Genomic DNA, 41,703 nt, shown 5'->3' on the forward strand with positions numbered 1-41,703 from the left:
CCCCCCCCCCCCCCCCCCCCCCACCCCCCCCCCCCCCCCCCCCCCCCCCCCCCCCACCCCACCCCCCCCCCCCCGCCCCCCCCCCCCCCCCCCCCCCCGCCCCCCCACGACGGAAGCCTACAGCGGGATGTTGCCGTGCTTCTTGGCCGGGGTGGCCGCACGCTTATCGTGCAGGGCACGCAACGAAGAAATAATGCGCACGCGAGTCTCACTCGGGGCAATAACCTCGTCAATGTACCCCAGCTCAGCAGCCTGGTACGGGTTCAGCAGCTCTTCCTCATACTTGGTGATCAGCTCAGTGCGGCGAGCTTCAACATCGCCGCCCTCAGCCGCCAGAGCAGCCAGCTCACGACGGTACAGAATGTTCACCGCACCCTGAGCACCCATCACACCAATCTGAGCGGTGGGCCAGGCCAGGTTAATATCGGCACCCAGCTTCTTCGAACCCATCACAATGTACGCACCGCCGTAGGCCTTGCGGGTAATGACGGTAACCAGCGGAACGGTCGCCTCCGCGTAAGCGTAGAGCAGCTTAGCGCCGCGGCGAATAATGCCGTTGAACTCCTGATCAGTGCCGGGCAGGAAGCCGGGAACATCCACAAAAGTCAGAATCGGAATGTTGAACGCATCGCAATGACGCACAAAACGGGCAGCCTTCTCGGATGCAGAAATATCCAGGCAGCCGGCGAACTGCATCGGCTGGTTCGCCACAATACCGACCGTGCGGCCCTCAACACGGGCGTAACCAATCATTACGTTCGGAGCGTACAGCGCCTGCATCTCCAGGAAGTGGCCGTCATCGACCACGGACTCAATGACCGCACGCATATCGTAAGGCTGGTTCGCCGAATCCGGGATGAGAGTATCCAAATCCAGGTCGTCCACGCTCACCTGCGCCTCCTGGTCATGCTCCAGGGGCAGGGACTCCGCAAGGTTATTCGAGGGCAGGAACTCGAGGAGCTCACGCACAAAATCGAAAGCGTCTTCCTCATCCTCAGCCAGGTAAGTGCTGGTACCGGTCACGGCGTTATGTTGACGCGCGCCACCGAGGGTTTCCATATCCACGTCCTCACCAGTCACGGTCTTAATGACGTCCGGGCCGGTAATGAACATGTGCGAAGTCTTATCCACCATGATGATGTAGTCAGTCAGAGCGGGGGAGTACGCGGCACCGCCAGCGCAGGGGCCCATGATGACAGAAATCTGCGGAACCACACCGGATGCGCGCACGTTCATACGGAAAATATCGGCAAACATCGCCAGAGAAGCCACGCCCTCCTGAATACGGGCACCACCACCATCATTAATGCCGATAACCGGGCAGCCGTTCTTCAGGGCGAACTTCTGCACCTTCACGATCTTCTCGCCGTTCACCTGCGAGAGAGAACCGCCGTAGACGGTGAAATCCTGCGAATACACAGCAACCAGGCGACTATCCACGGTGCCGTAACCGGAGACCAGGCCGTCACCCAGAGGCTTCTTCGCCTCCATGCCGAATGCGGTGGTGCGGTGGCGGGCGAGGGCATCAAACTCTACGAAAGAACCCTCGTCCAGAAGCATATCGATGCGCTCGCGGGCGGTGTGCTTGCCGCGTGCGTGCTGCTTTTCGATAGCTGCCTCACCGCTGGGCGCGAAGCTGCGCTCTCGACGTGCATAAAAATCAGCGAGCTTACCGGCGGTGGTGCTCAAATCAAATTCCTGCTGGAGGTTCTCGGACATTATTCCTCGTTCCTGCTCCACCCGATTGTCGGGAGCCAGTGGTTGCGGTGATAGTGTGCTCAGGTGCTCTGAAGGGCACTCTTGAACAATGTACATATCTTTCAACTATAGTGCGCAATAGCCCACATATGCCAGGTGGGAAGCCAGAATATCAACACTAGATACACTTTTATGCACACACTGCCCGCAATGATGCGCGAAGAGTACTGAAGAGGCATCTATGGCGCGAAGATACGATGCGGAAACCCCCTCTCGCGCCGGCAATCCATACCAGCGAAAAGGGGGTTCAAGCTACTATAGCTTTGCAAAATTTAGATGGTGCCCAGGACCGGGTTCCATTCGGTGATGGTGTGAGACAGAACCGCACCACCAATGTTCATGGGGTCGCCAGCAACCAGCTTCTCAGCTGCATCAACGGAGTCGACCTTTGCAATCAGCAGAGCGCCGGAGGGAGTCTCACCGTCCAGCAGGGGACCGGAAACAATCAGGTTGCCCGCCTCAATCTGCGAACCAAGGTACTCGCGGTGAGCCGGACGGTACTTCGTCTGCTCCTCGGGAGCAGCGTAAACATAAGTAATTGCGTAATAAGCCATAGCGGTCTTCTTTCGAGCAGGGCGGAGGAACCTCCGCAGCCGGTCGGTGCTTGATGCACCCTCACTGTCTAATGTACCGTCTCGGGTGCTGGGCGGGCATCACCGACGGCAAGAAATTGGTATGGTGAGAAACTAGTGCGACTCGGTAGAAACCGGCAGATTTCGGTGACGGGTCGGCATACTGCAGAGTAGTTTCGGACAGAGCAGAAAGGCGCAGGCTATGGAGAAGAACATGCACATCGAGAGCGATCATTCGGTTTTGGATGCACCGCGCATCCGCACCATCGCAATGGAAACCGGGTACTCCAGCGTAAACCTTTACGATGAAGTCGACTCCACCACCACCCGCGCCCGCGAACTACTCATGGACGGCAGCGACCCCGAACGCGAACAGCTCGGTGAGCTCTCCGTCTACGCCAGCCTCTACCAAAGCGCCGGACGCGGCCGCCTCGCCCGAGCCTGGACCGCCCCTCCCGGAGCCTGCCTCGCCGCAAGCATTGTGGTCCGCGCGCACGCCTCCGCAGACCCGCTCGCCCGAGAACTCCCCGAAGATAGCTACCACTGGCTTACCCTCATCGCCGGGCTCAGCGTGGTCGATATTTGGCGCAGCTACGGCGTGGACGTCGCCCTCAAATGGCCCAATGACGTCATCACGCAGGGGGCCAAAGGCTGCGGAATTCTCGCCCAGCTCGTTCCCGAAAGCGGCTCCACCGAGGGGCAGCGCAGTATTATTGTGGGCATCGGACAGAACACGAACATGTCCGCCGAACAGCTGCCCGTACCCACCGCCACCAGCCTGAGCCTATGTACCGGGCAGGTCATCGACTCCTCCGAGGTGCTCACCCAACTACTAAGCATCTTCGCCCGCCGCTACCGCGCCTTCGTGCGCGCCGGCGGCGACCCGGAACGCCCCGACCCGCTCAACCCGGAGAGTCTCAGTCTGCTCGATCAGGCACGCGCCGCCACAGCAACCCTCGGCGCCAGCGTGCGCATGAGCCTGCCCGACGGAAGCACCGTAGAAGGCACCGCCGAAGACCTCGACGCTCAGGGGCGCATCCTCATTCGCCGCGAGGACGGAACCCTGGAGCCCTACGCGGTGGGCGATATTGAGCACCTTCGCCCCGCCAACGGTAGCTACGGAGATTTTCAGCAGGCACACTAGAACCAACCCCTAAAATTTCAGCCCGGCACGGCAACATCTCTCAACCCACACCACCTCAACCAGCACAGCTAAGGAACACCATGCGCTTGCGCGGAAAACTCAACCCCGGTGAGCATGTCATCATCGCCACCCGACAGCACTACGGTGCCCTGCTGCCCGCGCTCGCCTACTTGCTGGTTGCCATCGCTGCCTCAACTTTTGCCTCCACGGCACGGTCTTCACCGATTCTGTGGATTCTCGGCATGATCTGCGCGGTTGGTGCCGTCCTCGGAGCGGTGCGTACCGCATGGCGTTGGGCGACCACCTCCTACCTGCTCACTACGCACCGGCTCGTGGTTCGCCGCGGCGTGATGACCCGAACCGGAGACGAATCCCTCTACCTGGATTCCATGGGGGAGCGCTGGGTAAAACAACGCGGACCGGGTGCCTGGCTGGGATACGGCTCCGTGTATGTGGTCTGCCGCGGAGCGCACCACCGCCTGACCTATGTGCCTGAACCTAAGCGTTTCGAAAAAGAAATTAAATCCGCTCAACGCGACTACTACGCCCTGCGTTCCTGCTACATCTAGCCCTCTACGAGATGCGTCCGCCCACTACAGGAGGGCGGACCGGATGGCTCAGAGCCCCACCCGGCACCTAAATCAGCCGAAAAAATGCGGATTAGAGTATTCTTAAATGTGAATTACTCCACTAAAATATCTTTGGGTGTGGGCGCTTTGATGCCCAAAACACCGCAGTGGAGGGTATATTAACAAGGTGCTACGCAGTGAAGCAGCGCACAATCGACGCACGGCACACGCTAGCGCATCCGCACGACAGAATAGACGATCCGGCAGATATGAAAGGAGCGGCAGCGGCAATGAGCACGGCAGACCCCCAGAAACCTGCACACTCTCCGCAGGGCACCGGCGCCACCATGGGCCCCGAAACCCAAATGCTGAACCTCAAAATTCTGCAGAACCTCGCCCAGAACAATATCTACCGAGACGAGGAATCCAAAGCAGGAATTCGAGCCCTCGAAAAGTCGCTCCTGGGACAGGGCCGCCGCTACACCCCCGTAGAAGCCGCAGAATGCGCCGGGCTTCCTCGCGAAACTGCCCAGCGCATCTGGCACAACATGGGCTTCCCGGCAATAGCCGACCACTCGCCCTACTTCACTGAAACAGACGTGCAGATGCTTGTCGACCTGCAGAAGTTGGACGCAGAAGGCGATATCCGCATGGAATATGTGGCATCCCTCGTGCGCGCCGAAGGTCAACTGACCGACCGCACCGTCGCCTGGCAGATTGAGGCGCTCGTACACAACATCATGGTCACTGAAAATCTCAGCGACAATGATGCCCGCCGCAAGCTCCTCAAAGACTTCCCGCGCTACCTTGAGGTTCTTGAGCGTCTGGCGCTATACGCGTACCGCCGCCAGATGTACGCCGGAATCCTGCGCTTGGGATTGCGGGAAAACAATGTGACCACCTCCGGACTTTCTCACCTGCCCTTGGTGCGCGGCGTAGGGTTCGTTGACCTGGTTTCCTACACCTCCCTGGTGCGTAACCTGGATGCCGCGGCTCTTTCTCAGCTCATCAACCACTTTGAGCAGAGCTGCCTGGATATCATCGCACCCCTGGGCGGTCGCATTATCAAGACCCTCGGGGACGAAGTTTTCTTCCTCACCGAAACTCCGGACGCTATTGCAGAAATTAGCCTGCAGCTCTCCGAAAAGATCGGTGCCGACCCGCAGCTACCGGATGCCCGCGTCGCCTTCATCTGGGGCGAGGTTCTGGCTAACCGCGGCGACGTGTACGGCTCCAGCGTGAACCTGGCTGCGCGCCTGGTCTCACTCGCTGAACCGGGTACCGTACTGACCGATAATGAGACAGCAAACACGCTCCGACAGGTGGGAAATCGCTATACTCTCACCTCTCAAGGGACGCGAAACGTTAGAAGCTTTGGTAACGTAGACCCCGTGGCGGTGACTCGTCGCGCGAACTACACAATGGAGATAGACCTCTCATGACTGAACTGAAACTACGTACCGGTGGTGCAACGCACCGCGGCGCACATCGAGAAAATAACGAAGATTCGATGGTCGTCGCCGGTTCCCTTTGCGTGGTCGCGGACGGCATGGGAGGCCACGAAGCCGGTGAAGTAGCATCGCGCCTGTGCGTGCGTCAGCTCGCCTACTCGCCCTTCTTCACCATGCCCGGCGGACGCGGCGAGGAGGAACAGCAGGCCTATACTGAACGCCTCGCCGCCATTGACGACTCCGACCCCGCCAAGCGTCGTCGCCGCGCCAACACCGCCCTCAACAACGAAATTGTGGGCACCCTGAACCGCCTGCACGATATTCTCGGCGAAACCAACGAAGAAATTAAGCAGGCACTCTCACGCGCCGGTGGCACGACCGTCACTGGCGCCTGGCTGACCAGCATCGGTGACCGTAACCTGTGGGTTATTTTCAACGTGGGTGACTCCCGAACCTACCGTCTGCTACGTGAAGATGACGGTATTCACCACTCCGCCATGGAGAAGCTGCCCGGCTCCGAGGGTTCCGCTTCGCTGGAGCAGGTCACGAGCGACCACTCCGAGGTGCAGTACCTGGTTGACGAGGGTCAGATTACCGCCCTGGAGGCGCTGACCCACCCGCGCCGCAACGTGATTACCCGGGCCCTCGGTACCGGCAACTACTGGGAACCGGACTTCTGGGTTCTGCCCGCCCGCGCCGGTGACCGCCTGATGCTCTGCTCCGATGGTCTTTCCGGTGAGCTTTCGCACGAATACATGGCGCGCGTACTCACCTCGATTCGCCACCCGCAGGACGCCGCTGACGTGCTCCAGCACGAGGCGCTGCGCTCCGGCGGCCGCGACAACATTACCGTGATTGTTGCCGACGCTGTCGAAGCCTAAACTTCATATCTTATGATTCACCCCCGCCCTCTTCGGGTACTCGTGCGAGTGCCTGTAGGAGGCGGGGGTGAACTGTATTCGCGTACAGAAACTAAAGAAGTGCAACCTGGGAAGTAGCTACGGTGTTCTTGCGCCAGTGTTTGCGCTGGCGGAACCCGAGCAACATGACGGGCGATAGGGGAGAGACGGAGCAAAAACGCTAGACTGGACGGGTGACTGAGAACAACAACACCCAGCAGACTGCCCCCGCCGAGACTCGAGCAGAGAGCCCCGCAGAAAACTTCGTGGAAAACACCGCAGAAAATACCGTGAAGATTACCGAGGCCCTGCGTGCTGAGTACGCGGAACTGACCGATAAGATTCGTGCCGCCCGCCGCGCCTACTATAACGAGGACGCGCCCTTCCTCTCTGACGCTGAGTACGATGCGCTGTACCGCCGACTCGAAATCATCGAGGCTGAGCACCCGCACCTCATTGCTAATGACTCACCCACCCAGGAAGTCGGCGGCGAAGCCATCGAAGCTTTCGCGCCCGTCACCCACCTGCAGCGCATGTACTCCCTCGAGGACGTCTTCTCCTTCGAGGAGCTGCGAGCCTGGCTGACCAAGACCGAGGAGAGCGCCCGGAACCTCACCGGTAGCGCACCGCAGTGGCTGACCGAGCTGAAGATTGACGGCCTGGCGGTGAACCTGCTCTACCGCAACGGCACCCTCGTACGCGCGGCAACCCGCGGCGACGGTACCACCGGCGAAGACGTCACCCATAACGTGCGCACCATCGCGAGCATCCCGCAGCGGCTGACCGGTGAGAACCACCCCGAAGAGATTGAAATCCGCGGCGAAGTGTTCATCTCCTCCGCCGATTTTGAGAAGCTCAACGAGTCCATGATTGCTGCCGGTAAGAACCCCTTCGCGAACCCGCGTAACGCCGCGGCAGGCTCGCTGCGCCAGAAGGACGCGGCGATTACCGCCTCGCGCCCGCTGAGCATGTACGTGCACGGCATCGGTTCGCGCACCGGCCTGGATATTGCCACCCAGTACGAGACCTACGATTTGCTCGCCTCCTGGGGCCTGCCCGTGAGCCCCTACAGCGAAATCGCCGCCAACACCGAGGCGGTGTTCGACTTCATCAACAAGTACGGCGAGCAGCGCCACTCCCTGGTGCACGAAATCGACGGCATCGTCATTAAGATCAACGACTTCGCGACCCAGGCTCAGCTGGGCTACACCTCCCGTGTGCCGCGCTGGGCGGTGGCGTACAAGTACCCGCCCGAAGAGGTGCACACCAAGCTGCTGGACATCCGCGTGGACGTGGGACGCACCGGCCGCGTGACCCCCTACGGCGTCATGGAGCCCGTGTTCGTATCCGGCTCGACCGTGGAACGCGCCACCCTGCACAACCAGGACGTGGTCAAGGCTAAGGGCGTGCTCATCGGCGACACCGTGGTGCTGCGCAAGGCAGGCGACGTGATTCCCGAGATCGTCGCCCCCGTGGTTGCCCTACGTGACGGCACCGAACGAGAGTTCGTCATGCCCAGCGAGTGCCCCTCCTGCGGTTCGCCCCTTGCCCCCGGCAAGGAAGGCGACGTGGACCTGCGCTGCACGAACCCGCGCTCCTGCCCGGCGCAGTTGACCGAGCGCGTGTACTATGCGGCAAGCCGCGGCGCCTTCGACATTGAGGCGCTCGGATTCGAAGCGGCAAAGGCACTCACCAGCCCCGCAACCCCGCACATCCCTCCGCTAACGACCGAGGCGCACCTGTTCAGCCTCAATATTGAGGACCTGCGCGAGGTCACCATCGAACGTGAGAAGAAGGTCAAGGGTGTGGGCACCGGAAAGATGGAGCGTGTGCCCTACTTCTACACCAAGCCGACCAAGGCACGCCCCGAGCCGAAGCCCACGAAGAATACGCTGAACCTCTTCGCCGAACTGGAGAAGGCAAAACAGCAGCCGCTGTGGCGCGTGCTGGTTGCCCTCTCGATTCGCCACGTGGGCCCGACCGCTGCCCGCGCGCTCGCCGCGGAGTTCGGTTCGATGCAGGCGATCCGTGAGGCTGACCGTGAACGCCTTGCCGCTGTGGAAGGTGTGGGCACCACGATTGCCGACTCTATTATTGAGTGGTTCGCTGAGGACTGGCACGCCGAGGTGGTGGATTCCTGGGCTGCCGCCGGTGTGCGCATGGAAGATACTCGTGACGAGTCCGTGGCACGCACCCTGGAGGGCTTGACCGTGGTCGTGACCGGTACGCTGAATGGTTACACCCGTGACGGCGCGAAGGAAGCCATTATTTCTCGCGGTGGTAAGGCATCCGGTTCAGTGTCTAAGAGGACCCACTTTGTGGTTGCTGGCGCGAACGCCGGCTCGAAGCTGGATAAGGCTCAGCAGCTGGGTCTGAAGGTGCTGGATGAAGAGGGCTTCACCGCCCTGCTCGAGGGTGGTCCGGAGGCTGTTGAGGCTACCGCCGAGTAGACCCGGTGGCGGGGTTACCTGAATCTGACCCCTGCAATATATAGGGCATTCAGGCTCTGGGGTGCGTGCTCCAGAGCCTGAATGCCATTTTCTGGCATTTGTAATTACCACAGCTTTTAAGGCGGAAGCGCCTTAAAGCACTCCCAAAGCGAAGAAATATTTAAAAAATATTTACACGCTGTTCAAAACCCTTAAAGGTGGTGTCTATCGGCCCCGAATCAGAAAGTTCAGTGGGGGAGCGCATCCGGGTTAAATCCCTAGAAAACCCCGAAATTCCGGGGTGAAACCCATAAGGGGCGTGGGGCTCGAGGTCTTAATTAATGTTTCCTTCACTTTTAACCTGAAAGAACCCTGGGAGAACCCGGGACGTTCGCTGTGAACTTGGAATCGGGTTGGAATCATAAAAAACCTCGGCTATCTTTGAGACCAGATAGATTCTCGCAAGGGAATCGCCTGTGTGGTTTCAAGCTTGGAATGCTTGAAACGATGCCCGGTTCTACCGCACGTCCCCATCGAGGAAGTGCCACCCGGATCCCGCACATAAGTGCAGAATCGCTCACGGTGACATGAAATCGGTGGAGAGCCGCTCACATGGTAGAGCCAGAACATGAGTAACCTACTTCGTTATCAAAGGGTGAGCGGCAGCGCGCTAGAGTTCCGGGGACGGAACGAGCGGGGACGGCCCCAAGGAGCATTATGAAGAACACTTCCATTCGTCGTACCGCAGCAGCTCTCGCCATCGGTGGCGCTGTAGCGACTACCGTGTCGATGCCCGCTGCAAACGCAGTAGACGGTGCTACCTGGGACGCACTGGCACAGTGCGAGTCCGGTGGCAACTGGTCCATCAACACCGGTAACGGCTTCTACGGCGGTCTGCAGTTCGCCCAGCAGTCCTGGAGCGGTGTCGGCATGTCCGGCTCCCCCGCAACCGCTACCCGTGCACAGCAGATTGAGGCAGGCGAGCGTCTGCTCGCTATCCAGGGCTGGGGCGCATGGCCCGCATGCTCCGCTAAGCTTGGCCTCTACGGTAAGACCGGCGCAGCTCCCACCTACACTGAGCCCACCACCACCGTGGCTGCACAGTCGCAGACCCAGCAGACCTACACCGCACCCGCGGCACAGGCTGCACCCGCAGCAGTTGAGGCTCCCGCAGCAGCACCCGCTGCACCGGTAGCACCCGTTGCACCCGCAGTTGAGGCACCTGTAGCAGCACCGGTAGCTGAGGCACCCGTCGCAGCTCCCAAGGCTGCAGCCGGCACCTACACCGTGGTTCCCGGTGACTCCCTCTCGCTGATCGCTGCAAAGCTCGGCGTTGCAGGCGGCTACCAGGCAATCGCAGCTGCGAACACCGACATCATCTACAACGTTGACCTGATCTTCCCCGGCCAGGTTCTGACCATCCCCGCCTAAGGATTAACCCTCAAGCGTAACGTGGACACGTTGTAGCCCAACGCCCCGCACCTCAGACGAGGAGCGGGGCGTTGAGCATTTAACCCCAGAACAGGGGAGAAGAACACCGCCTGAACACGCAACCCAGCAGGTAAACCCTCCAACCCCCAATGAGACGGAAAACGCAACCTCCACTACACTAGAGAAGAGACAAGAAAACAAACTACGGGAGAACCATGTCTGCCATCACCTTTGAACAGGTAAAGCACCTGGCATCGCTGGCACTCATTGAGATGACCGATGAAGAACTCACCGCGATGGCGTCTGAGCTGGACGTCATCGTCGCATCCGTTGAGACCATGTCGCAGAAAGCAACTGCCGACATCCCCGCGACCAGCCACCCCATCCCCCTCGAGAACGTCTTCCGCGAAGACGTACCCGTCACCACCCTCACCCAGGAAGAGGCGCTCTCCGGCGCCCCCGACGCACAGGACGGCAAGTTCCGCGTGCCGGCAATCCTCGACGAAGACTAAGAGGAGAACAACCAAGTGAACGAACTGATCCAGCTCACCGCCGCAGAAGCAGCAGAAAAGCTCGCATCCGGCGAAATCACCTCCGTCGAGCTCACCCAGGCACACCTGGACCGCATCGCAGCCACCGACGGCGCACCCCTAAGCGACAACCGAGCAGACGGCAAGAACGGCCTCAACGCCTTCCTACACATCAACGCCGAAGAAGCACTCGCCACCGCAGCAGCAGTGGACGCAGACCGCGCAGCAGGTAAGGAACTGCCCCCGCTCGCAGGCGTCCCCATCGCCGTCAAGGACCTCATCGTCACCAAGGGTCAGCCCACCACCGCAGCATCGCGCATGCTCGAAGGCTGGATGAGCCCCTACGACGGCACCGTCACCCGCAAGGTCCGCGAAGCACGCATGCCCATCCTCGGCAAGACCAACCTCGACGAATTCGCAATGGGCTCCTCCAACGAGCACTCCGCATTCGGCGTAGTCCGCAACCCCTGGGCACTCGACCGTGCCCCCGGCGGCTCCGGCGGCGGCTCCGCAGCAGCCGTCACCGCCTTCCAGGCACCCCTGGCACTCGGCACCGACACCGGCGGCTCCATCCGCCAGCCCGCAGCACTGACCGGTAGCGTCGGAGTCAAGCCCACCTACGGCTCCGTCTCCCGTTACGGCGTCATCGCCATGGCATCCTCCCTTGACCAGGTAGGCCCCGTCGCCCGCACCGTCCTGGACACTGCACTGCTCCATGAAGCAATCGCAGGCCACGACCCGCTCGACGCAACCTCCCTGCCCGATGAGCCCGGCAACTTCGTTGAAGAAGCCAAGGCAGGCGCAGAAGCCGCACGCAAGGGCGACCTGTCCGGCCTGCGCATCGGCGTCATCAAGGAACTCGGCGGCGGCGACGGCGAAGGCTTCGAAGCAGGCGTCCTCGCACGCTTCCGCGAATCCGTTGAAGAGCTACGTGCCGCAGGCGCAGAGATCATCGAGGTCTCCCTGCCCTCCGTCACCGAAGCCATCAGCGCCTACTACATGATCATGTCCTCCGAGGTGTCCTCCAACCTGGCACGCTACGACGGCGTCCGCTACGGTCTGCGCGTCGTACCCGAAGATGGCCCCGTCACCATCGAACGCGTCATGTCCGCAACCCGCTCCGCAGGTTTCGGCCACGAGGTCAAGCGCCGCATCATCCTCGGCACCTACGCACTGTCTGCAGGTAACTTCGACGCCTACTACGGCGCCGCACTGCGCGTACGCACCCTCATCCAGCGCGACTACGCGGCAGCATTCGAAAAGTGCGACGTGCTTATCTCCCCAACCGCGCCCTCCACCGCGTTCAAGCTCGGCGAGAAGACCGAAGGCGACCCCATGGCAATGTACCTGGGCGACGTCGCAACCGTGCCCGTTAACCTGGCAGGCGTCCCGGCGCTCTCCCTGCCCGGCGGCCTCTCCGAAGAGAACAACCTGCCCGTCGGTATCCAGTTCACTGCACCCGCACGCGAAGACGCACGCCTCTACCGCGTCGGCGCAGCACTGGAAGAACTGCTCACCGCAAAATGGGGCGCACCGCTCTACAAGAGCCTGCCCGACACCGAAACTCTGATCCGCGACTTTGACTTTGGGGGAACCAAGTAATGAGTGAAGAAGTCCTCAGCTTCGAAGAAGCCATCGAAAAGTACGACCCGGTCCTCGGCTTCGAGGTGCACGTCGAACTGAACACCAAGACCAAGATGTTCGACTCCGCGCCCAACGAGTTCGGCGACGAACCCAACACCAACGTCACCCCCGTATCGCTCGGCCTGCCCGGCGCGCTGCCCATGGTGAACAAGACCGCTGTTGAGTCCGCCATCAAGCTCGGCCTGGCACTGGGCTGCGACATTGCAGACAAGTCCTACTTCGCCCGCAAGAACTACTTCTACCCGGACTCCCCGAAGAACTTCCAGACCTCCCAGGCTGGTGGCCCCATCGCTGAAAACGGCTCCCTGGACGTTGAGCTCGAAGACGGCACCATCTTCACCGTCGAAATTGAGCGCGCCCACATGGAAGAAGACGCAGGCAAGCTCACCCACGTCGGCGGTGCAGACGGCCGAATCCAGGGTGCGACCTCCTCCCTGGTCGACTATAACCGTGCCGGCGTGCCCCTGATCGAGATTGTCACCCGACCCATCGTCGGTGCCGGTGAGCGCGCACCCGAACTGGCACGCGCCTACGTTGCCGCAATCCGCGACATCGTACGCTCCCTCGGCATTTCTGACGCCCGCATGGAACGCGGTAACGTCCGATGCGACGCCAACGTCTCCCTCATGCCCAAGGGCGCAGAGAAGTTCGGCACCCGCTCCGAAACCAAGAACGTGAACTCCCTCCGTTCAGTCGAGCGCGCCGTCCGCTACGAGATTCGCCGCCACGCAGCGATCCTCGAACGCGGCGAAAAGGTAACCCAGGAGACCCGCCACTGGCACGAAGACACCCGCGAAACCTCCTCGGGCCGCCCCAAGTCCGACGCCGACGACTACCGTTACTTCCCCGAACCGGACCTCGTACCGGTCGTCACCAACAGCGAATGGATTGAGCGTCTGCGCGCTGAACTGCCCGAACCCCCGGCAGAGCGCCGCCGCCGCCTCAAGGGTGAGTGGGGCTACTCCGACGAAGAGTTCCGCGACGTCGTCAACGCTGGCGCACTCGACGTCATCGAAGAGACCGTCGCCGCAGGTGCAACCGCAGCAGCCGCCCGCAAGTGGTGGATGGGCGAAATCGCCCGCCGCGCAAAGCAGGCTGAAGTTGAGCTCACCGCCCTCGGCGTGGAGCCCGCAACCGTGGTCGCCCTCGAAGCGCTCATCTCCGAAGGCAAGATTAACGACAAGATCGCCCGCCAGGTGCTCGAGTTTGTCCTCGCCGGTGAAGGCACCCCCGCCGAAATCGTTGAGGCACGCGGTCTCGCCGTGGTCTCCGACGACGGCGCGCTCACCGCAGCCGTTCAGGAAGCCCTGGCAGCAATGCCCGACGTTGCCGACAAGATCCGTGCCGGTAAGGTTCAGGCTGCTGGCGCTATCGTCGGTCAGGTCATGAAGGCTACCCGCGGTCAGGCTGACGCCGCCCGCGTGCGTGAGCTGATTCTGGCTGAGTGCGGTGTGGAAGGCTAAGCTTTTCCGCTGACCCGGCTCTAACGAAAGAGGCGCTGTCTCCCGAGGTGGGAGGCGGCGCCTCTTTTGTGCTCTCTTGTTCTACGCGGTTGCTTCCGCTTGGAAAGGTGGTTATCGTCCTCGTTCCTACAGGGGCACCTGCCCACGCTTCGGGCACCCTGATGTCACTTCGGACGATACTGCCTTTCCGCGCTGGGACGCTGTGCGGGCGCGGCCGCGTTTTCCGGATGCGCCCTCAGGGTGTCAGCCCGGACGCTCTCCGATGCGGAGCGAGGAGAGGGCGGAGCGTCCGGGTGACGGGTGCCCCTGCGTAGGCGCGGAGGAAATATGTGGCGCCGCGCCCCTGCTTGGTGAGGGGAGGAACGAGGACGAACGCCGTCCCTCCAGCAACACAATGTACTTAAACGAGAAATGCTCCTTCCATATCTTCAAGATATAGAAGGAGCATTCTCTGTTGCTGGGTGTTACTCAGTAACACCGAGGTTGCTCATCAGGAACGCGTAATCCCACGCGATCTCACGCCAACGTGTATACCGGCCGGAGCCACCACCGTGACCGCCCGACATGTCAATCTTCAGCAGCGGTACCGGCGACGACGGGTCAATCTGCTCACGCAGTGCCGCAACCCATTTCGCGGGCTCCACGTAGAGCACGCGGGTGTCGTGCAGGCTTGTCACCGCAGCAATCGCCGGGTAGCGGACCGGGCGGATGTTCTCGTAGGGGGTGTACGACTTCATGTAGGCGTACACTTCCGGGTCCTCAATCGGGTTGCCCCACTCTTCCCACTCCATCGCCGACAGCGGCAGCTCCGGGTCGAGGATGGTGGTCAGCGCATCCACGAACGGTACGGCTGCCAGGCAGGCGGCGTACTTTTCGGGAGCGAGGTTCAGCACGGCGCCCATGAGCAGGCCGCCGGCGCTACCGCCGTAGCAGCCGATACGCGCCTCATCAGCCCAAGGCTTAGCCGCAATGTAGCTGGTGACGTCCACGAAGTCGGTGAAGGTGTTCTTCTTCGCGAGCTTCTTGCCGTTCTGGTACCAGGAGCGGCCCATCTCGCCGCCGCCGCGAATATGTGCGATGACGTAGATGACGCCGCGGTCCAGGATCGACAGCATCGGGATGGAGAACATCGGGTCCATGGACGACTCGTACGAGCCGTAACCGTACTGGATGACCGGGTGCGGCTTGCTCATGTCCAGGTTGGCGCGGTGAATCACCGAGATCGGGATGAGCGTGCCGTCCGCCGCGGGTGCCCAGTCGCGGTATGCGCGGTAGTCCTCGCGGTTGTAGCCGCCGAGTACCGGGGTTTCACGGCGCAGCAGCAGGGTCTGCGACATGGGGAAGTAGTCGTAGACGCGGCGCGGCGTCAGGTACGAGGTGTAGGCGATGCGCAGCACGGGGGAGTAGTTCTCCGCACGTAGTACGGAGGCGGTGTACAGTTCCTCATCGAAGCCGGCAGGTTCCATGAAGGTCACGCCGGCGGGGCGGCGGCGGCGCCACTGCATGGGCAGCTGTTCACGCGGCGTGAGGAAGATACGGGTGGTGGTGTCCGCGCGGGCGGTGACGACCAGGTGCGTTGCAGTGAAGGTGAAGCCCTCCAGGCGCACGTGTTCGCTGTGGCGGATGACCGGCACCCAACGTTGCGCGTACTCTTCGAGGCTTTCACCTTCGCGCGGCATGTCTGCGAGGACCAGCTCGGAGTTCAACGCATTGTAGTCGTGCTGAATTAGCAGGTGCTGCTCGCCGGCAATGTTGAGCGGCTCGGCGTAGTATTCGATGCCTGCGCTCTTGGGGATGAGCAGGGTCGGCTCGCTCTTGGGTTCGCGGATGGGGATGAGGCGCACCTCCGTGTACTCGGAGTTGGAGCTGGTAATGACCACGGAGGAACGGTCGGAGCTCATGGCGGCGCCGAGCCACATGGTGTTGTCCGGTTCCTCGTAAATCAGGTGATCTTCGGTGCCCTGTCCGACGTCGTGCACGTAGACACGCCAGGGGCGCCACGACTCGTCGGGGACGAGGTAGATGAGCTGTTCGGCGTGGTTGATGAAGAAGGATCCCGCTGCAATGTTGGGGATGCTGTCTTCGAGGAAGGAGCCGGTTTCCATGTTGAGGAAGCGCTGCTCGTAGCGTTCGTCGCCCTTTTCGTCCACGGAGATGCTCAGTAGCTTGCCGTTACGTGCGGGCTGGAAGCTGCCGAGGGAGAAGAACTCCATGTCCTTGGCGTATTCGTTGCAGTCGAGGATGACGACTTCACCCTCGAGTACTTCGCCGGGGGTGACGGTCGGCGGGGTGTAGCGCACCACCTCGTCGCCTTCGTGCAGGGCGGGGTAGCGGTAGAAGACGGGGTACTGGCCGCCGGGCACCATGCGACTGTAGTACCACCAGTCACCGATACGGTTCGGGACGGTCAGGTCCGACAGGAGGGTGCGGTCCTTGATTTCGTTGAAGATGGATTCGCGGAGGGGCTGCTGGTCTGCGGTGACAGCTTCGGTGTATTCGACTTCTGCTTTGAGGTAGTTGAGGACCTCTTCGCTTTCCTTGTCGCGGAGCCATTCGTAGGGGTCGATGAAGACGTCGCCGTGGTGCTCGCGGCGGTGCTCGACCTTCTTCGGTGCGGGCGGGGTGAGGTTCTGTTCAGCCATGCTGCCACCTCTTTCATTGAGTTGTGGGTTTGTGAATGGTGTGTGCCGTCTGCGCCCGCGTTCCTGTGCCGCCGGTCGGCGGTGAGGGTGCGCGGGGGACTGGGGGCACGCCTAGTTCTAGTGTATCGAAGAGTGAGGCAGGCTACTATATTGCGGCCTGGGCAGGATTGTCCGGCTCACCTTGTGGGAGCCCCGCCAGAGCCTTCTGCACCGGATGGTGAGTATTTAAAAGGTTTGTTCTTTTTCAGGGTTCACCGTTTACAACAGCGAGGCGCGGGCGCCGGCACGGATGCGGCGAGCGGCAAGGAAAGTCAGCCCCAACCCGATGGCGGCGTAGAGTACTGCCAGGGCTGTGTCTGCCGCCAGGAGAGCGAAGAAAACCGGGGTAGTGCTGCTCGCAATACTGCCAGAGGTATCTAAAGCCTGCACCAGCCGGGACCCGGGAACCCAGGAACACACCCAGACAAGCCACGCCGGATAGGTACTCACCGGCACAATCACGCCCGCGCTGACCGGCAGAACAATAGATAGAACATTCGAGCCCGTGTACGGATCCGACAGGTACAGGCCCAAACCGGCAGCAAAAATACCCAGGCAGACCCCGCCAAGAATCGCAACCGGCATCAGTAAGATGGCGCCGACTAAAAGCCCGGAATTTGCTCCCGCAGCGGAGGATGTGAGGGACAGTAACCACACGATGCCCACATTGCTCAGACCCGTTACGGATGCCAGCAACGCGGGTACCGCCGCCGAACCGAGCCAGTATCCAGCATCCACCGGGCGCGCCGTGCACACGTACTCGAAGACGCCAATCCACCGGTCTGTGGCAACGCGCGCGACAATACCGGCTGCCACGGAGCTGAGGGTCGCAATCAGGGCGGTCGCGCAGCCGATGCGTACCGTATCGTTTGCGGCAAGATCAGCACCCAGAAGCACCGTGAAAAGCACGTTAAGACCGGGTACGAGAACCAGGGTCGTGATGGCCGTTCCGAGGGTTGCGAAGGTAATAGAAGATGACCAGCCAATAGAAGCGGTCGACAGAGCCCGACGCGCCACGCTAGGCAGAGCGGCAGAAGAGAGAATACACACGCTACATCGCCCCCAGGGTGCCGCGACGGCGGGCGGAGGTGAGAGCCTTCCGCGCAAAGAGGAACGAGCACAACGCCCAGATGAAGCTCACGACCAGGGTCTGAATTACGGGCAGGAGCGCATCCGCCGGGGTAGTGATGGCGGTACGCCCAAGTAGCAGGTGAACCGGCGCCTGTAGGGGAATGAGCACACCCGCGGCATCCAGCCAGGCGGGCGCTTCAACGGTCGTGAAGAGAACCCCGGAAAGAATAAAAGCCGGCACGAGCAACAGCTCCTCGTAGGCGATAGCGTTCGGCGTGGCCACGAAGAATACCGCAATCATGAACGTTACCGACAGGCACGCAAGCCACAGCAGGGGAACGCCCAGAACGTAGCGCGGCCAGAGTGCTGAAAAGTCTGTGACCTGCGGGTTGAGCGTCACAAGAGCCCAGATGAGCCACGACAGGGGCAAAGCCGCCAAACCCACAACGGATGCGCTTGAAACGATAGCCGCCAGCACCCGCACCGGAGAAATCGACCCCGAACACAGGTACACGAGGGTCCCACGGAAACGCTCAAAATTGATGATGCCCGCAGACACGATGCAGACCGACCACATGCCCACAATGCCCGCGCGGGTCCACGCGAGAGTCGGGTCAACGGAGTGACCCGCGGAGCTCTGCGCCGCCGCATGCACGGCGAGCGCCTGAAGGATGACTGAGCCGAGTACCGTGCTAATGAGCAGCTGAATGAAGTAGGGGACTGTCAGGAACTGGCGCAGGCTAAAGCCCATGAGCCGTAGCTGCCGGGCGCACTCCTGCCACAGGTCGTACCGTCGACCCTGCCGCTGGAACTCTTCTGAGCGTTGCGTCTGAGCGTTCATCGCTTGAGCCCCTCCGCCATCGCCAGGTATGCCTCTTCCAAGGTTGCCGGGCGCGTGTACGGTTCGGTTCGCGCCCCAATGCGTGCGGCGGCAAGTCCCTCCGTGAGGATGCGGTGCGCCTCGCCCGCCTCGAACGTGGCGCGCTCGCCGTGCCAGTAGAGGGTCAGTTCCCAGCCGGAACCGCGTGGGGCAAAAAGTACCGCCGCCTTATCGCCGAGGAACCCGCGGAGCGTATCAATGCCCTCGGTGGTGGTGGGCTCGGCCTGAACCACGGTCGTGGCGGCAATGCCGGCGTGCGCGGCAACGTCCTCGAGACTGCCGCTCACAGCAACGGAGCCAGCGCCCAAGACGGTGATGGTGTGCGCCAGGTCCTCGATTTCGCCCAGCAGGTGGCTTGTGAGCAGAATGGCGGCGCCGTCTTCCGCGAGAGAACGGATAAGGGTTCGTACGGTTAGGGCGATATCGGGGTCGAGCCCGTTGGTCGGCTCATCCAGCAGGAGCAGGGCGGGAAAGCCGAGCAGGGCACGGGCAATATGTAGGCGCTGCTTCATGCCGCGGGAAAACTCCTGGACAGGCCGCGTTGCCGCATCGGTGAGTTCCACACGGGCTAGGGCATGCTCAACTTCGTGCCCTCGGTCCCGCCCGGAAACCCCCGCAACATCGGCAAAGAACAGCAGATTATCGCGGGCACTGGCGCGCGGGTAGAAGCCGTTCTCCCCGCCCAGCGCGAGGCCCACGTGACGGCGCGCCCGCTGCGGGTGGGCGATAGCGTCAATACCGTTCACGGTGAGGCTACCGCCGGTGGGGGTGAGCAGGGTCGAGCACATCTGCACGGTCGTCGTTTTGCCCGCACCGTTGGGGCCGAGGAGAGCATGAATCTCACCGGAACTGACGCGAAGTGACACCCGGTCGACGGCGGTAAAAGCGTTTTCACCTTTGCCAAAGACGCGGCTGAGCTGCGCCGCATTAAGAACAAGAGACATGGTAGGTAACCTTCGGGTATGACCCTCTGGCCCCTATACCGGAGGGATGCTGAGTAGGATAAACGACGTAGTGAGCCGTAGCGAGTTGTACCCTGCGTGAGTGTATGTGTCATTTCAGTGTACCGAAAAACCGTAGATAAAAGTGATGTGGGTTACTATGTAGATGGTGGGTGTCCGCCTCCGCATTCTGAATGCCTCGCCCTCTGACTGTCCCGGCATCGTCGTTCACGTTTTATGACAGACGTTAAAAAACGTCATCTTTGCAATGAAATGTCTTAAAGTACCGCGCACCCACAAAACCCTTGACCCCACCCCGTGCCTTATGACACTCTAAATAACAGGTCAAGAGCGCCAGCGATAAGCCCCAGCTAGCTGGTCGGCAACCCTCCTCCGCGGTGGGGTGCCCTGGGTGAAGACCGGGCGGCACGCACAAGCGTGACGCAAGCGCGGGACCGATGTGACCGAAACCGGTACATCAATCGTGACAGGATTATTCGACGACGATTCCTGTACCGTCGGCATGCGGCCCCTTAAGAATCCCCAATAGGAGCCACGCATGAGCAACAACACTACCGTCCCGACTCCCGCCAACCCCGCCGGTTGGAAGTTCGAAACCCGCCAGATCCACGCAGGTCAGGCGCCGGATGCCGCAACGGGAGCTCGGGCACTACCCATCTACCAGACCACCTCCTTCGTCTTTGACAGCGCCGAGCAGGCCGCGAACCGTTTCGCCCTCGCCGAGCTGGGCCCCATTTACACTCGCCTTAACAACCCCACCCAGGAAGTCATCGAAAACCGTATCGCCTCCCTGGAAGGCGGCGTAGGTGCGCTGCTGCTGGCATCCGGCCAGGCAGCTATCACTTACGCAATTCTGAATATTGCCGGCGCAGGCGACCACGTTGTTGCTTCGCCCTCCGTGTACGGCGGCACCTACAACCTGCTCAAGTACACCCTCGCCGACCTCGGCATCGAAACCACCTTTGTGGAGGACCCGGACGACCTGGACGCATGGCGCGCCGCAGTCCGACCCAACACCAAGCTCTTCTACGGCGAGTCCGTACCCAACCCCCGCAACGACGTGCTCGACATCGAGCCCATCGCTAAGATTGCACACGAAAACGGTGTGCCCCTGATCGTGGACAACACCGTACCCACCCCGTACCTGCTGCGCCCCATCGAGCACGGCGCAGACGTAGTCGTCCACTCCGCCACCAAGTACCTGGGCGGCCACGGCACCTCCATCGGCGGCGTAATCGTTGACTCCGGTAACTTCGACTACGGTGCAGACCCCGAGAAGTTCCCCAAGTTCAACCAGCCCGCCCCCGGCTACCACGGCCTGGTCTACGCACGCGATTTGGGTAAGGACTCCGCGTTCGGCGCGAACCTCTCCTACATCCTGAAGGCTCGCGTCTCCCTGCTACGTGACACCGGTGCCGCTATCTCCCCGACCAATGCCTTCAACATCGGCATCGGCTTGGAGACCCTCTCCCTGCGCATCGAACGCCACATTGAGAACGCCACCAAGGTCGCCAGCTGGCTCGAAGCAAACCCGCAGGTCGAGAAGGTTATCTGGGCTGGCGTGGAATCCTCCCCCTGGTACGAGCGTGCGCAGAAGTACCTGCCCAAGGGCCCCGGCGCGGTTCTCGGCTTCACCCTCAAGGACGCAACCCTGGAACAGGCCCGCGACTTCGTAGACGCCCTCAAGCTGCACTCCAACGTGGCGAACATCGGTGACGTGCGCTCGCTCGTGATTCACCCCGCCTCCACCACCCACTCTCAGCTTTCCACTGAGGAGCTGGAGAAGATTGGCGTGTACCCGAACTTCATCCGCCTTGCTGTCGGTATTGAGAACATCGACGATATTCTCGCCGACCTGCAGTTGGGCTTCGACACCCTCTCCTAAACGGTGATGCACCCGCAGGCGGACCGGCAAGCTACGGCTTTTCGGTCCACCTGCGGATTCCCCGTTACGGAGCATTTCATAAGCGCGCCGTACCGCCGCCTCCCGGCCTCCCCCCGCAGACTCAACTGCAGATTCAACCCGCAGACGAGTACCCCGCTCACACCCGGCACCACCTCGCCGGCCAACCCAGTGAAGGGACCCCCCATGACCGCCCAGAGCACTAGCCAGTCCGGCACTACCAACCAGCCTGTTACCGCGCCCATCCCCGTGGCGGGCACGCAGCGCGAACACCCCGAAGCGCAAGGCTACCTGCGTCAGCTGAACATCGGCGACCTGGAGCTCGAATCCGGCGTAACCCTGCCTCAGGTCACCATCGGCTATGAAACCTGGGGCACCCTCAACGAGGCTGGCGATAACGCCATCCTGATCCTGCATGCGCTCACCGGTGACACGCATGTCTCCCGCGGCGTACCCACCCCCGACATGCCCGCCCCGCTGATTCGCGCTATCGAATCGGACGGCTGGTGGGAAGGCATCGTGGGCCCCGGCTCGGTCGTGGACACCAACCGCTACTTCGTGATTGCCCCCAATATTTTGGGTGGCTGCTACGGTTCTACCGGTCCGGCGAGCATCATCCCGGAAGGCTACCCGGGTGCCGGTGAGCACTGGGGTTCCCGCTTCCCGCAGGTGAGCATCCGCGACTCGGTGCGTGCTGAGGCGCACCTGGCGCGTGCCCTGGGTGTGAACAGCTTCCGCTATGTGATTGGTGGTTCTCTCGGTGGCGCTCGCGCCCTGGAGTGGGCGGCAACCAACCCCGAGCTGGTCCGCGGATGCGCGGTCATCGCCTCCGGTCCTTCGGCTACGGCGGAGCAGATTTCCTGGGCCCACACTCAGAACATTGCGATTCGTTCGGATGCGAACTTTGCCGGTGGCGACTACTATGCCGGTCCTGCACCGACTGCCGGTCTGGCTCTGGCACGCCGTATCGCGCACACCACCTACCGCAGCCCCGCAGAGCTGGAGCACCGCTTCGGCCGTGAGGAGAACCGCGGCGAAAACACTGTGGGCGGTTCGCTGGGTGAGCCGCGTGGCCGCTACGCGATTGAAAGCTACCTGGATCACCACGGAGCTAAGCTGGTTGAGCGTTTTGACGCGAACAGCTACCTGGCGGTCAATGAGGCACTGATTTCACACGACGTGGCGCGTGGCCGCGGCACCTTGGCACAGGCGCTGGCGCACACCGATTGTGAGTGGACGATTGCGGCGGTGAACACGGACCGCCTGTTCTTCCCGCACGAGTCGCACCGCCTGGCGGAGGCGCTTCCCACCCCGGTACCCGTGGACATTATCGAGTCGAACCACGGCCATGACGGCTTCTTGATTGAGGGGAAGCAGGTGGAGAAGATTCTGGCTCGCGCCCTCGGCGTTGAGGATAATTCCGCCACCCCGAGTGATGCGCAGCGTGAGCGTGAGGCGTTGGATTCTATGACTCGCCTGTACGCTACGGTGACCCGCTAGAACCGCGAGCATTCACGGGGTGCTGACCCAAGCCCCTCTGAAATGCTGTTTATACCACCTAAGTGCGGGTAATTTCCGAGTGGGCTGATAGTGTCTTCACGGGTTCTTCCACCCGCTGAGAATTAACCTTCACCCTAAAGGCTAGATGAGGAGGCGCCGGGTGCTCATATGATGTGAGCACCCTGTGTTTCTTTGCACCTTCTCGAAGAGTGTTGTGCCAAGTCAGGGAATATTTTCCGGTTTTTCGGGTGCTTTTTGGCGCCTCCGCGAGATACCGCGGAAGTAGCCTCCTATTGCACTGGAAGGTAAGGGTTCTCGGTTTGCTTTAGACCCGATCTAACCCCATGCATTAAAGTTGTGGTAAGTATTCAAGAGGTAGCGGAGCAGTTGGGGGTGAGCAACCACGCCCTGCGCTATTACGAAAAAGAGGGGCTCATTGCTGCGCCCCGTGATGCTCACGGAACTCGCGTTTTTGACGAGGAGTCCATCTCCTCGGCCCGGTTTATCGCTACCTGCCGTCAGGCCGGAATGAGTCTTGCCGACATTCGCACGATTTTGAGCAATCCGGACGACCACGCCCTATCTATTCCTATCTTATTGATGTGATGGAGCGTGCCCGTCAGAAGATTGAGGATGAGATTGTGAGGTTGCAACAGAACCTTGAGCACCTGGATCGCCGTATTCAGGAACACCGCCGTCACCTCGACGGCACCCGCTAGGTAACTAGTCTTCTGCAGACGCGTATAAACGCCCGGTATTCCCAACGTTGGGAATACCGGGCGTTTTTCTGTGCTCAGCTGGCATGCTCGGCTACTTAAGCTGAGTTACTAGGTATCTCCACTCCGGAGGCTTACCCCCAGGTAGCTTCCTGCGGGTCAATACCGTGTACACGAGCATTCTCGTAGATGACATCCCGCAACCACTCCGCGAGCCCGGTCGCAAGCTTCTCGTAGTGCGCCTTGAAGCGGGCATCCTCAACGTAACCGCGGGCTAGAATAGCGTGCTTGGCGGGGGTGACCTCAAAGAAGAACAGGGAGGCGCGGTGCCGCTCGGCGAGCGCGTTCGCCTCCTCGCTGCCCGGCTGCACGCCGCGGTTGAACGCCTCGACGAGGGCCTGTTCTACCTCGTCAACCTGCTGTTTGCCGTTCTGCCAGTCGGCACGGTTCATCGTTGCAGTTCGGCGCTGGTATTCAGCCCAGTCGTCAGTTTTTCCGTAACGTTCCTGCGCTTCCTGCTGGTGGGCGAGGCTGAACCCTTCGCCCATAATCTCTGCTTTTTCGGCAGCGCTGAGCTGCTCATTTTTAGGTGCCATGGTGTCCTCCAAAAGGTGTTCGATGGTTTCAAGCATGTGCCCGTACGCGGCGATTTTGCGTTGAAGCATATCCCGCTGAGCGAGCAGATGCTCGGTGCTGTTCGCCCGATCCTGCAGTATGTTGCGAATAGCGTCAAGGCTCATGCCGATGGCGCGGTATCCCATGATGACGGTGATTCGTTCAAGGTCTGTATCGGTGTAGTACCGGTACCCGTTGAACTCATCATGTGCCGGGTTGAGCAAGCCTCGCTGCTCCCAGTGGTGAAGCGTGCGCACTGTGAGCCCGTGTAGTGATGCCGCTTCTCCTACGGTGTATTTGTGCTGCCCGTCAGGTGGTGTTATGTTCGCGTCCATGGTTTCACTCTAAAACCTCACGTTAGGTGAGGGTCAAGCTAGCGGCGGAACCTGCGGTGCAGGTTTGTGGGGTAGTCCTCGCTAAGATGGGTTCATGAGCGAAAACAAATACGTCGTCGAATACACCCGCCCCGAGAACGAACGTGCAGGCACCCACCTGGTGCTCATGCTGCACGGCTACGGCTCCCAGGAGCACGATTTGCTGTCCCTGGCGGCGCACCTTCCGCAGGAGGGCTTCACCTACGCCTCCATGCGTGCACCGCAGCCGGTTGGCAGCCAGTTCTCCGCGGACTCGACCGGCGCCTACATTGCCGCAGACGCTATCGGCTACCAGTGGTACCCGCTGAATCAGCAGCTTGAATCTGATCAGCGCGCCATTGAGCAGGCGAGCGACTACGTGCTGGAGTGGGCGCGCGCGAACCGTGAACCGTACGCTTCGGTGACCCTGCTGGGCTTCTCGCAGGGTATGGGCATCGCAACTTCGATGGTGCGTCACGCTCCCGGCGAGTTTGCCGCAGTGGTGGGTCTGTCCGGCTACGCCGTGGACTCGGATTCGCCGTACTTCAAGGACGAGGAGCTGAAGAAGACCGAACTGCCGGTGTTCTTCGGCCGCGACCAGGAAGACCCCGTCATCCCGCAGGAGATAGTGAACTACACCTACGACTGGATCCGCAAGTACACCGACGGCATCAAGGTGCTGTACGCCGGTATCGGCCACGGCGTTGGCCCCATGGAGATTCGCCATGTGGGCGAGTTCCTGGAGGTGAAGGTGCAGGGTAAGGAGCCGCGTATTCGTGCGCAGAAGGTTGCGGAGGCGACCGGCACCGCCGAGGGTTCTGACGCCTAAACCGACTATATGGAAAGCCCTCGGGTCATGACGACCCGGGGGCTTACGTTGAGCTTTTGCTTCTGCTTGGGATGCCCGGTTCCGCTTGGAAAGGTGGTTATCGTCCTCGTTCCTACAGGGAACCTGCCCTCGCTTCGCTTCGGGCACCCTGATGTCACGTTCGGACGATACCGCCTTTCCTCGCTGGGGTACTGTGCGGGTGCGGCCGCGTTTTCCGGATGCGCCCTCAGGGTGTCAGCCCGGACGCTCTCCGATGCGGAGCGAGGAGAGGGCGGAGCGTCCGGGTGACGGGTGCCCCTGCGTAGGCGCGGAGGAAATATGTGGCGCCCCGCCCCTGCTTAGTGAGGGGAGGAACGAGGACGAACGCCGTCCCTCGCATGTAGCCCTAACCAAGCACTAACCAAGTAGAGAGAGGACTAGTCCTCGTGCGCAACCTTCACGGTCACGCCGTTGAGGGTCACGGTGTCGCCGGGGTGCAGCTGCTTGCCGCGTGCTTCCTCAATGTCGCCGTTGACCTTTACCAGGCCGTGCTGAATGACCTCGCGTGCCTTCGCGCCGTCCTCTACGAGGTTGGCGAGCTTGAGGAACTGGCCGAGGCGGATCATGTCATCGCGAATAAAAATTTCTTCCATGCTCTCTAGTTTATCCCGCCGGGTGCATCCTGGTGTCCGGCAAAAATGGGGGAGTGGTGGGTCGGGTATGCATACCCAGGGGTGGGGTGGTGATGGTACCCTAGTGTCTTGCATCAAAAAGTGTGCATATTGCGCCGATGAGCGCGAATACGGGCGCCCCGTTCTGGGCGACGTCCCTTATGAACCCGAACTCACGCACGTCACAGCCGGTGGCGGGGCAGAAGGAGTAACTATGGCTGAAAAGTCCACCCTCGATAACGTTATTGCGCTCGCGAAGCGCCGCGGCTTTGTTTTCCAGGCCGGTGAAATTTACGGCGGTTCCCGCTCCGCATGGGACTACGGCCCCCTCGGTGCAGAGCTGAAGGAAAACATCCGTCAGCAGTGGTGGCAGCGTTTCGTCCGCTCTCGTGCGGATATGGTTGGCCTGGACTCCTCCGTTATTCTGCCTCGTGCGGTGTGGGAGGCGTCCGGTCACGTGGCGACCTTCACCGACCCGCTGGTTGAGTGCCTGTCGTGCCACAAGCGTCTGCGTCAGGATCACCTGCTGGAGAACTTTGAGGCGAAGAAGGGCCGCGCGGCTGAGGGCATGGAAGAGATTGCTTGCCCGAACTGTGGCACTCGTGGTGAGTGGACTGAGCCGCAGAACTTCTCCGGTCTGATGAAGACTTACCTGGGCCCGGTTGATAATGAGGAGGGTCTGCACTTCCTGCGCCCGGAGACCGCTCAGGGTATTTTCGTGAACTTCAACAATGTGGTCACTGCTTCTCGTAAGCGCCCGCCGTTCGGTATTGGCCAGATTGGTAAGTCGTTCCGTAACGAGATTACTCCCGGTAACTTTATTTTCCGTACTCGTGAGTTCGAGCAGATGGAAATCGAGTACTTCGTACACCCGGATGACGCTGATAAGTACTTCAACGAGTGGGTTGAGGATTGCTGGAACTGGTTCGTTGACCTGGGTATTAACCCGGATAACATGCGCCGCTTCGACGTTCCTAAGGAGGAGCGTGCACACTACTCGGCTGGCACTATTGACGTTGAGTACCGCTTCGGCTTCCAGGGTTCCGAGTGGGGCGAGCTGATGGGTGTCGCGAACCGTACCGATTATGACCTGGGTGTGCACAATGAGCACTCTAACGCGAAGCTTGAGTACTTCGACCAGGCTACCGGTGAGCGTTACGTGCCGTACGTGATTGAGCCGTCCTTCGGTCTGACCCGCTCCATGATGGCGTTCCTTGTTGACGCATACGTCGAGGATGAGGCACCGAACACTAAGGGTGGCGTGGATAAGCGCGTCGTGCTGAAGCTTGACCCGCGCCTGGCACCGGTGAAGGCTGCTGTTCTGCCGCTGTCGAAGAAGGCAGAACTGTCTGAGCCGGCAACTAAGCTGGCGAATGAGCTGCGCGGCCTGTGGAACGTGGACTACGACGAGGCGGGCGCTATTGGCCGCCGTTACCGCCGCCAGGACGAGATTGGTACCCCGTTCTGCATCACCGTGGACTTTGACACTCTTGAGGATCAGGCTGTGACCATCCGCGAGCGCGACACCATGAACCAGGAGCGTGTGGCTCTGGATCAGGTGAAGTCTTACCTGGCTGCACGCCTGGCAGGCTAAAAATAATTTATAACATGGTCGGCGGGTAGCTTCTTAGAGCGAAAGAGGCTACCCGCCGTCGTGTATTTGGGCTACCCTGGTTAGACTGATTGGCATGATTGACGCGAGCGAAGGAACGGTACACGGACATGGCTGAACGCCTCAGCGAAAAATTTGAGATTCGCCCTTGGCAGGAGGGTGATGACCTTGCCCTGCTTGAGATTTGGAACTCTGCCCGCAATGAGGTTGAGGAGCGCCAGCGTGGCCTCTTTGGCCCGGACAGTGACGCGCCGTTTAGCCGTACCCTGGTGGTGACTGTTTCCGGCGTGCCGGTGGCTGCGGGTACTGTGGTGGCTTCGCTGCTGCATCCGACGCGTCTGTGGTCCTATGTGGAGGTTGCGGCTGATCACCGCCGTCAGGGTATTGGTACTGCCCTGCTGGATGCGTTGCGTGAGATTGCGGCGGCGCACGGTCAGACCACGGCTCTGCGTGTGAAGTTGGCGCCGTTTAGTGACGGTGAGGAGTTCGCGCAGGTGGCTGGTATGAAGATGGTTCACCGTTCCCGTATGGTGCGTGTGGAGCCGGGTGCGATTCCTCCGGTGTCTTTGCGTGAGGACGCTGATGGTAATGAGACTCAGGCGATTGAGGATTTGGCGACCGGTTCGGTGGAGCTGACAGCCGCGCTGTGGGATTTCTACCGCCGCGCCCACGAGTGGGATGTTCCCGCCGAGGTGGGTTTGGGCACGGTGAACCGCTACTTCCTCTCGGATGAGGTGCGTGCTTTTGGTGCCGTGGTGCTTCGCGATCATATTCGTGAGGCTGCCGCCGAGGGTAAGAAGGGCCCGATTGTGGCGTTTGCGGTGAGCTACCACCCCTTCGAGACCGACCCGGAGGCAGCGCTGGTGAATGAGAACACCGCCACCGAACTGCTGCTGGGCTATGACTTCGATAATGAGGGCGCCGTGGAGGCGATTATGCAGGTGTTGTCCCTGCTGAGCGCTAAGTATCCGGTGCTGGTTGAGGTTGATGATGCCATGGAGGCGCTGGTTCAGGTGACTGACGTGCTGCTGCGTGCCGGTACCGCCTCGGTGGAGGGCGACCCGACCTATATTTACGTGACCGAGTAGGTTACTAGGTAGATTCTCGGTACCGAGCCTGCTGGCTGACTCTTGCTGAAGGGGCGGGGGAGTGGAATGCTCCTCCGCCCCTCTCGCGTACCTGCGCCTCCTCACGGTTGCTGAGCTTGCACTGGGCTCCTGTACCCCCTCAGCTGAGTCCGGTTCTCGATTTGCCCCCGTATGCCACAATATAGGGGTGAATTCTGAAGCACCCCGTCTTACCCTTCCGCCCCTGAAACTGGGCAATCTGACCGTTGATACTCCCGTGGTTCTCGCCCCGATGGCTGGCGTGACCAATAAGGCTTTCCGCCGCCTCTGCAGTGAATATGGCGGCGGCCTGTACGTTACCGAAATGGTGACTGCGCGCGCCCTGGTGGAGCGTAAGCCCGAGTCCATGCGCATTATTGAGCATGACCCGGACGAGAAGATCCGCTCCATCCAGATTTACGGTGTGGACGCGGTCAACGTCGGTAAGGCTGTGCGCATGGTCGTTGAAGAGGACCGTGCCGACCACATTGACTTGAACTTTGGCTGCCCGGCTCCTAAGGTGACTCGCCGCGGTGGCGGTGCCGCCCTGCCCTGGAAGACTGACCTGTTCACTGCGATTGTGCAGACCGCGGTGAAGGAGGCGTCCCGCAACGATATTCCGCTGACTATTAAGATGCGTAAGGGCATCGACGATGACCACATTACGTTCTTGGAGTCCGCCAAGATTGCTCGTGATGCCGGTGTCGCGGCGATTGCCCTGCACGGTCGTACTGCGGCTCAGCATTATTCGGGTAAGGCTGACTGGGATTCTATTGCGCAGCTGCGTGAGCTGATTCCGGATGTGCCGATTCTGGGTAATGGCGATATTTTCTCTGCCGAGGACGCGGTGCGCATGGTTGAGCAGACCGGCGTGGACGGCGTGGTGATTGGTCGCGGCTGCCAGGGTCGCCCGTGGCTATTTGGGGACCTGCAGAATGCGTTTGAGGGTTCGTCGGCGCGTATCCGCCCGACCCTGACTGAGGTGTCGGACATGATTTACCGCCACGCAGAACTGCTGGTGGAAACTTTCAGTGATGAGACCCGAGGCCTGCGCGAGATCCGCAAGCACGTGGCGTGGTACTTCAAGGGGTACCCGGTTGGTGGTGAGCTGCGCGCGAAGATGGCTCAGGTGCCCGACCTGGCGACGTTCCGTGAGCTGATTGCTCAGCTGGACCACTCGATTGGTTACCCGGGTGCCGCCGTTGAGGGCTCGCGCGGTCGCGCCGGCAGCCCCAAGCAGCCGCACCTGCCCGATGGCTGGCTGGATTCGCGTATCCTGGGGGACGCTGAGCGTCTGGGCCTGGTGGAGGCTGAGCTGGATATTTCCGGCGGCTAAACACCTGACTTGTATGCCGCGGCGTGCTGTTTGCGCGTCGCGGCGCATCCTTTTTATGAGCCTGTTCGTGCGCTATGTTGCCGCTCCTGCAACGCCTGCAGACGCTACCTGTTGACCCTCACCGTAGAATTGAGTTTATGGCTGGATTAATCCGCAAAGAAGACATTGACGAAGTCCGCGCCCGTACCGATATTCGCGAAATCATTGAAGGCTATGTGAGCCTCAAAAGCGCCGGTATAGGCACCTTCAAGGGGCTGTGCCCGTTCCACGACGAGCGCACGCCCTCCTTCAATGTGCGCCCGCAGGTTGGCTCGTACCACTGCTTTGGCTGCGGTGAATCCGGTGACGTGTACTCCTTCGTCATGGCGATGGAACACACCAGCTTCGTTGAGACGGTGGAGCGTCTAGCCGCCCGTATTGGTTACACCCTGCATTATGAGGGCGGTAAGCCCGGCGACCGCTACGAGGCGGGTATGCGCCGCCGCCTGCTCGACGCGCACAAGATTGCCGCCGAGTTCTTTGAACGCAACCTCTACGGCGCTGATGCTCAGGAGGCGCAGCGCTTCCTTGGCGCCCGCGGTTTCGACCCCGCCGCAACCCGCAAGTTCGGTGTCGGCTACGCCCCGCGCGGCTGGGACCACCTGCTCAAGCACCTTCGCTCCCAGGGCTTCACGGACGAGGAGCTGAAGGCGACCGGCATGTTCTCAGAGGGAAACCGCGGCCTGTACGACCGCTTCCGCGGCCGCATCATCTGGCCGATTCGCACCATCGCCGGTGAAACGATCGGTTTCGGTGCCCGCCGCCTCTTCGACGACGATCAGGGCCCCAAATACCTGAACACCCCCGAGACGCAGCTGTACAAGAAATCCCAGGTGCTTTACGGTATTGACCTGGCAAAACGCGACATGACCAAGACCAAGCAGGTCGTTATCGTAGAAGGCTACACGGACGTCATGGCAGCACATCTCGCCGGCATCACCACCGCCGTTGCCACCTGCGGTACAGCGTTCGGTCCCGGCCACATCAAGATGGTGCGCCGCATGATTACCGACGACGGCTCCGGCGGTGAAATCATCTTCACTTTCGACGGTGATGCCGCAGGCCAGAAAGCCGCCATGGCCGCTTTCCAGGAGGACCAGCGCTTCGTTGCGCAGACCTTCGTGGCGGTTGCTGAGAACGGCATGGATCCCTGCGACCTGCGCCTGCACAAGGGCGATGCCGCCGTGCGCTCGCTGATTGCTTCGCGCCGCCCGCTCTTTGAGTTTGCGATTGATTCGACCCTCGCCAAGTACGATTTGGCGACCCTTGAAGGCCGCGTGTTGGCGATGCGCGCTATCGCCCCGATTATCGCCGGCATTAAGGACCGCGACCTGCGCCCGGCCTACATGCGTAAGGTATCCGGTCAGCTCGGGCTGGAGCTCGACGAGATTCAGCGTGCCGTGGCTTACGCGCAGAACCACCCGAAGCTTTCTCGCTCCCAGCAGGTGGAGGCTCCCGCAACCGCACCGCGTTACGAGCGTCTGAACGAGGAGCCGCAGGGCGTGCCGGGCATGCCGGGATACGCGGGCACGCCGGGTTATACGGGTGTTCAGGGGGCAGTTCATGCTGACGCGCCCTACGACCCCGCCTACGATGCACCGCCCCCGGAAGATTACGCCGCACCCAGCGCCTACGCCGGGCAGAACGCTGCCGCGCACCCGCCGAGCAGCATTCAGCCCGCCGCACCCCAGCCGGAGGCGACCGCCCCCGCCGTCGAGGAGTTCCTCACCCCCGACCCGCGCGACCCGGTTGCCCGCCTCGAAAAGGCAGCGATCGAGATTGCCCTGCAGCACCCCGAGCTCATCAGCGTGGAACAGTGGCGTAACCTCGCCACCGTGCAGTTCCGCTACCGCACCCACCGGGAGGTGGCCGCCGGCATTATTCACGCGGCAACCGTCATGGCGCCCACCCCCGGCATCGAATGGATCAACTGCGTGCGCTCCGGTGCTGTGGAGGGTGTACACCCCACCATCGCGGAGCTCGCCGTCTCACCGCTACCGGTCAGCAGCGCTGAGCGTCTGCCCGGTTTTGTTACTGGTGCGCTCAATGCCCTGTTTGAACAGCAAATCGCTCGCCAAAAATCCGACCTGATGATGCGCCTAGAGCAGCTCAGCGCAAACCCCGACGACAAAGAGTTCGAAGCGGTACAGCGTCAGCTCCTCGAACTGGAAATGCGCCGCCGCCAGCTCAGCGCACAGCGCGGCTAAGCACGGTTCCTTGTGAATACCCCGGCTACCTGCAGAACCTCTACGTTCCACAGGTAGCTGGGGCACCGCTGGGTAGAAGCCTCTTTCACCACCCAAACCAGCCACACAACCCTAACGTGAGGCACTTCATAGCATTTCAAGTTGCGGAGCCCAAACAGCCCCGGTATAGTTATTACTCGTTGCAAGGGAAACCAGCAATGAAAACAAAATAATCCCCCGTAGCTCAATTGGCAGAGCATTCGACTGTTAATCGAAGGGTTACTGGTTCGAGTCCAGTCGGGGGAGCGCATAAAGCAAGAATCCTCAGGGCTCTGCCCTGGGGATTCTTGCTTTATCTGTTGCCCTGGCTCGAACCAGTAACCACTCCGCCATACGCAGGCGCTGGGGCGCCTGCTCCAGGCTCCGTCTGGTTCGAGTCCAGAGCAACAGTGGCATACGGGGTGGTTGAGATTTTTGGTTCCTCGCGCGCTCGGAAAATCTTCGCCTCGCTAGTTCGAGTCCAGTCGGAACGTTCTCTTCAAGTCATGAATCAGTAACCACTCCACCCTACGTGAGCGCTGGGGCGCATGCTCCAGGTTCTCGGGCTTACGCCCTCGGCGAGGCAAAGATACTTCACCCTGCAAAAATGTACCCTGCAAAAATATGAAATCTAACGCACAGAGAAGTTCTCCGCCCACACATGCCACACGCCCACCTAACGTACGGCGGGGGAGCGGCCCATCGGCATCCTCTCACGCCTACTCCAGCGCAAATCCACAGGCGCAACCAAACCCGGAAAGCTACGCCTGCAGCTCAATGCAGCCTCCAGAAAGTCGAAAATACCTGAAGAGATAGCGCAAACCCCCGCCCAAACGGTCACGCTGAGGTATCATAAGGGGCTAAACTATAGGAGGTGGAGTGCGAAAAAGAAGCCTCCAAAAACACGTCACGGAGAGGTGGTCATGACCACTACTACTAATCCCAAGGCACCTAAGCGTTTCTTTGCTGGCATCAGCGGGATTAAGTCCGGCGTCGCGAACATCATTGACGCTGGCAAAACCTTCAAGACCCTCGGACCCAGCCAGGTCAAGGACGAAATCCAGATTGCAAAGCACGAGCTGAAGACCAAGGGCATCGCCGTTGGTAAGGGCGCAGCCTTCTTCGGTGTCGCAGCAGTCTTCGGTCTGTTCCTGATTATTGCGCTGGTCGCCGCAGCAATCCTCGGCCTCGGCACCGTCATGCCCTACTGGGCATCCGCGCTGGTCTTCGCCCTCATCTTCCTCATCGTCCTGGCAATCTGCGCTCTGGTCGGTCTGAAGAAGGTCAAGGCACAGCTGCCGTTCAAGCCCGAATCCGCAATCTTCGGTCTGCTCTTCGACCTCGGTGTACTCAAGGAAGGTACCGCCATGTCTGCTGAGCGCCTGAAGAAGGAACAGGCAGAGCGTGCAGAGCAGAAGGCTAAGGAAGCTGAAGAAGCAGCAGAACGCGCACGTCAGGAAGCTGAAGAGCGCAAGGCGCGCGGTGAGGAAGAGCCCAAGCCGCCGACCTTCGAAGAGCTCAAGCAGCGGACCGCAGAACGCCGCCAGCACCTGGCAGCCCTGCGCGACGACCTGCAGTCCTACACCGGCGACGTTCAGAACAACACCCAGCAGGCTCTGGACGCTCTCAAGGCAGTGCCCTCCGAGGTTGCCGCAGGTGCAGCAGCTACCGGCCGCGGCCTGGCAGAGAACGTGCGCAAGCCCGAGGTTCTGCAGGCACGCTGGAAGTCCTTTGCAGCACTGGGTGTATCCATTGCAACCGTCCTGCACTTCCTGAACCGCCTGGTTCGCCGCTAAACACTGTTCGCCGCTAAAACCGGTACAGGTTTAATGCCACGCATCCAAACGCCCCGATACGAGTATCGGGGCGTTTGTGCCTCTACGGGCAGGTTGTCGACTTCTGTCTCAACGTGAGGTTTAGAGATAACTCCCAGCCAAAGCCGCCCGCCACAACTCGGAGAAGGGCGCAGCTCACAGGTAGAATAGACAAGTGCTGTACGTACTGGACCCACCCGGTGCACGCGGCAGACAGAGGCAGAAGCGGCGCACCGTCGCACCTGAAACCCCAAAGTCACCGAGATACACTACACCCCGATGAGGAGCCCCGTCATGGAACAGGCAAAGACGATTCTGATTGGCGCAGAAACCTACCCGCCGGACATCAACGGTGCAGCACAATTCGGTCACCGCCTCGCCACCTCCATGCTCAAGCGAGGCCACTCCGTACACGTGGTCGCCGCCAGCCCCATCCCCGGTCCCAGCTACCGCACCGAAGTAGAGGGCGGCATCGTGGAGCACCGCCTGCGCTCGCATCTGCCCCCGACCCACGAGACGAACCGCATCTGCGTGCCCTGGGAGATTTGGTCCGAGGTCGGCGCAATCCTTGACGAGGTCCGTCCGGACGTGGTACACGTGCAGTGCCACTACATTATTGGTCGCGCCCTCATCTTCCAGGCGAAGCGCCGCGGTATCCGTGTCATCTCCACGAACCACTTCATGCCGGCGAATCTTGACCCGTTCCTGCCCTTCCCCTACGCAGTGAAGCGGGTGATTGAGAAGGTCACCTGGAAGGATATGCGTTTCTGCTTCTCTAAGACTGCGGTCGTTACCACCCCCACCCAGATTGGTGCGGATGCGATGCGCGACCTGGGTCATTTTGACCGCCCCGTCATGCCTGTTTCTAACGGTATTGAGATTAGCGATTACGAGCTGGCTGAGGGTGCTGACGCCGGCAAGGTTCCCGGTGAGCTGCGTATCGCCTTCGTGGGTCGCCTTGCCGAAGAGAAGAACGTGGACGTGCTCATTGAGGCGCTCTCCCTGCTACCCGATACCCTCGAGCACGTGGTGCTGGATATCGCCGGTGGTGGTGAGTTGCGTGAAGCTCTCGAGCAGAAGGCACACGATTGCGGCGTGTCCGACCGCGTGATTTTCCGTGGCTTCGTTCCAGATGAGCATCTGCCCGAGGTGTACCAGATGGCTGACGTGTTCTGCCAGCCCGGTACCGCCGAGCTGCAGTCCTTGGTTTCCCTGGAGGCGATGAGCGCCTCCACCCCCGTGGTGCTTGCGAACGCGCTGGCTCTGCCGCACCTGGTGGAGGACGGTGTGAACGGCTACCTCTTCGAACCCAATAACGCTCAGGATTTGGCGAAGAAGCTGGAGGCTGTGCTCTCCCTGCCCGCCTCTGAGCGTGAGCAGATGGGCCGCGAGTCCCGCCGCATCGTGGGCTTCCACAGTGCTGAGAACACCTGGCGCACCTTTGAGGAACTGTACGTGAGCGACGCTCCGTACCAGCGTTACCTGGATTCGCGCCGTTAAGCTTCTCTAGATTCTGAGCGTTGAGTAGGAGTAGAGTGTTTTTCGTTCTCAGTCGCCGTTCATGTACTCTAGAGAATGGTGCTGACGCCTATTGCGCGCCGTCACTGCACCGGATGGGGAGTTAGCTCAGCCGGTTAGAGCAGGGGACTCATAATCCCTTGGTCGCGGGTTCGAGCCCCGCACTCCCTACGGCCCCGCCTGTCGACTTCACCCACTTGTCGGCGGGCGGGGCTTTTTCGCGCCCTCTTTTCGTGCTCTTTTGTCGTACACTCAGGGCGCTTATTTTTGTGCATGGCATGCATCACCGGTGATGAAAATGAGTAAATGACGAACGAAGACGCACCATAGCGTTCTATACGGTAGGGTTGAAGAGTCTTGTCACGAAAGACAGCGCGATGCCGCCGGTAGATGCCGATTCAGCCGGTAGGTGTTGCTTCCACACACCATACGAGAGGATCTCAATGTCGGAGAACACTCCCACCAACTCGTCGCAGGGTGTAGCCGGCGGCTACGGCTACGATGCCGGTGCACACCCCGCGCAGGACGCTTCGCTTCCGGGTCAGGCTGCTCAGCCGGGTAATGCAGCTCAGGCTGCTCAGCCGAGCCAGCCCATGCAGTCGATTCAGCAGGGTAATGTTGTTCAGTCTGCCGCACCGGTAGCACCGCAGCAGCCCGTCCAGCCGCAGCAGGCGCCTCAGCCCGCTCAGGTAAACGCTAATGCGCAGCCGAATGCTGAGGCTCAGGCAGCCCCCGCGCAGCCCGGCCAGCCTGCCGCCGCACCCCAGCCGGGTGCCGCTCAGCCCGGTACTGCTCAGCCCGGTATTGCGCCTCAGCCCGGTCAGCCCGGCCAGGCAGTCTACGCGCCGAGCGCACCGCATCCGGCGGTGAAAGCACTGGGTGCCACCTGGAACGCGTTCTTGGACGTTTTCTCCAGCAACCCGGCAACCGCGCACGCCCGCATCTCTTCCGCAGGTGCGTGGGGTTGGATTGTTCCCACGACTCTGCAGGCTCTGGTGGGCGCGTTCTTCTTCAGCCAGCTGGTTATCCTGGCTGCCACTGTCGCGATGTCCATGATGGGCTATATGTACGGTCGAGGCGGTGCCTACGGTGGCGCCTACGCCTCGCAGGCTGTGCCGACCGGACGCATGATTCTGGCGTACGTGCTGATGGCTCTCGCCATCTTTGGTGTGCAGGTTCTGCGCGGTGTGCAGCTGCAGCTGACCGCGCGTATCGGCAAGGCACCGACTACCTTCACCGCAAGCATGCACGCTGTGTCGGTGTCTTCTCTGGTGCTCATTCCTTCGTTCCTGGTGCTGAACCTGCTCGTGTTCTTCATGACCCTCAGCCGTAGCAGTGACGGTGCGTCCTTCCTGACCATGCTCATTGCCCTGGTGCTTGCTTTCGCCGTGTTCTCGGGCGAAGCTCTCACCTACCTGGGTCTGAACCGTCTGGGCCGCTTCGCGAAGTCCCCGATTATCATGCATGCAGCGTTGAGCACTGCTTGGGTTTTTGCCTCCATGATTGTTTACTACGTCGCTATTCGCCTGATGGGAGCCTAGAATGCACGTGATGACTCACGCCTCGAGCGCGCCGGCTCGTCAGCGCTGGATGTTCCTGGCGGTTCTGCTGACCATTGCCGCCCTGATTCTGAGCGCCTGCGGTGCGAAGATTGAGACCCAGCTTGGCCTTGAGAGTACTGAGAAGGGTACCCGCACTATGCAGGTTTCCTTTAATCTCAAGGACAATAAGGACAAGATTAAGGGCGGTCCGGAGGCTCTGGATGCCTCTATTCGCAAGCATCTGCCGAGTGGACTGGAGTACGGCGGTATCCAGTCCGACGGTGACAAGGCGCGCGCTACCCTCACTATTCCCTTCTCCTCGGTGGAAGAGTACCGTACCAAGGTAGCTTCTATCCTGAAGGCAGCAGGCTCCGATATTGACCCGCAGATCAGCATCATTAACTCCGAGCAGGGCCTGGTGCAGGGTATTCAGGTGAAGGAGAACTTCACGTCGAAGAACCTGCTGGGTTGGGTCCCTGAAGCTCTGGTCGTGGATGGTGTGGTCTCCTCCTCTGACAAGAACAACGTATTCACCAGTGACGGTGACACTACCGTGAAGCTTGGCGATAAGACGGTAAAGAACTCCGGCGGTTCCACTATCTCTGCGAAGGACGTGCAGGACCGTGGCTTCAAGGTGATGGTTCTTGAGCTTCAGGAAAAGGAGGGTGGCTACTCTGCTACTGCCTCCTTCGTAGCGAAGGACATCATGAACTCGGAGACCGCCGCTGCGGTCGACGCCTACCTGAACCAGGTCAAGCCTGAGGGCTCCGAGCTGAAGAAGGGTCTGGAGTCTTCCCAGGCAACCTACATGGCTCCATCTGCTTCTACCAGTGCGGCGAAGGAAGAAGTGGGTCGTACCCTGACCTTCAGCGCATCCTCCCTGGACGACCTGAACACTAAGCTGAAGAAGCTGCTGGGTGCAGGTACCACCGATTTGAGCTACACCCGAGAGGTCAAGGAAGAGTCGAAGACCTTCTACGTGCGTAAGACCATGAAGGGTGTGCTGGACTGCTCGCTGCTGTGCTCTCCGGAAGGCAACGGCCTGGAAGTCATCCTGAAGGACAGCTCCGACCACAGCTATCAGGTTGATAACACCGGCAACTCTGGCTCTTCCTCATCGAAGAGCGTCCTTCACCTGAGCCGTTACCTTTCGCAGCAGGTGACTATGAAGGGCATGAAGGTGGCTACCTCCCTGGGCCTGGACGGTTCCATGGAAGCACGTTTCCTCTACTCCTTCCCGAGCTCTGACGTAGCTGGTGCAGAAGAGGCTCTGAAGAACGCTTTTGCTGGTGGCAGTAATGACGAGACTGAGGTCCGCCAGGATGGCGACGCCACCATCGTGAGCGTGAAGGTTCGCGGTAAGGACCAGAACGAGTTCAACCAGCGCCTGAACGAGTACCTGCCCGATTCGAAGGTGACCGTCACCCGCCCCGGTGGCTACCACCCCTTCGGCAGTGACTACACTCTGAAGCCGGATATTAAGCTCGCTCAGAAGCTGGGTAACTACTACCGTGTTCCTTACGAACTCATTTTCAAGGCGCCGACCTTCTCCTCGCTGGACCAGCAGAAGGTGAACACCCTCAACTATGATTTGGCGCGTGCCGGTGTACAATTCACCGTCAACGGTGGCGAGCTGAGCGTCAAGAGTGAGAACGGCGTGTTTAGCGGTAACGCGTTGACTATTCCGGCTTCCGGTCTGAGCATGACTGACGTGATTGTGGATGCGGTTATTGTGGGTCTGCTGCTGCTCATCCTGGTTCTGCTCTTCCTGTTCCGCAAGAAGATCGCGGCGGCTCGCGCGAAGGGCCGTGAGCGTCGTGCTGCTTCGGCTGCGGCACTGGGCGCGGCGGCGGGTGTTGCGACCGGTTACGGTGCAACCCAGGCAGACGTACAGAACGGTTACCAGGCACAGGGCGGCTACGCTGCTCAGAATGGTTATGCCGCTCAGCCCGGTTACCAGGCACAGGGTGGCTACCCAGCGCAGAACACCGCCTACACTGCCGGTGATGATTCGCCGACTCAGGTGTTCACCCCGCAGCACGGCGTGAACTACGGTGAGAATGAACCGACCAAGGCAATGCCGGCGTATGTCCCTCCGACTGAGCAGCCGGTTCAGCCCACTCAGCCGGTTCAGTCCGGTCAGACTGCTCAGCAGCCTGCACAGCCCAACCAGCCCGTACAGCCGAACCAGTTCGGTGCTGATGACGGTGACATCCTCCAGTAAGCAGCTGCCTCTAGCGCCTACGCTAGTGGGCACAACTTAGGCTGGATCCTGTGGCCCGTTGCCTCCTTCCCCTGAGGTGACGGGCCACAGCTGTACCCGCTGAGCGCCGGTACCCGCGCCTAATAACCAGTACCCGCGCCTAATATCCGCCCGGTACGGGAAGTAGAATGCTCGGTTCCTTCGACCCCAGCAGGCCCATGGGGTTGATGTACTCGGCGGTCTTGCCGCTGCCGTCCCCGCGGGCGCCTCCCTGTCGTACGCCCCAGTACAGGCAGGGAGCGGAGCATCGCCGGTAGGGGCGCTCGCTGTTGCCGCTCGCCGTGACGGCGACGGTGCCGATGACCTCACCGGCTGCCACTGTGGTGCCCACAGGGAGTGCTTCGTCCATGGGTTCGAAGGTGCTGCGCCGCCCATCCGGATGCGCAATGACCAGTACTTTGCGGTTGACGACCGTGCCGCTAAAAACCACTTTTCCCGGCGCCGGTGCGTAGACGCGCCGGTCGTTCTCGGGTACGGCAAGGTCTACGCCGCGGTGCCCGGGGCTCCAGCGTTCGGCCGGTTTCTCAAAGGGGCGGATCACCCGCGGTCTGGATTCGGCGGTGGGGGAGCGGTACCGTACTCGGCTCGCGGTGAGCTCAACGGTGTGGGGAACGTGTGCGCTGCTGGGGGCCTCCGCATTTGAGGCGGTACCACCGGTAAAACCTACCCCGCCCGTAACGCCCATCCCACCCGCACTCACGAGCACACCCAGCAGGCAGCACGCCGTCAGCATCGTGCGCCGTAGCGTTCCCTCTAATGTCTTCATGTTCTGCTTCATCTTCTGAGCACATCACGAATCGCCCCGCCGCGCAGCGCCTTACGAAAAATTGTGGATAACCCCGCCGTTTTCGCCTTAAAATCCTTTATCCACAGTGCCCCTGCACACACCCGCCGCGCCTGTGCAGGTTTTAACCCTAATCCGGCGGATTAATCGCGGAATATACGGTACAATGTCGTATTGCAGTGTGCCTGCGCGGGTATTCTCCCTCTTCGAGGGGGCCGCACAGCATCACTGACGACGCGCGGCGTGAGCGGCATCCTCAAACGGGGAGCCGATAAGGGACCTTCGGTCCACCCACACGGGGTGGTTAGGGCCTGAGCTGAACGGGTAACCGTAAACGCTAACCGCCGCCAGGAAAAACTGATAACTACTATGCGCGCGTTGGGCTAGCCCGAATGGGAGGTCCGCGCGCACCACAAAGGAGACGACATGCCCGTCGTAACTATGCGTGAAATGCTGGACTCCGGCGTTCACTTCGGTCACCAGACCCGCCGTTGGAACCCCAAGATGAAGCGTTTCATCCTGACCGAGCGCAACGGCATCTACATCATCGACCTGCAGCAGTCCCTCGCCTTCATCGACAAGGCATACGAGGCTGTTAAGTCGACCGTCGCACACGGTGGCAACATCCTGTTCGTGGGTACCAAGAAGCAGGCTCAGGAAGTTATCGCTGAGCAGGCAACCCGCGTGAACATGCCCTACGTGAACCACCGCTGGCTCGGTGGTATGCTGACCAACTTCAGCACCATCTCCAAGAGCATCGAGCGCATGAAGGAACTCGAGCAGATTGACTTCGACGATGTAGCAGGTTCTCGCTACACCAAGAAGGAACTGCTCCTCATGCGTCGCGAGTTCGAGAAGCTCGAGAAGACCCTCGGCGGTATCCGTAACCTGTCCAAGGTTCCCTCCCTCCTGTGGGTTGTTGACACCAAGAAGGAGCACCTGGCAGTTAACGAGGCTCAGAAGCTGGGCATCCCCGTTGTTGCTATCCTCGACACCAACTGCGACCCCGACGAGGTTGCTTTCCCGATCCCCGGTAACGACGACGCTATCCGCTCTGTCAACCTGCTTACCCGCGTGATTGCTGACGCAGTGGCAGCCGGCCTGATCGAGCGCAACGCTAAGAAGACCGGCAAGGCTGAAGCAGCTGAGGAGCCCATGGCAGCTTGGGAGCGCGAGCTCCTGGAGCAGCACGAGGCTGCACAGGCTGAAGAGGCAGCTAAGTAAGCTTTCTTAGCCCACTAAGCTTTATGCTTTGTGGCCCCCGCCTGCGGGGACCACGTTCGGACGGCGCCCCCCCCCCCCAGGGGGGGGGGCGGGGCCCCCCCCCCGCCCCCCCCCCCCACCATAGGCGCAGTTGGCGGGCCCCCCCCCCATTTAAGGGCAAAAAATAAACCAAAATTTACTAATTTTGGCAA

Annotated in this window: 31 protein-coding genes, 2 tRNA genes and 1 riboswitch; of the genes, 24 read left to right on the forward strand and 9 right to left on the reverse strand. The window is 61.0% G+C overall.

Features of this window, described 5'->3' with window-relative positions; translation table 11 throughout:
• Positions 1-117: 117 nt before the first annotated feature.
• Both NML54_RS07970 and NML54_RS07975 read right to left on the reverse strand, forming a co-directional pair.
• Positions 118-1,719 carry an acyl-CoA carboxylase subunit beta gene (locus NML54_RS07970; RefSeq protein ID WP_254757320.1) on the reverse strand — a complete coding sequence of 534 codons (1,602 nt, stop codon included), beginning with the start codon at positions 1,717-1,719 and terminating at the stop codon, positions 118-120.
• A 311-nt stretch (positions 1,720-2,030) separates the two neighbouring features.
• Positions 2,031-2,312 (reverse strand): YciI family protein, encoded by a 282-nt coding sequence (locus NML54_RS07975; protein ID WP_254757322.1) that lies wholly within the window; start codon positions 2,310-2,312, stop codon positions 2,031-2,033.
• 220 nt (positions 2,313-2,532) lie between these two features.
• On the opposite strand from NML54_RS07975, the gene NML54_RS07980 reads away from it, so the two are divergent.
• The 9 genes from NML54_RS07980 to gatB all read left to right on the forward strand — a co-directional run bounded on the left by NML54_RS07980 (position 2,533) and on the right by gatB (position 13,890).
• Positions 2,533-3,474: a biotin--[acetyl-CoA-carboxylase] ligase gene (locus NML54_RS07980; protein WP_254757324.1), complete on the forward strand. Its 942-nt coding sequence runs from the start codon at positions 2,533-2,535 to the stop codon at positions 3,472-3,474.
• An 80-nt stretch (positions 3,475-3,554) separates the two neighbouring features.
• Positions 3,555-4,043 carry a PH domain-containing protein gene (locus NML54_RS07985; protein ID WP_254757326.1) on the forward strand — a complete coding sequence of 163 codons (489 nt, stop codon included), beginning with the start codon at positions 3,555-3,557 and terminating at the stop codon, positions 4,041-4,043.
• 290 nt (positions 4,044-4,333) lie between these two features.
• Positions 4,334-5,485, forward strand: coding sequence for an adenylate/guanylate cyclase domain-containing protein (locus NML54_RS07990; RefSeq protein WP_254757329.1), 1,152 nt, complete (start codon positions 4,334-4,336; stop codon positions 5,483-5,485).
• On the forward strand, positions 5,482-6,375 hold the full coding sequence (locus tag NML54_RS07995) for a PP2C family protein-serine/threonine phosphatase (protein ID WP_254757331.1): 894 nt from the start codon (positions 5,482-5,484) through the stop codon (positions 6,373-6,375). The genes NML54_RS07990 and NML54_RS07995 overlap by 4 nt, the downstream gene beginning before the upstream one ends.
• Before the next feature lie 212 nt (positions 6,376-6,587).
• On the forward strand, positions 6,588-8,843 hold the full coding sequence (ligA, locus tag NML54_RS08000) for an NAD-dependent DNA ligase LigA (RefSeq protein ID WP_371925803.1): 2,256 nt from the start codon (positions 6,588-6,590) through the stop codon (positions 8,841-8,843).
• Positions 8,844-9,539: 696 nt separating this feature from the next.
• Complete coding sequence (locus tag NML54_RS08005) at positions 9,540-10,253, forward strand: transglycosylase family protein (protein WP_254757333.1); 714 nt, start codon at positions 9,540-9,542, stop codon at positions 10,251-10,253.
• 215 nt (positions 10,254-10,468) lie between these two features.
• Positions 10,469-10,765: an Asp-tRNA(Asn)/Glu-tRNA(Gln) amidotransferase subunit GatC gene (gatC, locus tag NML54_RS08010; protein ID WP_005507016.1), complete on the forward strand. Its 297-nt coding sequence runs from the start codon at positions 10,469-10,471 to the stop codon at positions 10,763-10,765.
• 15 nt (positions 10,766-10,780) lie between these two features.
• Complete coding sequence (gatA, locus tag NML54_RS08015) at positions 10,781-12,385, forward strand: Asp-tRNA(Asn)/Glu-tRNA(Gln) amidotransferase subunit GatA (protein WP_049338850.1); 1,605 nt, start codon at positions 10,781-10,783, stop codon at positions 12,383-12,385.
• A complete protein-coding gene (gene gatB / locus NML54_RS08020) occupies positions 12,385-13,890 on the forward strand; it encodes an Asp-tRNA(Asn)/Glu-tRNA(Gln) amidotransferase subunit GatB (protein ID WP_005507019.1) in 1,506 nt (501 codons plus the stop codon). The genes gatA and gatB overlap by 1 nt, the downstream gene beginning before the upstream one ends.
• A 464-nt stretch (positions 13,891-14,354) precedes the next feature.
• Here gatB and NML54_RS08025 read toward each other — a convergent pair whose 3' ends face one another.
• From NML54_RS08025 to NML54_RS08040, 4 genes are all read right to left on the reverse strand, one after another.
• Complete coding sequence (locus tag NML54_RS08025) at positions 14,355-16,532, reverse strand: S9 family peptidase (protein ID WP_254757335.1); 2,178 nt, start codon at positions 16,530-16,532, stop codon at positions 14,355-14,357.
• 258 nt (positions 16,533-16,790) lie between these two features.
• The gene (locus tag NML54_RS08030; protein WP_254757337.1) at positions 16,791-17,621 is read right to left on the reverse strand and encodes an ABC transporter; all 831 of its coding nucleotides are present in this window, start codon (positions 17,619-17,621) and stop codon (positions 16,791-16,793) included.
• A gap of 1 nt (position 17,622) precedes the next feature.
• The gene (locus NML54_RS08035; RefSeq protein ID WP_254757339.1) at positions 17,623-18,483 is read right to left on the reverse strand and encodes an ABC transporter permease; all 861 of its coding nucleotides are present in this window, start codon (positions 18,481-18,483) and stop codon (positions 17,623-17,625) included.
• Complete coding sequence (locus NML54_RS08040; RefSeq protein ID WP_254757341.1) at positions 18,480-19,466, reverse strand: ABC transporter ATP-binding protein; 987 nt, start codon at positions 19,464-19,466, stop codon at positions 18,480-18,482. The genes NML54_RS08035 and NML54_RS08040 overlap by 4 nt, the downstream gene beginning before the upstream one ends.
• Positions 19,467-19,806: 340 nt before the next feature.
• Positions 19,807-19,919, forward strand: a riboswitch (SAM riboswitch).
• A 103-nt stretch (positions 19,920-20,022) separates the two neighbouring features.
• On the opposite strand from NML54_RS08040, the gene NML54_RS08045 reads away from it, so the two are divergent.
• The 3 genes from NML54_RS08045 to NML54_RS08055 all read left to right on the forward strand — a co-directional run bounded on the left by NML54_RS08045 (position 20,023) and on the right by NML54_RS08055 (position 23,493).
• Positions 20,023-21,369 carry a bifunctional o-acetylhomoserine/o-acetylserine sulfhydrylase gene (locus tag NML54_RS08045; protein WP_254757343.1) on the forward strand — a complete coding sequence of 449 codons (1,347 nt, stop codon included), beginning with the start codon at positions 20,023-20,025 and terminating at the stop codon, positions 21,367-21,369.
• A gap of 204 nt (positions 21,370-21,573) precedes the next feature.
• Positions 21,574-22,887, forward strand: coding sequence for a homoserine O-acetyltransferase MetX (gene metX, locus NML54_RS08050; RefSeq protein ID WP_254757345.1), 1,314 nt, complete (start codon positions 21,574-21,576; stop codon positions 22,885-22,887).
• Between the two features lie 393 nt (positions 22,888-23,280).
• Positions 23,281-23,493, forward strand: coding sequence for a MerR family transcriptional regulator (locus tag NML54_RS08055; protein WP_254757347.1), 213 nt, complete (start codon positions 23,281-23,283; stop codon positions 23,491-23,493).
• Between the two features lie 244 nt (positions 23,494-23,737).
• Here NML54_RS08055 and NML54_RS08060 read toward each other — a convergent pair whose 3' ends face one another.
• The gene (locus NML54_RS08060) at positions 23,738-24,553 is read right to left on the reverse strand and encodes a MerR family transcriptional regulator (protein WP_256500365.1); all 816 of its coding nucleotides are present in this window, start codon (positions 24,551-24,553) and stop codon (positions 23,738-23,740) included.
• 94 nt (positions 24,554-24,647) lie between these two features.
• On the opposite strand from NML54_RS08060, the gene NML54_RS08065 reads away from it, so the two are divergent.
• Positions 24,648-25,400 (forward strand): alpha/beta hydrolase, encoded by a 753-nt coding sequence (locus tag NML54_RS08065; protein ID WP_254757351.1) that lies wholly within the window; start codon positions 24,648-24,650, stop codon positions 25,398-25,400.
• Positions 25,401-25,816: 416 nt separating this feature from the next.
• Here the strand turns inward: NML54_RS08065 and NML54_RS08070 are convergent, their stop codons facing one another.
• Positions 25,817-26,032, reverse strand: coding sequence for an RNA-binding S4 domain-containing protein (locus tag NML54_RS08070; RefSeq protein WP_254757353.1), 216 nt, complete (start codon positions 26,030-26,032; stop codon positions 25,817-25,819).
• Positions 26,033-26,264: 232 nt separating this feature from the next.
• Here NML54_RS08070 and NML54_RS08075 point away from each other — a divergent pair, with 232 nt between their 5' ends.
• The 10 genes from NML54_RS08075 (at position 26,265) to NML54_RS08120 (ending at position 39,465) form a co-directional block, all read left to right on the forward strand.
• Complete coding sequence (locus tag NML54_RS08075; protein WP_005507052.1) at positions 26,265-27,644, forward strand: glycine--tRNA ligase; 1,380 nt, start codon at positions 26,265-26,267, stop codon at positions 27,642-27,644.
• A 128-nt stretch (positions 27,645-27,772) separates the two neighbouring features.
• The gene (locus NML54_RS08080) at positions 27,773-28,750 is read left to right on the forward strand and encodes a GNAT family N-acetyltransferase (RefSeq protein WP_254757355.1); all 978 of its coding nucleotides are present in this window, start codon (positions 27,773-27,775) and stop codon (positions 28,748-28,750) included.
• Between the two features lie 187 nt (positions 28,751-28,937).
• Positions 28,938-30,104 carry a tRNA dihydrouridine synthase DusB gene (gene dusB / locus NML54_RS08085; RefSeq protein WP_254757357.1) on the forward strand — a complete coding sequence of 389 codons (1,167 nt, stop codon included), beginning with the start codon at positions 28,938-28,940 and terminating at the stop codon, positions 30,102-30,104.
• 137 nt (positions 30,105-30,241) lie between these two features.
• Positions 30,242-32,350, forward strand: a complete 2,109-nt coding sequence (gene dnaG, locus NML54_RS08090; RefSeq protein WP_254757359.1) for a DNA primase — start codon at positions 30,242-30,244, stop codon at positions 32,348-32,350.
• Positions 32,351-32,562: 212 nt separating this feature from the next.
• A tRNA-Asn gene (locus tag NML54_RS08095) sits at positions 32,563-32,635 on the forward strand.
• Positions 32,636-33,291: 656 nt separating this feature from the next.
• The gene (locus tag NML54_RS08100; RefSeq protein WP_254757361.1) at positions 33,292-34,164 is read left to right on the forward strand and encodes a phage holin family protein; all 873 of its coding nucleotides are present in this window, start codon (positions 33,292-33,294) and stop codon (positions 34,162-34,164) included.
• A 312-nt stretch (positions 34,165-34,476) separates the two neighbouring features.
• A complete protein-coding gene (locus tag NML54_RS08105; protein ID WP_254757363.1) occupies positions 34,477-35,682 on the forward strand; it encodes a glycosyltransferase in 1,206 nt (401 codons plus the stop codon).
• A 115-nt stretch (positions 35,683-35,797) separates the two neighbouring features.
• A tRNA-Ile gene (locus NML54_RS08110) sits at positions 35,798-35,871 on the forward strand.
• Positions 35,872-36,143: 272 nt separating this feature from the next.
• A complete protein-coding gene (locus NML54_RS08115; RefSeq protein ID WP_254757365.1) occupies positions 36,144-37,241 on the forward strand; it encodes a hypothetical protein in 1,098 nt (365 codons plus the stop codon).
• A gap of 10 nt (positions 37,242-37,251) precedes the next feature.
• Positions 37,252-39,465: a flagellar motor protein gene (locus NML54_RS08120; RefSeq protein ID WP_254757367.1), complete on the forward strand. Its 2,214-nt coding sequence runs from the start codon at positions 37,252-37,254 to the stop codon at positions 39,463-39,465.
• A 139-nt stretch (positions 39,466-39,604) separates the two neighbouring features.
• Here the strand turns inward: NML54_RS08120 and NML54_RS08125 are convergent, their stop codons facing one another.
• A complete protein-coding gene (locus NML54_RS08125; protein ID WP_254757369.1) occupies positions 39,605-40,270 on the reverse strand; it encodes a M23 family metallopeptidase in 666 nt (221 codons plus the stop codon).
• A 444-nt stretch (positions 40,271-40,714) separates the two neighbouring features.
• On the opposite strand from NML54_RS08125, the gene rpsB reads away from it, so the two are divergent.
• On the forward strand, positions 40,715-41,512 hold the full coding sequence (gene rpsB / locus NML54_RS08130; RefSeq protein ID WP_254757371.1) for a 30S ribosomal protein S2: 798 nt from the start codon (positions 40,715-40,717) through the stop codon (positions 41,510-41,512).
• The last annotated feature ends 191 nt before the right edge of the window (positions 41,513-41,703 follow it).

The sequence above is a fragment of the Rothia gullae genome, assembly GCF_024294905.1.
GTDB lineage: Bacteria > Actinomycetota > Actinomycetes > Actinomycetales > Micrococcaceae > Rothia.

Excerpts from the sequence above, each read along its gene's own strand:
- metX (WP_254757345.1), top strand. The coding sequence starts at position 21,574 with ATGACCGCCCAGAGCACTAGCCAGTCCGGCACTACCAACCAGCCTGTT.
- NML54_RS08115 (WP_254757365.1), top strand. The coding sequence starts at position 36,144 with ATGTCGGAGAACACTCCCACCAACTCGTCGCAGGGTGTAGCCGGCGGC.
- NML54_RS08025 (WP_254757335.1), bottom strand. The coding sequence starts at position 16,532 with ATGGCTGAACAGAACCTCACCCCGCCCGCACCGAAGAAGGTCGAGCAC.
- NML54_RS07985 (WP_254757326.1), top strand. The coding sequence starts at position 3,555 with ATGCGCTTGCGCGGAAAACTCAACCCCGGTGAGCATGTCATCATCGCC.
- NML54_RS08065 (WP_254757351.1), top strand. The coding sequence starts at position 24,648 with ATGAGCGAAAACAAATACGTCGTCGAATACACCCGCCCCGAGAACGAA.
- NML54_RS08125 (WP_254757369.1), bottom strand. The coding sequence starts at position 40,270 with ATGAAGACATTAGAGGGAACGCTACGGCGCACGATGCTGACGGCGTGC.
- NML54_RS08070 (WP_254757353.1), bottom strand. The coding sequence starts at position 26,032 with ATGGAAGAAATTTTTATTCGCGATGACATGATCCGCCTCGGCCAGTTC.
- gatB (WP_005507019.1), top strand. The coding sequence starts at position 12,385 with ATGAGTGAAGAAGTCCTCAGCTTCGAAGAAGCCATCGAAAAGTACGAC.
- NML54_RS08045 (WP_254757343.1), top strand. The coding sequence starts at position 20,023 with ATGAGCAACAACACTACCGTCCCGACTCCCGCCAACCCCGCCGGTTGG.
- NML54_RS07980 (WP_254757324.1), top strand. The coding sequence starts at position 2,533 with ATGGAGAAGAACATGCACATCGAGAGCGATCATTCGGTTTTGGATGCA.
- NML54_RS08105 (WP_254757363.1), top strand. The coding sequence starts at position 34,477 with ATGGAACAGGCAAAGACGATTCTGATTGGCGCAGAAACCTACCCGCCG.
- NML54_RS08075 (WP_005507052.1), top strand. The coding sequence starts at position 26,265 with ATGGCTGAAAAGTCCACCCTCGATAACGTTATTGCGCTCGCGAAGCGC.
- NML54_RS08040 (WP_254757341.1), bottom strand. The coding sequence starts at position 19,466 with ATGTCTCTTGTTCTTAATGCGGCGCAGCTCAGCCGCGTCTTTGGCAAA.
- NML54_RS08120 (WP_254757367.1), top strand. The coding sequence starts at position 37,252 with ATGACTCACGCCTCGAGCGCGCCGGCTCGTCAGCGCTGGATGTTCCTG.
- NML54_RS07975 (WP_254757322.1), bottom strand. The coding sequence starts at position 2,312 with ATGGCTTATTACGCAATTACTTATGTTTACGCTGCTCCCGAGGAGCAG.
- rpsB (WP_254757371.1), top strand. The coding sequence starts at position 40,715 with ATGCCCGTCGTAACTATGCGTGAAATGCTGGACTCCGGCGTTCACTTC.
- NML54_RS08060 (WP_256500365.1), bottom strand. The coding sequence starts at position 24,553 with ATGGACGCGAACATAACACCACCTGACGGGCAGCACAAATACACCGTA.
- NML54_RS07995 (WP_254757331.1), top strand. The coding sequence starts at position 5,482 with ATGACTGAACTGAAACTACGTACCGGTGGTGCAACGCACCGCGGCGCA.
- NML54_RS08035 (WP_254757339.1), bottom strand. The coding sequence starts at position 18,483 with ATGAACGCTCAGACGCAACGCTCAGAAGAGTTCCAGCGGCAGGGTCGA.
- NML54_RS07990 (WP_254757329.1), top strand. The coding sequence starts at position 4,334 with ATGAGCACGGCAGACCCCCAGAAACCTGCACACTCTCCGCAGGGCACC.
- NML54_RS07970 (WP_254757320.1), bottom strand. The coding sequence starts at position 1,719 with ATGTCCGAGAACCTCCAGCAGGAATTTGATTTGAGCACCACCGCCGGT.
- NML54_RS08080 (WP_254757355.1), top strand. The coding sequence starts at position 27,773 with ATGGCTGAACGCCTCAGCGAAAAATTTGAGATTCGCCCTTGGCAGGAG.
- gatC (WP_005507016.1), top strand. The coding sequence starts at position 10,469 with ATGTCTGCCATCACCTTTGAACAGGTAAAGCACCTGGCATCGCTGGCA.
- NML54_RS08100 (WP_254757361.1), top strand. The coding sequence starts at position 33,292 with ATGACCACTACTACTAATCCCAAGGCACCTAAGCGTTTCTTTGCTGGC.
- dnaG (WP_254757359.1), top strand. The coding sequence starts at position 30,242 with ATGGCTGGATTAATCCGCAAAGAAGACATTGACGAAGTCCGCGCCCGT.
- NML54_RS08005 (WP_254757333.1), top strand. The coding sequence starts at position 9,540 with ATGAAGAACACTTCCATTCGTCGTACCGCAGCAGCTCTCGCCATCGGT.